Source organism: Flavobacterium sp. ARAG 55.4 (genome assembly GCF_051846875.1).
Classification (GTDB): Bacteria; Bacteroidota; Bacteroidia; order Flavobacteriales; family Flavobacteriaceae; genus Flavobacterium; species Flavobacterium plantiphilum.
Genome location: NZ_JBPYCT010000004.1, coordinates 173015 through 230685 on the forward strand (window position 1 = coordinate 173015; position 57671 = coordinate 230685).

The 57671-nt window shown below is 35.5% G+C and carries 35 protein-coding genes and 1 tRNA gene (1 of these 36 cut by a window edge); 26 read left to right on the forward strand and 10 right to left on the reverse strand.

Annotated features, from left to right (window positions below):
- Nucleotides 1–1303, reverse strand: partial view of a fasciclin domain-containing protein gene (locus tag ACSV4D_RS06480; RefSeq protein ID WP_439227567.1) — the 5' portion only. The gene continues 944 nt to the left of window position 1, outside the view; the window shows 1303 of its 2247 coding nt (coding positions 1–1303); its start codon is at nt 1301–1303; its stop codon lies off the left edge, out of view.
- A gap of 415 nt (nt 1304–1718) precedes the next feature.
- Here ACSV4D_RS06480 and ACSV4D_RS06485 point away from each other — a divergent pair, with 415 nt between their 5' ends.
- The 17 genes from ACSV4D_RS06485 to ACSV4D_RS06565 all read left to right on the forward strand — a co-directional run bounded on the left by ACSV4D_RS06485 (nt 1719) and on the right by ACSV4D_RS06565 (nt 27078).
- Nucleotides 1719–2456, forward strand: coding sequence for an SDR family NAD(P)-dependent oxidoreductase (locus ACSV4D_RS06485; RefSeq protein ID WP_439227568.1), 738 nt, complete (start codon nt 1719–1721; stop codon nt 2454–2456).
- 12 nt (nt 2457–2468) lie between these two features.
- Nucleotides 2469–3644: a mannonate dehydratase gene (uxuA, locus tag ACSV4D_RS06490; protein WP_439227569.1), complete on the forward strand. Its 1176-nt coding sequence runs from the start codon at nt 2469–2471 to the stop codon at nt 3642–3644.
- A 140-nt stretch (nt 3645–3784) separates the two neighbouring features.
- Entirely contained in the window at nt 3785–4783 is a 999-nt protein-coding gene (locus ACSV4D_RS06495) for a GntR family transcriptional regulator (RefSeq protein ID WP_439227570.1), read from the forward strand.
- Between the two features lie 3 nt (nt 4784–4786).
- Nucleotides 4787–6268: a xylulokinase gene (locus ACSV4D_RS06500; RefSeq protein ID WP_439227571.1), complete on the forward strand. Its 1482-nt coding sequence runs from the start codon at nt 4787–4789 to the stop codon at nt 6266–6268.
- Nucleotides 6269–6280: 12 nt separating this feature from the next.
- Nucleotides 6281–7606 (forward strand): xylose isomerase, encoded by a 1326-nt coding sequence (gene xylA, locus ACSV4D_RS06505; protein WP_439227572.1) that lies wholly within the window; start codon nt 6281–6283, stop codon nt 7604–7606.
- 343 nt (nt 7607–7949) lie between these two features.
- A complete protein-coding gene (locus ACSV4D_RS06510; RefSeq protein ID WP_439227573.1) occupies nt 7950–9053 on the forward strand; it encodes a PKD domain-containing protein in 1104 nt (367 codons plus the stop codon).
- A 37-nt stretch (nt 9054–9090) separates the two neighbouring features.
- Nucleotides 9091–10458: a glycoside hydrolase family 88/105 protein gene (locus ACSV4D_RS06515; RefSeq protein ID WP_439227574.1), complete on the forward strand. Its 1368-nt coding sequence runs from the start codon at nt 9091–9093 to the stop codon at nt 10456–10458.
- A 200-nt stretch (nt 10459–10658) separates the two neighbouring features.
- Entirely contained in the window at nt 10659–12029 is a 1371-nt protein-coding gene (locus ACSV4D_RS06520; RefSeq protein ID WP_439227575.1) for a sulfatase family protein, read from the forward strand.
- Between the two features lie 168 nt (nt 12030–12197).
- Nucleotides 12198–13655 carry a glycoside hydrolase family 28 protein gene (locus tag ACSV4D_RS06525; RefSeq protein WP_439227576.1) on the forward strand — a complete coding sequence of 486 codons (1458 nt, stop codon included), beginning with the start codon at nt 12198–12200 and terminating at the stop codon, nt 13653–13655.
- Nucleotides 13656–13795: 140 nt separating this feature from the next.
- Nucleotides 13796–17419, forward strand: coding sequence for a DUF4450 domain-containing protein (locus tag ACSV4D_RS06530; protein ID WP_439227577.1), 3624 nt, complete (start codon nt 13796–13798; stop codon nt 17417–17419).
- Between the two features lie 2 nt (nt 17420–17421).
- Nucleotides 17422–18501, forward strand: a complete 1080-nt coding sequence (locus tag ACSV4D_RS06535) for a glycoside hydrolase family protein (RefSeq protein ID WP_439227578.1) — start codon at nt 17422–17424, stop codon at nt 18499–18501.
- A 3-nt stretch (nt 18502–18504) separates the two neighbouring features.
- Nucleotides 18505–20637, forward strand: a complete 2133-nt coding sequence (locus ACSV4D_RS06540) for a hypothetical protein (protein ID WP_439227579.1) — start codon at nt 18505–18507, stop codon at nt 20635–20637.
- 370 nt (nt 20638–21007) lie between these two features.
- A complete protein-coding gene (locus tag ACSV4D_RS06545; RefSeq protein ID WP_439227580.1) occupies nt 21008–22855 on the forward strand; it encodes a rhamnogalacturonan lyase in 1848 nt (615 codons plus the stop codon).
- 192 nt (nt 22856–23047) lie between these two features.
- Nucleotides 23048–23677, forward strand: a complete 630-nt coding sequence (locus ACSV4D_RS06550) for a hypothetical protein (protein ID WP_439227581.1) — start codon at nt 23048–23050, stop codon at nt 23675–23677.
- Complete coding sequence (locus ACSV4D_RS06555) at nt 23664–24491, forward strand: YecA family protein (protein WP_439227582.1); 828 nt, start codon at nt 23664–23666, stop codon at nt 24489–24491. Before ACSV4D_RS06550 ends, ACSV4D_RS06555 begins: the two co-directional genes overlap by 14 nt.
- 483 nt (nt 24492–24974) lie before the next feature.
- Nucleotides 24975–25859: an AraC family transcriptional regulator gene (locus ACSV4D_RS06560; RefSeq protein ID WP_439227583.1), complete on the forward strand. Its 885-nt coding sequence runs from the start codon at nt 24975–24977 to the stop codon at nt 25857–25859.
- A 67-nt stretch (nt 25860–25926) separates the two neighbouring features.
- A complete protein-coding gene (locus ACSV4D_RS06565) occupies nt 25927–27078 on the forward strand; it encodes an iron-containing alcohol dehydrogenase (RefSeq protein ID WP_439227584.1) in 1152 nt (383 codons plus the stop codon).
- Between the two features lie 89 nt (nt 27079–27167).
- On the opposite strand, the gene ACSV4D_RS06570 is transcribed toward ACSV4D_RS06565, so the two are convergent.
- The 3 genes from ACSV4D_RS06570 to ACSV4D_RS06580 all read right to left on the reverse strand — a co-directional run bounded on the left by ACSV4D_RS06570 (nt 27168) and on the right by ACSV4D_RS06580 (nt 32093).
- Nucleotides 27168–28322, reverse strand: a complete 1155-nt coding sequence (locus tag ACSV4D_RS06570; RefSeq protein WP_439227585.1) for a PepSY-associated TM helix domain-containing protein — start codon at nt 28320–28322, stop codon at nt 27168–27170.
- A 97-nt stretch (nt 28323–28419) separates the two neighbouring features.
- Nucleotides 28420–29646, reverse strand: coding sequence for a DUF4374 domain-containing protein (locus ACSV4D_RS06575; protein WP_439227586.1), 1227 nt, complete (start codon nt 29644–29646; stop codon nt 28420–28422).
- 17 nt (nt 29647–29663) lie between these two features.
- Nucleotides 29664–32093 carry a TonB-dependent receptor gene (locus tag ACSV4D_RS06580; protein WP_439227587.1) on the reverse strand — a complete coding sequence of 810 codons (2430 nt, stop codon included), beginning with the start codon at nt 32091–32093 and terminating at the stop codon, nt 29664–29666.
- A 438-nt stretch (nt 32094–32531) separates the two neighbouring features.
- Here ACSV4D_RS06580 and ACSV4D_RS06585 point away from each other — a divergent pair, with 438 nt between their 5' ends.
- From ACSV4D_RS06585 to ACSV4D_RS06605, 5 genes are all read left to right on the forward strand, one after another.
- Nucleotides 32532–34655: a TonB-dependent receptor domain-containing protein gene (locus tag ACSV4D_RS06585; RefSeq protein WP_439227588.1), complete on the forward strand. Its 2124-nt coding sequence runs from the start codon at nt 32532–32534 to the stop codon at nt 34653–34655.
- 48 nt (nt 34656–34703) lie between these two features.
- Nucleotides 34704–34889: a hypothetical protein gene (locus ACSV4D_RS06590; RefSeq protein ID WP_408081693.1), complete on the forward strand. Its 186-nt coding sequence runs from the start codon at nt 34704–34706 to the stop codon at nt 34887–34889.
- Between the two features lie 190 nt (nt 34890–35079).
- Nucleotides 35080–35649, forward strand: a complete 570-nt coding sequence (locus ACSV4D_RS06595) for an RNA polymerase sigma-70 factor (RefSeq protein ID WP_439227691.1) — start codon at nt 35080–35082, stop codon at nt 35647–35649.
- Nucleotides 35650–35729: 80 nt separating this feature from the next.
- Nucleotides 35730–36665, forward strand: coding sequence for a FecR family protein (locus ACSV4D_RS06600; RefSeq protein ID WP_439227589.1), 936 nt, complete (start codon nt 35730–35732; stop codon nt 36663–36665).
- A 126-nt stretch (nt 36666–36791) separates the two neighbouring features.
- Nucleotides 36792–39431, forward strand: a complete 2640-nt coding sequence (locus tag ACSV4D_RS06605) for a TonB-dependent siderophore receptor (RefSeq protein ID WP_439227590.1) — start codon at nt 36792–36794, stop codon at nt 39429–39431.
- A gap of 52 nt (nt 39432–39483) precedes the next feature.
- Here the strand turns inward: ACSV4D_RS06605 and ACSV4D_RS06610 are convergent, their stop codons facing one another.
- Nucleotides 39484–40473, reverse strand: a complete 990-nt coding sequence (locus tag ACSV4D_RS06610) for a pectinesterase family protein (protein WP_439227591.1) — start codon at nt 40471–40473, stop codon at nt 39484–39486.
- A 190-nt stretch (nt 40474–40663) separates the two neighbouring features.
- Here ACSV4D_RS06610 and ACSV4D_RS06615 point away from each other — a divergent pair, with 190 nt between their 5' ends.
- On the forward strand, nt 40664–43129 hold the full coding sequence (locus ACSV4D_RS06615) for a glycosyl hydrolase 115 family protein (protein WP_439227592.1): 2466 nt from the start codon (nt 40664–40666) through the stop codon (nt 43127–43129).
- A 27-nt stretch (nt 43130–43156) separates the two neighbouring features.
- On the opposite strand, the gene ACSV4D_RS06620 is transcribed toward ACSV4D_RS06615, so the two are convergent.
- Genes ACSV4D_RS06620 through ACSV4D_RS06630 form a run of 3 tightly spaced genes read right to left on the reverse strand, consistent with a single transcriptional unit; the run spans nt 43157 to nt 48999 of the window.
- A complete protein-coding gene (locus tag ACSV4D_RS06620) occupies nt 43157–44698 on the reverse strand; it encodes a rhamnogalacturonan acetylesterase (protein WP_439227593.1) in 1542 nt (513 codons plus the stop codon).
- A gap of 55 nt (nt 44699–44753) precedes the next feature.
- Nucleotides 44754–47621, reverse strand: coding sequence for a glycoside hydrolase family 2 TIM barrel-domain containing protein (locus ACSV4D_RS06625; protein ID WP_439227594.1), 2868 nt, complete (start codon nt 47619–47621; stop codon nt 44754–44756).
- Between the two features lie 16 nt (nt 47622–47637).
- Nucleotides 47638–48999, reverse strand: coding sequence for a rhamnogalacturonan acetylesterase (locus ACSV4D_RS06630; protein WP_408081686.1), 1362 nt, complete (start codon nt 48997–48999; stop codon nt 47638–47640).
- A 398-nt stretch (nt 49000–49397) separates the two neighbouring features.
- Between ACSV4D_RS06630 and ACSV4D_RS06635 the strand changes: the two genes are divergently transcribed.
- Together ACSV4D_RS06635 and ACSV4D_RS06640 are read left to right on the forward strand one after the other, a co-directional pair.
- Nucleotides 49398–52508, forward strand: a complete 3111-nt coding sequence (locus ACSV4D_RS06635) for a SusC/RagA family TonB-linked outer membrane protein (RefSeq protein WP_408081685.1) — start codon at nt 49398–49400, stop codon at nt 52506–52508.
- 16 nt (nt 52509–52524) lie between these two features.
- Nucleotides 52525–54474, forward strand: coding sequence for a RagB/SusD family nutrient uptake outer membrane protein (locus ACSV4D_RS06640; RefSeq protein ID WP_408081684.1), 1950 nt, complete (start codon nt 52525–52527; stop codon nt 54472–54474).
- Between the two features lie 112 nt (nt 54475–54586).
- Here the strand turns inward: ACSV4D_RS06640 and ACSV4D_RS06645 are convergent.
- Nucleotides 54587–54668 (reverse strand) — tRNA-Leu (locus tag ACSV4D_RS06645).
- Nucleotides 54669–54782: 114 nt separating this feature from the next.
- Between ACSV4D_RS06645 and ACSV4D_RS06650 the strand changes: the two genes are divergently transcribed.
- Entirely contained in the window at nt 54783–56171 is a 1389-nt protein-coding gene (locus ACSV4D_RS06650) for a dipeptidase (protein WP_408081683.1), read from the forward strand.
- Between the two features lie 89 nt (nt 56172–56260).
- Here the strand turns inward: ACSV4D_RS06650 and ACSV4D_RS06655 are convergent, their stop codons facing one another.
- Nucleotides 56261–57619 (reverse strand): saccharopine dehydrogenase family protein, encoded by a 1359-nt coding sequence (locus ACSV4D_RS06655; protein ID WP_439227595.1) that lies wholly within the window; start codon nt 57617–57619, stop codon nt 56261–56263.
- Nucleotides 57620–57671: the final 52 nt, after the last annotated feature.

Sequence of the window (57671 nt, forward strand, 5' to 3'; positions counted from 1 at the left end):
TACTATTATATAATCTTGTAGCAAGTGTAAAGGCAGGATCTAAATATGCAGAGGTATAAACACTGTAAAATAAATTTGATTTCTGTACTATGTCTGAACCGTAAAAGAATCCATTACTCAGGATTTTTTTATCAATGATATTAGCATTAAAATCAAATCGTAAATCTTCATCTAAACCGTTAGTATAACTGGCAGCTATAGATGGCCAAACTGCATTTTGAACCATGTGGGCATTAAAGAAATCCTGAAACACATACAAAGGCAGTTTGTCTACAGAAGGATAATGCTTCAAAAGAACATCTCTTACAAAAGGCTCCAAAGCAGCATTACTAGGAGCGATCATTGTAAAAGCATCACTTTGCCCATCATTATCCATTTCTTTTAAATAATTCTCACTATTAGGTGAAAATGCTAGTCCTGAATTATAAAATTTAATATAAACATCATCTGACTTTCCGGTAAAATTCTTATAACTGGCACTTACTGTTTCATTAAACTGATAAGTAACCAAATGCTCTTCAAGCATTTTATAAAATTCACTATATTTACTATTTGCTCCTTTTGCATTATCCTCTTCCAAATACTGAGCTATACTCAATGGAGGCAATACAACTTTGTCAACTTCATGAATAATCCCATTTTCTGCAATTATATCAGCCTGTTTAACACTTCCATCAAATAAATTAAATCCAGTGTACTCTTTACCAGAATAGAAATAATTAAAATCAAAAGAGCTTAAATTTTTAGCTGTAAAATATTCATCGGTAAAATAAGTAACATACTTATTATTGTTATCAGCAAAAAAATAACCTCCATTCCGATTGGCATCAACTACAACCATTGGAGTTCCGTTAACAATTTTATTCTGATAACCATCATAAAAGGCAGTTCTTCTTCTAAAAGCATTATCTAACACCCATCCTTGTGAACTTTGATAATCCGACAGCTGATCTTCCCGAAAAGCATTATAAACTAAGGCATATCTAACTATCTTTGCAGCTGTAACATCATCAATTTTTGTTACATCAGATATTCCTTTTTCCTGAAAATACGCAGCAAAAGCTTCATCATTAGGCGCAAACATAGTCCAGTATCCTGATTTACTCAAAATATCCTTGTATCCGGCTTTTTCAATTAAGGTTCTAAAATTTTTAAAATTACCCAATTCATCTAATCGTTGATAAATGGGGTTCTCGAGATAATCTGGACGCGCATAGTATTCATCAAATACGTCTCGACTGCAACTGGAAAATAACGCCAGAAGCGGTAGGATTAATAAATAGTAATTAAATTTTCTCTTCATTATTGGTTAGCTTATAAGTGGTGAATAATTATTTATATTTTTTTTAACTATTTTTTGTCAATATTTAACTTTTCAAATGTATAGGTTCAACTTAATACATCCATCCTGTTGTATCCTGTTTTTTATATATGCATTAAAAAAAAATAAAAAAAAATACACATATCACAATGTATTCATTAATATACCAACAATGAACAAACCTTTATATTTACTGGATTTTTATTATTTCTGGCAGTAAAATAGAAATACCAAAAAAACATATATATTAAATTAACATAGTTTTTGTAATCATTAAAAAAAGTCATCCAACTCAAACTCTCATAAATTATTGCCTTAAAATGAATTTTGTAAATACTCCGCAATAGATTTTTTTTAAATAATAATCTATTATTTTTGATTAAAAAAAACATTATCTATGAATACTAAAACAGCTATCGTCACCGGAGGAAATTCAGGATTAGGCTTTGCTACAGCAAAAAAATTATGCGAAAACGGAATTAAGACCTATATAATAGGACGCTCGAAAGAAAAAACAGAGGAAGCATGTGCTGAAATTGGTGCAAATGCAGTTCCTGTAATTTTTGACCTGAACAATTTAGACGGAATTCCTGCCATGATTGCCGAACTTGCAAAAGAAACTCCTATTGACATCTTAGTAAACAACGCAGGAATAAATCTGAAAAAAGAATTTACCGATGTAACCGATGAAGATTTCCTTTCAGTTATACACACGAATCTTTTAAGTGTTTTTACAGTAAGCCGCGAAGTCGTTAAAAACATGAAAGAAAATAAAAACGGAAGCATTGTCAATATTAGCTCAATGGCTTCACAATATGGGATACCAAAAGTAATCGCCTATTCAGCCAGTAAAGGAGCTATAGAATCTATGACCCGTGCTATGGCAGTAGAGTTGGCTTCGTTTGGAATTCGCGTGAACTGTATCGCTCCGGGATTTATCAAAACTAAAATGTCGGCCAAAGCATTAGATACCGATCCGGAAAGAAAAAACAAAGTTTTAGGAAGAACACCAATGGGATTCTTAGGCGAACCAGACGATATTGCAGACGCTGCTTATTTCTATGCCACATCGGAATCTAAATATGTAACAGGAACTGTACTTCCGGTAGATGGAGGAAACAGTATCGGATTTTAAAACTCATCATTTATGATACAAATGCAACAAACAATGCGCTGGTTTGGACCTACTGATACCATCGCATTACAAGACATCCGCCAATGTGGTGTTACAGGAATTGTAACGGCTTTACACCAAATCCCTGTTGGAGAAATCTGGACAGTTGAAGCCATACAGGAAAGACAAAAACTTATCCGGGAAGCTGGAATGGAATGGACCGTAATCGAAAGCTTAGCTGTTCACGAAGAAATCAAAAGAGCTTGTGGCGATTTTAAATTATACATCGAAAATTACAAAACGAGTCTAAGAAACATTGCGCAATGTGGTATCAAAGTGATTACTTATAACTTTATGCCAATTTTAGACTGGGTTCGTACCGATCATAATTTCGAGAATCCAGATGGTACAAAAGCATTATTATATAATCACATTGCATTTGTCTATTTTGACATTCATTTATTAAAAAGACCCAACGCCGAAAACGAATACGCTGCTGAACAAAAAGAACAAGCACTCGCTTTTGGCGCAAATCTTTCAACAGAAGAAAAAGAGCTTTTGTTTAAAAATGTACTTCTGGGGTTACCGGGAAGCAAAATCAATTTTACTGCTGAACAAATTTTATCCTTATTAGGCAATTACAAAGATATTGACGACAACAAATTAAGAGAAAATCTGATTTATTTCCTTTCTGAAGTCGCTCCCGTTGCAGAAGAATTAGGTTTAAAATTAGCCATCCATCCTGACGACCCACCTTTTCCTGTCATGGGTTTACCAAGAGTGGTTTGCACAGCCGATGATATTAAAAAAATCACCGAAGCCGTTCCTGTCAATGCAAATGGTTTATGCTATTGTACCGGTTCTCTTGGTGCAGATCCAAAAAATGATTTGGTTCAAATAATAAATGATTTTGGAGATCGAATCCATTTTTTACATCTTCGAAACGTAATTCGCAGTGACGAAAATATTTTTAGAGAATCGGAACATCTTAATGGTGATAACCCAATGGAAGCGGTTATAGAAAAACTAATTCTTCTAATGAACAAAAGAAAAATAAGTTTACCAATGCGCCCAGATCATGGTTTTCTTCACACCTTAGAAGAAGGCAAAGAACAATATCCCGGCTATTCCTTAATCGGCAGAATGAAAGGCCTGGCCGAATTAAGAGGCTTAGAAATTGGACTGAAATACAAGCTGCAACAAAACTAACCCTAAAATGTCTCTTCTCATACCACTCTCATTCGCAAAGCAGCAAATGGGAGTTTTTTTTTATACAAAAAACCCAAAACTATTTTTTATATAAAAATTAAATTTATATTTGCATACCGGAACAGAACAGTACGTTAAAAATGGAAGACAATTTCAGCTTTACTATCAATCACGAAAGTGACATTCCAAAATACCAACAATTAGTGGATGGCATTAACAATGCTATTGCAGAAAATATTTTGGCAAAAGGCGACCAACTTCCGTCAGTGAATAGTATCTGTCAAAAAAACCAACTTTCCAGAGATACGGTTTTTAAAGCTTATACTATTTTAAAAGAACAAAAACTCATTGATTCCGTTCCTAATAAAGGATATTTTGTAGCTGGTGAAACCCGAAAAGTTTTGCTTGTATTAGACACTTTTAAAGCATACAAAGAAGTTTTATACCACTCCTTTGTAAACAATTTAGACGACAATATTATCGTTGATGTTCAATTTCACCATTATAATATTGATAATTTCAAAACTATTATCAATAACAGTATTGGAAAATATTTCAAATACGTAGTAATGAATTTTGATAATAAGGAAATTACTCCCACTTTATCAGTAATTTCTAACGATAAACTTTTGCTTATTGATTGGAATATTCATTCGAAATCAAAAAGTAATTACGTATTTCAGGATTTCGGAAAAGCCTTTTATCATGCATTGGAACAAGGCAAAGACCTTTTTAAAAAATACAGCGAAATTGTATTTATATATCCAAAATTCACCTATCACCCAAAAGAAACAGTAACTTATTTCAAAAGATTCTGTACCGATTTGAATTTCAAACACCAAGTTATTACCAATACAAATGAATTTATCATTAAAAAAAACACAGCTTACATCAGTGTAAGTGATCGTATTCTTGGGATGTTTCTTGAACAATGCCGAGAACAAAACCTTGAACCGGGTAAAGATGTCGGTTTTTTATCTTATAATGAAACACCTATGAAAAAATTCATATACAAAGGTATTTCCGTAGTTACGACTGACTTCAATGAATTAGGAATCAAAGCAGCCCAGTTTGTCACCAATGATAAACCAATGCAATATTATGTACCAACAAAATTAACCATTAGAGAATCATTATAAATTATGTATTATATCGGATTTGACATAGGAAGTTCCTCTGTAAAAGTTGCCGTTGTAGAAGCAGCAACAGGAAAAAAATTAATTGCACTCCACGAACCCGCTGATGAAATGGCAATTACGGCCTATCACAAAGACTGGGCCGAACAAGATCCGGAAATGTGGTGGGAATATTGCTGCGTTGCCACTAAAAGAGCTATAAAAGAAGCCAATATTGATGCTTCTAAAATAACCGGAGTTGGTATTTCTTATCAAATGCACGGATTAGTGGTAGTGGATAAAAATGGGAAATCACTGCGAAATTCTATTATCTGGTGCGATAGCCGGGCAGTAGAAATTGGCGATAAAGCATTTGAAGATTTAGGCGAAGAGCAGTGTGCCTCTCACCTATTGAATTCTCCGGGAAATTTCACGGCATCAAAACTAACCTGGGTTAAAGAAAATGAACCAGAAGTTTACAGCCAAATTTATAAATATATGCTTCCGGGCGATTTTATTGCTTACAAATTAACAGGCGAAATCAACACGACTAAAAATGGTCTTTCTGAAGGGATGCTTTGGGATTACAAAGAAAATGAAGTTGCCGAATGGCTGTTAAAATACTATGGAATTGACTACTCTTTAACTCCAAATATTGTGGAGAATTTTACCAATCAATGTTTCCTAAACGAAAAAGGAGCTGTTGAATCAGGTCTCCCTGTTGGTATTCCGGTAGTCTATCGCGCTGGTGACCAACCCAACAATGCATTGTCACTAAACATTTTAAAACCAGGTGAAGTTGCTGCAACCGGTGGAACATCAGGTGTAATCTATGCCGTTACAGACCAATTAAAATCGAAAGAAACCTCCCGAATTAATAGCTTCGTACACGTTAATTACAGCAATGAAAAACCAACAGTAGGGAAATTATTGTGTATTAATGGTGCGGGAATTCAATACCGATGGCTGCGCAACCAATGCGGAATGGATTCTTATGAAAACATGAACCTTAAAGCTGAAGAAGTTGCTGTTGGTTCTGACGGAGTAGTTGTAATTCCTTTTGGAAACGGAGCTGAAAGAATGTTCAACAACAAAAATATTGGCAGTCATTTTCTGAATTTAAACCTCAACAAACACGGACACGGACATATGTATCGTGCCACTCTGGAAGGTATAGCTTTTGCTTTTGTTTACGGAATGGAAATCATGAAAGCTGATAATGCTCAAATTAATGTGATTCGTGCTGGAAACGATAATTTATTCCGCTCCGAAATCTTTTCAAATACCGTAGCCACATTAATTGGTCACGAAATAGAAATTTACAATACCACAGGAGCTGTTGGTGCTGCAAGAGCAGTCGGCTTAATTGATGGCGATTACAAAACCTTTGGTGATAACATTATCAAAAATGATCACGTAATGACGTATATGCCTCTAAAAAACAGCAAACCTTATTTAGAAGCATATCAAAATTGGAAAAAAGAACTAGAACTCATTATAAACAAATAAATTAAAAACAAAATGGCAATTATAGGTAACAAAGAATACTTTAAAGGCATTGGCGAAATTAAATTTGAAGGAAAAGAATCGGATAATCCGTTAGCTTTCAAATATTACAATCCGGATCAGGTTGTAGCTGGAAAAACCATGCGTGAGCATTTTAAATTTGCAATAGCGTACTGGCATACTTTCTGCGGACAAGGTTCTGATCCATTTGGTCCGGGAACTCAAAATTTTCCTTGGGATCAGTCTTACGATCCAATCCAGGCTGCTAAAGACAAAGCAGATGCTGCTTTTGAATTTATTAGTAAAATGGGATTTGATTATTTCTGTTTCCACGATTACGATTTGATTGCCGAAGGAGCAACTTTAGCAGAATCTGAAAGCAGATTAGCGACTATTACCGAATATTTGAAACAGAAGAAAGCTGAATCAGGTATCAAATTGCTTTGGGGAACAGCTAACTGTTTTTCAAATCCCCGTTACATGAACGGAGCTGCTACCAATCCTGATTTTAATGTATTAGCCAGAGCTGGTGGTCAGGTAAAATTAGCTTTGGATGCTACTATTGCTTTAGATGGAGAAAACTATGTATTCTGGGGAGGACGTGAAGGTTATATGTCTTTGCTAAATACTGATATGGGACGCGAATTAGACCACATGGGACAATTTTTAATAAAAGCCAGAGATTATGCTCGTGCTCAGGGTTTTAAAGGGAACTTCTTTATTGAGCCAAAGCCAATGGAACCAATGAAACATCAATATGATTTTGATTCAGCTACGGCAATAGGATTTTTACATAAATATGGCTTAGAGAAAGATTTCAAAATCAATATCGAAGTAAACCATGCAACATTAGCACAACATACATTCCAACACGAAATTGAAGTTGCAGCTAATGCAGGAATGCTTGGAAGTTTAGATGCAAACCGTGGTGATTACCAAAACGGATGGGATACAGACCAATTCCCAAATAACATTCAGGAAACTACAGAAGCAATGTTGGTTTTCTTAAAAGCAGGAGGATTACAAGGTGGCGGAGTTAATTTTGATGCAAAAATCAGAAGAAATTCAACTGATTTAGAAGATGTTTTCTTAGCTCATATTGGTGGCGCAGATACTTTTGCAAGAGCATTACTAACTGCTGATAAAATCATCACTTCTTCTCCTTATGACAAATTAAGAACAGAAAGATACAGTTCTTTTGATTCCGGAAAAGGAAAAGATTTTGAGAACGGAAAATTAGACCTAAACGATTTATATAAAATTGCTTTAGAAAACGGAGAATTGGATTTAAAAAGCGGAAAACAAGAGCTTTTTGAAAACATTATCAATCAGTACATTTAATTTTAATTAAATATTTTTCCCTTTTTTTTTTAAAACACCCTACAGCATAAGAATATCTTGCTGTAGGGTGTTTTTTATATACTCTTTTTTATTACTCAAAAACAGGATAGTACAGGATTCTCATACAAGATTAAAAGATTAATATTGAGGTATTAATAATTGGCTTATTCAAAAAACAATTGTATTCAGCTCATTTATTACTCGCAAGTATTTGTAAAAAAAAGAAATTTCATCCGTTTTGGAAAATTATAATTTAGTTTTTAGTTTAGTTTTAGTGTGAGTTTTTAGTTTTAAGCCCTATCATTTATGCTAGGGCTTTTGAATTATTAAAGAAAAGAGAGTAATGAAAATCAAAACTTTATGTATTAGCTTAAATATAAAACAGATTATAATATCTATCCTGTTTTTATTGTCAGGCATTCATGCAAAATCACAAGACAACAGAAGTTTTCAGATTTTTCAGTTTCCTGCTAATAAAATACCCGTGGTTGACGGAAATAGTGATGATTGGGAAATTGTCCCTGAAAATTATAACGTTGGGATGAACCAATTGTGGGATGACAGCGGAAAACAGTCCAAAGCCAACCCAAAAAATCTGGAGGTAAGTGTAAAAGTAGGCTGGGTAAAAGGACTCAACCGCTTGTATTTTCTCTATGAAGCTTATGATGATTATTGGGATTTTTCTCTTCCGGGATTACACAACGACACCTTTGAATTGATTGTAGATGCAGATCAGTCCGGAGGTCCTTTTATTGACCGTTTTCATCCCAACCCTACGCTAACAAATACAATGGACGCCTATTTTTCCTATCATGGTGTTCATGCTCAAAATTACCATATTTTTACTCCTGCTCTGGAAAAAGACTGGACTATGGTCTGGGGAAGTCAGCCATGGATCAAAAATTTACCTTATGCTAATGCATCTTATCATTATGATTTTAAACCCGGAGAAAGCGGAAAATTAACTTTAGAATTCTGGATTACTCCTTTTGATTATGCCGGAAATGATCCGTCCAGGGCAGTAGAATCTATCTTAACAGAAAATAAAAACATCGGTCTTTGCTGGGCAATAATCGACTATGATGATGTAAATAAAACCGAAAATAATGGTTTCTGGAATCTTTCCAAAGAGCACAAAATGTATGGTAATGCCTCCTATAGCCTGCCTTTTAAACTAATGCCTCTGGAAAAACAATTTAAAAAGGAAATGGAATCAAAATGGTCTTTTAAAGTATTGAATACAAATAAACGAGAAGTCGCTTTCTTTGATGAATCAGAAGGTGAAATCAACTCCTGGAATTGGGATTTTGGTGATGGAAGCAGTTCAACTGAACAAAATCCGACTCATCAATATCAGGAAGCTGGCAAATATGTTGTAATTTTAAAAATTCAAGGTCCAAAAGGTACTTCTCAGCTGTCAAAGGTATGGGATGTAGCCGTAAAATAATGACTGCAAATCTAACTAACCACCAAAATGAAGCACGATGAAAACCAAACTATTAACAAACGGAATTAAAATAAGCGTAGCAGCAGCCTTAATGGCAATCCCAACACTGGCAACTGCACAGCAACCCGCTAATGATGTTACCGCACCATTACATCTTTTACAGCCAGATTATCCAACTCCTTACGGAACAAAATCAATACAGGAAATCAAAGCTACTATTGATAAAATATACGCTTTTTTAGATCAGACAACTCCTGCCGGATTAATAGATCGTAAAACAAAACAAGAAGTTAATGACTTAAAAAAACTCGATGAAAACACCATATTTGCACCGGGAACTTTTAGACTCACGAGTTATGAATGGGGGGTAACTTATGCAGGAATGCTTTTGGCGACTGAAGCCACAGGAGATCAAAAATATGCCGATTACACTAACAAACGTTTAAAACTAATTGCTGACATTGCTCCATATTACAAAAAAGAGATTGCTAAAAACAGTAAATTTCCTTCTCCAATTCACGGCTTTTTAACACCCCATGCCCTGGATGATGGCGGTGCTGTTACGGCCTCAATGATTAAAGCGCAAAGAGCCGGCTTAAAAACTGATTTACGTCCATTAATAAATCATTTTATGGACTACATCAGTACTAAGGAATTTCGTCTTACTGATGGGACTTTAGCCAGGAACAGACCTCAGCCTAATACTTTATGGCTGGACGATTTGTTTATGTCGGTACCTGCTTTGGCACAAATGGGTAAATTAACAGGCGAGGTAAAATATTATGATGATGCCGTAAAACAGATAAAACAATTCTCAGACAGAATGTACAACAGCGAGAAAAACTTGTACATGCATGGCTGGGTACAATCAATGGAAGAGCATCCTCAGTTTCATTGGGCACGTGCCAATGGCTGGGCAGTAATGACTTTGGTCGAATTATTAGAAGTATTACCAAAAGACCATCCGGGATACAATATGGTTTTAAACCAATTAAGAGCACATATCAAAGGACTGGTTGCTTATCAGGACGGAACCGGTTTCTGGCATCAGTTAATTGACCGCAATGACACTTATTTAGAGACTTCGGCAACTGCGATTTACGCCTATTCCATCACAAGAGCCATTAACAGAGGCTATATTGACAAAGCCGCTTATGCTCCGGCAGCATTATTAGCCTGGAATGCCGTTGCCACAAAAGTAAATGACAAAGGACAGGTTGAAGGTACTTGTGTAGGAACCGGAATGGGATTTGACCCTGCTTTTTACTACTACCGACCAATCAATGTATTTGCGGCCCACGGTTATGGACCGGTAATTTTAGCGGGTTCAGAAATTATTATAATGCTTAAAAACAATGAATTTGAAATCAACGACAGTTCTTTACAATTAAAAACCCGCAAATAATTCTTTTATAACTAGCTGTTTCTTATAACAATCCTTAAGAACAGCACACAGATGAAACAGATAAAACGGAGTATTGCTGATTATGATTTGGAAAAAGCTTAAAAAATCCGTTTTCATCTGTACAATCAGTATTATCCGTGGGCTATTTTTTATTTAGTCCGCTTAGCGTACAATCATATAATTTTTTAAACATAGAATTCATGAACATACTCATTATCAACAGCATACTAGCATTATCAACTTGCTTTTTATCTTTTGGTCAACCAAAAAAAGAAAAAAACAATTCTCCTGCTACACCTAATTTTGTAGTTATTGTTGCTGATGATGCCGGCTGGAATGATGTAAGTTATAATGGTTCCGAAATAAAAACCCCTAATATCGATTGGCTGGCCAAAAATGGTGCGCAACTCAACCGTTTGTATGCTGCACCTACCTGCTCCCCATCCAGAGCGAGTTTTTTTACAGGAAGACCATCAAGCCGCATGGGAATTGTAGCTCCTATAAGTGATAAAAGTGAATTGGCTCTTCCTGATGATGTTACCACATTACCACAAGCTTTACACCAACAAAATTATCAGACTGCTTTGTTTGGAAAATGGCATTTAGGTCTAAAACCTTCCAGTGGTCCTAAAGCCTACGGTTTTGATTATTCTTATGGTTTCTTACACGGACAAATTGATCAATATTCACACGAATACAAAAACGGAGATCCTAGCTGGCATCGAAATGGTGAATTCATCACCGAAAAAGGACATGTTACTGACTTAGTTGAAAACGAAGCCATTTCCTGGCTTAAAACCAAAAGAGATCCTTCTAAAAATTTTTACATTCAACTGAGTTACAGCGCTCCGCATTTCCCTTTGCAGGAAGAAGACAAATGGAAAAAACCGTATCTGAAAACCATCGAAAACAATTCCCGAAGAGACTATGCTGCTGCCATGGCACATTTAGATTATAGCATCGGGCAAATTTTAAAAGTCTTAAAACAACAACATTTAGATAAAAACACGGTTGTCATTTTCATGAGCGACAATGGCGCTATGGACAAATGGAATCCGGGAAACCAATACAAAGGAAAACATGGACCCAACGATGTTTTGGGCAGCAATTATCCTTTGCGGGACTGGAAGACTACAAATTACGAAGGAGCAATTAGAGTACCAGCCATTGTATATTGGAAAAACAAAGTCAATCCTTCTTTAAACAGAAATTATATTTCGGTTACTGATTTAATGCCTACTATTTTGTCTTTGGCCGGAGCCAAATCAATTCCAGCAACTGTAGAAGGAAAAAACATCTGGAATTCTATAGTATCTAATGAAGCTGTCCCGAATCAGTCCATCTACATTCGCGGTCATTTACAGGAAAGTATTACCGAAAAACCCTGGAAATTAATTCGGACAAGACATAAAAATACGCCAACTGTTTTCGAACTTTTTAATATCGAAGACGATCCTGAAGAAAAAGAAAATCTAATACAAATGCATGCAAATATTACCGATAAATTAAAGCAGGATTTAGAAGTTCAATTTAGTAAAGATGCGAAAGATGTCAATCTGGGCATTGAATAAATCCCAAATAAACCAGATAAAAATCAGGCAATCACCAGAAAATAAAAACCTATATTATCCAAAACTATCTCCATTTTATCAATTTATACTATTTCAACTTAAAATCAGGCAAGTGCAGGATACAATTTCAATATAAAATAAAGATTTTCGAAAATAAAATCAATTGTAATGAAACAATACCACATCATTTTAAGTACACTGTTATTTTTGCTTTTTTCATGCAAACCAACGGCGCAAACCAACAGTCAGTCCGCAGATTTTAAACCGGACTGGATTAACAAAGTGGGTGCAAAAGAAAATAAATTCAGTTCCAAGATTTATTATGCAAATGATTACGGAGCGGTTAATGATGGTAAAACATTAACTACTCAAAACATTCAAAAAGCCATAGACGAATGCAGTAAAAATGGCGGCGGAACCCTTACTTTCAAACCTGGAAATTACCTGACAGGATCATTATTTATCAAAGAAGGGGTCCATTTTAATGTTCCGGAAGGCGTTACAATTCTGGGCAGCGAAAACATTGCCGATTACCCTGAAATTGACACTCGTGTTGCCGGAATAGAAATGAAATGGCCTGCAGCTTTAATCAATGTTTTAGACCAGAAAAATATCACTCTGGACGGACAAGGAACAATAGATGGTCAGGGTAAAGTATATTGGGATTATTACTGGAATTTACGCAAAGAATATGAAGCCAAAGACCTGAGATGGATTGTGGATTATGATGCCAAGCGTCCCAGAACAATCCTTATAACCAATTCTAAAAACGTATTTCTTAAAGATTTAAATGTTCAAAGAGCCGGTTTCTGGACCGTTCAGGTATTGTATTCAGAATACATAACTGTTGACGGTGTCAAAATAAGAAACAATATTGGCGGACACGGACCAAGCACCGATGGTATAGATATTGATTCGTCAAAATGGATATTAGTACAAAATTGTGATATTGACTGTAATGATGATAATTTTTGTTTAAAAGCAGGTCGCGACTGGGACGGATTAAGAGTCAATCGTCCTACTGAATATGTGGTGATACGTGACTGTATTGCCCGTAAGGGTGCCGGTTTATTCACTTTGGGCAGTGAAACTTCAGGAAGTATTCGTCATGTCTATGTTTCCAATATTCAGGGCTACGGTACAAAAAACGGACTGAATATAAAGTCAGCTACTAACCGCGGAGGTACTGTAGAAGATATTTATATGGAAAATATAAAAATGGAAAGTGTAGGTACTTTTATCACCATTTCGATGAACTGGAATCCGGCTTACAGCTATTCTAAGCTTCCTGACGGCTACACCGAAGAAACTTTACCTCCACATTGGAAAAAAATGCTGACTAAGGTCGAACCGGAATCTAAAGGCACTCCAACTTTCAGAAACATTCATTTGAAAAACATAGACATCAAAGGAGCTAAAAAAGCCATTTCGGTAGCAGGATTAGAGGAATCCATTGTAGAAAATGTAACTCTTAAAGAGGTACATATTACAGCCGAAACAGCCGGAAGTATTAAATACAGCAGCAATTGGAATTTAGACAATGTCACTATCAATGCGTTGGACAATTCTGTTTTAAAAATTGAGAATTCTAAAAATGTAGATTTTTCAAAATCTGTAAACAAATAAAAATAAAACCACAAATTCACTAATTTAAGTAATAAGGTTTACCATCAAAAATCATTTGTATTTCACCAATTAAAATAAAATCCGTAAACCGACCGATAGCGAATAGATGAAGTAATTCGTGGCAAAAAAATAATTCTATAATGAAATTTAAAATATCCATTTCTCTGATTTGTTTCTCTTTTGCTGTGCCAAATATAACGGCACAAAGCCAGGATGTATGGCATGGAGAAAATCGAAAAATCCATTATGCTCCCGAGGGTAAAAGTTTCATTCTGAAAAATGGAACCCGTAAATTTAATCGGGCTTTATACGGAAACAATACTGCTTTTAGAGTCGAAGCTGGCGATTTACCTGAGTTTGCTACTTACATGCCCGGTATGGGAGGTAATTTAAAACTAGGGATTACCAATGGAAAAAACAGCAAATGGATTACCGAAGCCGATAAAATAAATACAAAATACACCCCAGGAACTGTTGAATACCAGATCACGGATGCCTTACTGGGCAACGGAACTTTAAATATTCAAATTGTCGCCCTTGTTGATAGTGAAGGATATATCATTAAAGTAAATGGAAATACAGTTCCTAAAAACAGCGTACTTTTTTGGGCTTATGGGGGTGCCAGCGGCAAAAAATTTTCCAGAAACGGAGACATTGGCGGTGATCCGGAATCTGTGTTTTATTTACAGCCCGGATACTGTATCAACAATCAATATCAAATTAACAAAAACAGTTTCACACTTAATTACGGCTCTGAAAGCAGTAAAAAAATAACTGAAAACACTCAGGTTTTAAGTGCTGTTTTCCCAAATTCAAAAGTCCGTTTAAGCAGTGCTAATTTCTTAAAAACACCTTTAGAAAATTATACTTCAAAAGTAGATTCTGTTCCCATGATTATTGGACAATTGAATCAATTTTCTAAAGAAGGAGATTACTGGTTATTTGAAAATACCGCAAAAATTGATAATACAACTCAAAAATCAATAGTCCAAAAATTTAAAAAAGCCATTGCTCAAAGCGAGCAAATGGCTAACCGAATAAAAGTTAGTACTCCTGACCCTTACATCAATACCTTGGGTGGAGCATTAGCTATGGCTGCCGATGCTATTTGGGAAAATCCGGCGTATTTACACGGAGCAATAGCCTGGCGTATGCACTTAAATGCGTGGCGTGGGGCGTATGTTGCTGATCCTTTAGGCTGGCATGACCGGGCTAAAACACATTTTGAAAGCTATGGAAATTCGCAGGTAGTAACTCCTGAAACAGGTCCGGTTGTTCCAGATACTGTTAGAAATTATGCCCGCCAACTGGAAAAAATAGGCACTTCAATGTTTAGTAGTGGTTATATTAGCCGCCACCCAAACAGAAATGATGTTGCGCACCATTATGATATGAATTTGGTTTTTATTGACCAGTTAGTGCGTCACTTTAAATGGACGGGAGATATTGATTTTCTAAAAAAAATGTGGCCTGTTATCAAAAGACATCTGGCTTGGGAAAAAAGAAATTATGATGTAGATGGCGATGGATTGTATGATGCCTATGCAGCCATCTGGGCAAGTGACGGATTGGGCTACAGCGGCGGCGGAGTCACTTATACTTCAGCATATAATTATTATGCCAATAAAATAGCTGCTGATTTAGCTCGAATTGTGGGTGAAGACGGTTCTTCTTATGCCAAAGAAGCGGCTCACATTCATCAGGCTATTCAGGAAAAATTATGGAAAAATAACAAAGGTATTTTTGCAGAATACAAAGATCTTTTAGGCAACCAATTGACACATGATACACCAGGAATCTGGACGGTTTATCATGCATTAGACAGTGAAATTGCCAATCCTTTTCAGGCGTACCAGACATTGCGTTTTGTGGATAATGAAATCCCTCATATTCCGGTTGCTGCCGAAGGTTTAGACAAAGACAATCTGGAGTTAATTTCCACTACAAACTGGCAACCGTATACCTGGTCTGTGAATAACGTGGCACTTGCTGAAATTCTACACACAGCGCTGGCGTACTGGCAAGGTGGACAATCGGAAAAAGCATACCAACTGTGGGAAAGCGGCTTAATCGAAAGTATGTATCTGGGCGCTTGTCCGGGCGGATTTGAGCAATTGTTATTTCAGGATGCTATCCGTGGCGAATTGTACCGTGATTTTGCCGATCCTGTTGGAATGGCAGGAAGAACATTAGTAGAAGGTTTATTCGGAATTCAGCCTGATGCGCTTAAAAACACCTTAACTATCCAACCGGGATTACCAAAATCCTGGAATCATGCTGCTCTGGAAATTCCCGATGTTATCTTTGCTTTCGAGAGAAAAAGCAATACTGATATTTATAAAATCACACCGCATTTTCCAACCAAAATGAACTTGCAATTAGTGGTTAATGCTACTCATTCAACCATTAGCAAGGCGACTGTTAACGGAAAAGAAGTATCCTGGAAACTAATTGATGGTGCTGTGGGTAGTCCAAAAATCAGTATCGAAAGCGCTTATGCTGATTTGTACCAAATAGAAATTTCCTGGAGTGATTCTTCACTGGAACAACTTGAAAATCCTGCGGCCATTTGCGAAGGCGAAAACATAAAAATCACAACCGCTAAGGCAACAATTTTAGAGCTAAAAGATCCTCAAAACGCTCTTAAAAATGCCGTTGTAAACAACAATGAAATTACTGCAATTGCCAATACTCTTGGTAACAAATCATTCTTTGTCAAATTAAAACAAAAAGATATGATCTGGTGGCAAGCCATTGATATCAATATCAAGTCTAATCTTGAGATGGTTTCGAGTGTGATAAAAGGAGAAAATGCTATCGTTAACATCAAAAACAATTCAACGAAGACTTTGACCGGTTTCCTTATCTCGAATCAAAAAACAAATAAAACGAAATTTAATTTAGTTGCTAGCTCAGAAAACAACATCGAAATTCCTTTAGACCAATTGGTTTCGGGAACCAATCAAGTGGAAATGAATTTTGAAGATGGAACTAAAACCAATTTGAATTTTACCAATTGGGATATTAGCAGTAATAGTAAAACAAAATGGGAAGCTGTAAAACTTGATGCTTTTTTTAATGATAAAATCACGAATATTTTCGAGAACAAATACATGAGTCCAAGAGCACAATCGCCAAGTCTTCAAATCCCAACACAGGGAATCGGGAACTGGTGTTACCCTTTTATAAAACCAATTATTGACGACTCTGGCTTAAGAGCTAAAGCAGGCACAAACAACCAGATTATCAGTCCGCAAGGAATTCCATTTGCAACGCCTTCTACGGATAAAAACATTGCTTTTGTATCGCAATGGGATAATTTCCCTAATACGCTTTCTATTCCCCTTTCGGGAAAAGCATCTCAGGCGTATTTAATGATGGCAGGAAGTACCAACCACATGCAAAGCCAATTTACTAATGGAAAAATTGTAGTAACTTACAGCGATGGAAGCAGTGAAACATTAGATTTAAAAAATCCGGAAAACTGGTGGCCTATTGAGCAGGATTATTATACAGATGGTTATGCATTCACAACCAATGCGCAAAAACCGCCCCGAGTATATTTAAAATCAGGAAATATTACACGCGATTTTACAGATTTCAAATCGATAAAAGGATTCAGTGATTTTGGTGTAGAAGGCGGAGCCGGAACAATTATTGATATACCGCTGAACAAAAATAAGACACTCAAAAACATAGAAATTAAAGCCATTGCCAATGAAGTCATTATTGGAATTATGAGTTTAACATTAAACAGAGACTAAGTATGAATAGAAAAGAATTTTTAGGCACCACTTTGTTGGCTTCATTAGCAGCCTTTCTACCTGTGCATGCTCATGATTTTTTAACTATGGAGAAAGAACCCAAACTTTCTGATTTTGCCAAAAGCTTAACTCCTGTGGGGCGTGCCTTAGAATTTGAAGATTACTATGTGTGGTGCAACAGCCCGATAGAAGGTCCTGACGGAAAAATTCATGTGTTTTTTTCCCGTTGGCCTAAAGCCAAAGGTATGGGAGGCTGGATCAGCAGTTCTGAAATTGCCCATGCTGTCGCTGATAAACCCGAAGGTCCTTATGAATATGTGAGTACAGTGCTTTCGCCAAGAGGAACTGGCTATTGGGATGCGACCACTTGCCACAATCCGAGTATTCACTTTGTAGATGGAAAATATGCTTTATTCTTTTTAGGGAATTCTAATGGGAAAATGAATACCAAACGCATTGGTCTGGCCACCGCAGATTCTTTGTACGGACCATGGACAAGACCGGACGAACCTTTACTATTACCGGGAAAAGAAGGAGAATGGGACGATTTATTAACTACTAATCCTTGTTTCATAAAACATAATGGAGAATATTGGTTGTATTATAAATCTCTGGACACCGAAGGTTATGTACATCCCAAATTTGAAATCAAAGGAAACCGAAAATATGGTTTGGCTACAGCCAAATCACTACAGGGACCTTATACAAAATACACAGGAAATCCTGTGGTTGATTTTCACAATATGGGCAATAATCAGCAATGCGAAGATGCCTATGTATGGTATGAAAACTGCAAATTCAAAATGATTGCCCGCGACATGGGAGTTTTTGGAATGGACAAAGGTTTGTATATGGAATCCAAAGATGGAAAACACTGGTCAGAACCTTTAATAGGTTATCAGGAGCTCAGTAAATATATCAACCAACCCCCGGCTCCAAAACATTTAAACCGATACGGCAGAGTCGAAAGACCACAACTCTTATTTCAAAACGGAAAACCTACTTATCTGTTTACCGCTTCGCAAGGCGGAAAATATGAAACCGCTTCCGCATTTATCTTTAAAATCAATCAAAAATTATAATATATGAAAAAAGTATTCATCGCAGTTTCCCTGTGTTTGTTACTAACCACAGCAAAAGCACAGGATAAAATTGACCGAAAAGCAGTTGTAACCAGACATAATGTTAACATCACTAAAATTGATACTTTAAACTCGTTATCAGTCGGAAACGGAACTTTTGCCTTTACCGTTGATGCTACCGGATTGCAAACATTCCCGGATTATTATCAGGCAGGTCTTCCGTTAGGAACGCAATCAGAATGGGGATGGGATGCTTTACCCAATACGGAAAATTACAAGTTTGAAGAAACCTTAAGAGATTACGACCAAAACGGCAGACAAATCCCTTATTCGGTACAAATAAAAACACCTGAACATGCTGCAAAAGCAGTAGAATATTTCCGTGCCAATGCGCACCGATTGCAATTAGGAAATTTAGGATTTGAATTGTACAAAAAGGATGGAGCATTAGCCCAGCCATCAGATATTAAAAATATCAAACAAACACTAAATGTATGGACCGGAGAAATTGAAAGCACTTTTACATTGGAAGGAACTCCCGTAAAAGTATGGACCGCTTCACATCAGGAAAAAGATGTTATTGGGGTGAAAGTTGCCTCTGATTTAATAAAAAAAGGACAATTAAAAATTCGTATGCGTATTCCTTTTCCAACCATGAAATGGGGTGATAATGGGAATTTATGGAAAGCTGATTTTGCCTATACCAGCACACTTTCAAACAACGGAAAAAACGAAGCCATCATTACCCATAAAATGGACTCGATTACCTATAATGTGGGATTAAAATGGAAAGGAACAGCCGCTATTGCTCAAAAAGAAGCGCATTACTACCTGCTGACTCCTTCTAAAAACAGTGAATTTGAATTCAGTTGCGAATTTGCTCCGGCTCACAAAGGAAAAATGGCAATTCCGGATGTTGCAGCTGTTCAATCCAGCAGTATTTCGGGATGGGAGAAGTTCTGGAAAAGCGGTGGTGCAGTTGATTTTTCACAATGTACTGATGAACGTGCATTTGAATTAGAACGTCGTGTCGTTTTATCACAATATTTAACTAAACTACAATGTACAGGAAATGAACCACCACAGGAAACTGGTTTAACTTACAACAGCTGGTACGGAAAACCGCACTTAGAAATGCACTGGTGGCATGGCGTACATTTCCCATTATGGGGAAGAGCTGGTTTGCTGGAAAAAAGCCTGCCTTGGTACAATAAAGTCTATGATAATGCTAAAAAAATTGCCGAGAGACAAGGTTTTGATGGGGTAAGGTGGCAAAAAATGACCGATCCGGATGGTAACGAAGCCCCTTCTTCTATTGGAGCTTTATTGATTTGGCAACAGCCGCATTTTATCACCTATGCCGAATTAATGTATCGCGACCACAAAGACAAAGCGACTTTAGATTTATACAAAAAACGCGTGTTTGCAACTGCTGATTTCATGGCTTCTTTTGCGTATTATGACAAGGAGAAAAAACGATATATTCTGGGTCCAGGAGTAATTCCGGCTCAAGAGCGTTTTAAAGCAACCGAAACTTTTAACCCAACTTACGAATTAGCCTATTGGAATTGGGCTTTAAATACGGCTTTAGAATGGAAAAAACGTTTAGGCGAACCGGAAGTAGCCAAATGGAAACAAGTTATTGCCCAATTATCGCCATTGCCTGTACAGGAAAATGTGTATTTAGCCACTGAAAGTGCCACTGATTCCTATACCAATCCGGAGTACAAAACCGATCACCCATCTGTTTTTGGAACCTATGGAATGTTACCTGAAACGACTTTATTAGACAAAAAAATCATGAGAAACACTTTCGATTTGATTTGGAAAACCTGGTCCTGGAACGAAACCTGGGGTTGGGATTTCCCTATGACTGCAATGACTGCTGCCCGTTTAGGAATGCCGGAAAAAGCAGTAGATGCTTTATTTATGGATGTTCAAAAAAACACCTATTTAGCTAACGGACACAACTATCAGGAAGACCGTTTGCCACTATATCTACCTGGAAATGGCGGGGTACTTACCACAGTTGCTATGATGTGCGCCGGCTGGGATGGCACTACCGAAAAAAATCCTGGTTTTCCCAAAGATGGCAAATGGAACGTACGCTGGGAAGGTCTTGAAAAAATGTTTTAATAACTCGTTAAGTAAAATTGTTTTTTAATTCTAAATCTTCGTCAGTTCGAGTGAATTTTCAGAAATGCGAATAGCTTTTTCAGAAAATTTGTATCGAGAACCATTTTTAGTAAAAACATAATTGGTATTGATTTCGCTGAGAAAACAGTATAAAGAACAAGAAAACTTATCATCAAAAACTGTTCTCGATACATCTTTTGCTCCATTACATTACTCAAAAAATACTCGAACTGACGTCTTTGATAATCCAATCCTGAGAATTAAAAACTCTCAGGATTTTTTTTTTACAAAAAAGACTTTAACTCTTTAAACTTTTTCCCTTATTCACAGTCTAATTCCCTTTAACCAATTAACCAAACCCTAAACCAGAATGAAAAAAATCCTATTAGCACTACTCCTAATTCAGGCCAACAGCTTTTTGCTCTTCAGCCAAAGACAAATGGAATCCTTAGACCGCGGACTCATTGCTGTAAAAGAAAACAATCATTTTTATATCAGTTGGCGTGTTTTAGGTACCGATGCAGATGATTTAGCTTTCAATTTGTATCGAAAAAGTGGCAGCAAAACCGCAGTTAAAGTAAATGAAAAACCAATTACAGGTGCGACTAATCTTATTGATGAAAAAGCGAATCCCGGCCAAGACAACAGCTGGTTTGTAAAAACCGTTGTAAACGGAGTTGAACAAGAAGCAAAAGGGAGTTTTAGCATAAAAGCCAACAGTCCTGATAAAAATTGTTTGTCTATTCCGCTGAAAGCAAAAGAAGGCTATATCCCTAATGATGTTTCGACAGGAGATTTAGACGGCGATGGGCGTTATGAATTGGTTGTCCACATGACTGGAAAGGGAGCTGATAACTCTTTTAGAGGATTAACAGATCCTCCTGTTTTTCAAGCCTATACTTTGGACGGAAAATTTCTATGGGAAATCAATTTGGGTAAAAACATCCGCGAAGGCGCTCACTATACCCAATTTATGGTGTATGATTTAGACGGTGATGGCATAGCCGAACTGGTTTGCAAAACCGCCGATGGAACTACTGACAGCGCTAATAATATAGTTGGTGATGCTTCAAAAGACTGGAGAGATTTGAATCCAAAATCGGCTACTTTTGGGAAAATATTGCAAGGCCCGGAATACCTGACTGTTTTTGACGGAAAGACGGGAAAAATTGTCAATACAGTTCCATACATTCCTGAAAGAGGCGATATTGGAAAATGGGGCGGAAAAGGCGGCAACGGAAAAAACGACAACACCGGAAACAGAGTCGATCGTTTTACTGCCTGTGTGGCTTATTTAGATGGTGTACATCCAAGTGTAGTGATGTGTCGTGGGTATTACGGTCGTATTGTGATAGCTGCTTTTGATTTTAAAGATAAAAAACTGACCTCCAGATGGGTTTTCGATACTAAAGACGGAAACAATCCTTTTTCGGGAATGGGAAATCACGGACTCTCTGTTGCCGACGTGGATAATGATGGTAAAGACGAAATCATTTTTGGTTCTATGGTGGTGGACGATGATGGCAAAGGTTTATACACTACAGGTTTTAGACATGGCGATGCCCTGCACGTGAGCGATTTAGACCCTGAAATTCCGGGTCAGGAAGTTTTTGGCGTTCACGAAATCGAAGAAGGTACTAAAGGTCCGGGTGTGGCTTTGTTTTCGGCTGCCAACGGAAAAGTTTTGTTTACCGCAGCTCCTAATGAAGATGTAGGAAGAGGCGTTGCCGATAATATTGATGCGACAAGAATGGGTGCCCAAATGTGGTGGTCCGGTTCTCGTGGCTTATATGATATCAAAGGAAATAAAATTGGTGAAACTCCAAAATCAACTAACTTTTTAATTTATTGGGATGGCGATACTTCGAGAGAAATCCTGAATTCGAATTATATCGACAAATACGGAAAAGGGAGATTGTTTACTGCTGAAGGTGCCCGTTCTAATAATGGTTCGAAATCTACTCCTGCCCTTTCAGCAGATATTCTGGGCGACTGGAGAGAAGAACTCATTTTAAGAAGTGAAGATAACAGCGAATTGCGTATTTATTCTACCACGATACCAACTACAATTAGGCAATACACCCTAATGCACGATTCCCAATACCGTTTAGCTATTGCCTGGCAAAATGTAGGTTACAACCAGCCGCCACACACTAGTTTTTATATGGGAACCGGCATGAAACCAGCTCCAAAACCAAATATAAAATTGGTTCCTTAAAACGTTTTACTTAGATATATTTTTTAAAGGCACGGTGAAAGCTGTGCTTTTTTTGTAGGAAAATATTTTTTTGTTTACTTTAGCGAACAACAAGAATTAATTTATAGAGACAATCCACCTAAATTTAGGTGTATACTCGCTACATTATAGCAGTTATATACAAATTAGCTGGTAGCATTTAAAGCCTAAACTATGACATTAACTATTAACGACAGTAATGAAACTTTCTCAACTTGGTTAAGTAGAGACTATATCGATAAAGAACTTCAAAAAGAACTTGCAAAAGCTTCTATCCTACTTACTCCTTTTGAAAATTTACGTGACGATACTCCACCAGTATTCCCAATAGAAACTGAAAGTCTCATAGGATACTTTAAGAAAAATCTACCCTCGGAAATTTCTATCGATATCTGTATTGGAGATGATAATTATCTTGAATTTGCTTTTTACAATAACTATAAAAGGTTAGGTAAATTTGTTGTTTTATCGGTAACCATTCCAATTTTTATCACTGTATTATCTTCATATATTTATGATAATTATATTAAAGAAGATGAAAGTAAACCAGCCATAATTACGGTAGATAACTCTACAACGATTACGAATAAGACGACGGTCATCAACAATCAACCAGTAAAAAAGGTAGTTGAATCTAAATCTCCAAGTGAAATTACACAAAAAAAATTTTTACAACCCACACATATAAAATTTTCAGTTACTGTAGTTGATAGTACAAGTACATCTAAAGAAATTGATTATGAAGGTCCCGCAAATGAAGTCGGAACTGTCCTAAATGCTTTAAAAGAATATGAAGGAAAATAAGATTTGGGATCTTTTAATTGACCTCGAAAAGACAGTAGATTTAAAGTTTTTACAAAATCAAATACAAAATCAAATACAAGATATAAAAGAAGAAGCTTTATTAGTTGACGACCAACAGATAGCTACAGAATCTTGGGTTGCACAATCAATTCTTCAGGTACATTTACAGTATCGACAAGCTTTTGATTACTTAATAAAAAAAGAGTACTATAAGGCTTGGTGCGAACTTGAGAGGATTGAAATTGAATTTCATAATCTAAAAAGGCATTTCGACACTAAATCTAATAATTATGGTTTGTACAAAATTGAAAAAGGGTTAAGAAACTTACAAATTCTCTATCCTTATAAAATTTTCCTAAGTGTAGAAATACTTAAAAAAAAGAAAAAATGTAGCGTTTGTGATAAAGAAATATCAATAAGAAAACCATGTGGTCATCTAGTTGGAGAAATTTATGATGGTGAAATGTGCCATAGGATTGTTACCGATGCAGAAGTTTTAGGCACGGCATTAGTACAAGATCCTGGGAATAAATTTTCTGTCATGTTCATTGTAGATGAAAAAACTGGTATTCAAAAAGATCATTACAATTACTATCCATTAGAATATCTCTTTAACATTATTAATGATCCTTATGGGAATTGGGATCTTGAAATATCCGAACGTTTTGTAAAAGAAAGCGACTTCAAATGTGGCCGCAATGACAAATGTGAGTGTGGCTCGGGGCTAAAATTTAAAAAATGCTGTCTAAAAACAATTGGAAATAGTTATCCTCATTATGTATTTCTATTTCCTAAAGATATTATACAAATCTAACTTAAGGAAGCTATACCAGCAGATATAACCATAGCTATTGCACACGACCCTCCCATCTGGTGCTCGTTTACAACGAGTACCTACTTACTTTAAGAACTAAACAAAGCGTTTGCAACGCGGTTCTAAAATCATTATCCCGCTCATGAGCAAATCCTTTTGCGTTCGAAACATTCAATTTTCACACAGATTTTGCAGATTTCCGCAGATTACTGAATAATTTTTCTACGGAAATCTGCAAAATCTGCGCGCTTTTTATATCTGTCACAGACAGAGTAACACATCCTCAAAGTCACAGACTTTGCGGAGCTAAACATTAAAGCTTATAAACTTCCTCTTTAAAGCCTGTTCCGGAATTCATTTTGCAACTCTAAAATTTGATTAAATTTGTAACCGCAAAAAGATTTGCTGAAATCAGTTTAGGTTGCAGTTCGATCAAGTACCATTAGAATGGGTTGCAAAGATAAATCCCCAGATACACATTACATGAATTTAAGCCGGTTAGAAATCAAAAAAAACATTACAAAAACAGAAGACAGAAATCTGTCTTTTCGTGTTTTTGATTTGAAATTGGAACAAATAGAAGAATACCTGAAACCGCATAAAAAAGATCATTTCTGTATTTTTATTATTGAAGAAGGAACCATTCAGCTTCATATAGAAGAAAAAAAAACACTACTGAAAGCGGGTAAAATAGCTGTAATTTTTCCTGATCAGGTTCATTTTCTTTCAGATTCAAGTACTGATTTAAGCGGCAAACTCATCCTTTTTGAAGAAGTGCTTTTTTGTTCTGATATTTTAAAAAACGAATTAAGTGCTTACAATGTTAATCTTTCTAAAATTCTAAACTGTGTTTTATTGTCGCAAAAGGAATTCCAAAAGAGCCAGAGTATTGCTTCAGAAATAGAAGCCGTTTACAAAAACCCCAGTCTGATTAAAAAAGAACAGGGACGTTTTTATATTAAAATTTTTCTTCTTGGACTCATTGAATCGGTTCACGGACTCCAGCCTTTACTTCATCCGGAAACGGATGCCGATAAATCGCTTTTTATCCACTTTAAAAAATTACTTAACGAGCACTATAAATCAGAAAGAACAGTTGCCTATTATGCAGGAAAATTGACTGTAAGTACTAAAAAGCTGAATGCTGTAACAAAGAAACATTGTAACGAAACCGCCATTCATGCCATACATAACCGGATTCTGACTGAAATAAAACGGCAATTGCTTTTTTCAGAACACTCTCATAAGGAGATAGCTTTCGATTTAGGTTTTAGTTCGCCTTCGGCACTGAATAAATTTGTGCGTTCCAAATTAAAAGAGACTCCAACAGAACTCCAGCATGAACTGGCGCAAATTTATACCGTATAGTCCTGTTTGTATAACATCCCCGGCAAGGCTTCTTCTACTTTTGCTCTACTAATAAAAAATTAAAAAAATGAGCAAATTATTTATTGCATCAGAGATTTTCCATGGTGCAGGAAGTCTTGAAGAACTAAAAAATATCGAAGGTAAAAAAGCAATTATTGTCACCGGAGGAAGTTCTATGAAAAAAAGCGGAACTCTTGACAGAGCGATTGCTTTTTTAGAAGAAGCGAATATCGAAGTGAAAGTTTTTGATGGTGTTGAAGAAGATCCTTCATCTGCTACTGCGATGAAAGGTGCGGAAGTCATGCACGACTTTCAACCGGATTGGATTGTAGGTTTAGGAGGATGTTCGGCAATTGACGCAGCTAAAACAATGTGGATTTTTTATGAACATCCTGATACTGATTTCGACTCATTAATAAAACCTTTCAGTGTTCCAGTTTTAAGAAAAAAAGCGAAGTTTATTGCTATTCCTTCAACCAGTGGAACCGGAACTGAAACAACGGGTCTTGCAGTGATTACTGATCGTGAAAAAGGAGTTAAATATCCTATTGTTTCTTATGAACTAACACCGGATATTGCTATTGTGGATGGAGCAATCTGTGCCTCAATGCCAGCGCATATTACTTCAAACACGGGTCTTGATGCTTTAACGCACTGTGTAGAAGCTTACGTTTCTAATATTGAAAATAATTTTGCCGATGTACTTTCAAAAGGAGGATTGGAAATTGTATTCGACAACCTTCAGGAAGCGGTTAAAAACCCAACCAATATTGTTGCCCGTCAAAATATGCACGATGCATCGTTTATGGCCGGACTTGCTTTCAACAATGCGTGGTTAGGAATTGTACACTCATTATCGCATCAGGTAGGTGCTTTATATGGTATTCCTCACGGATGTTCAAATGCTATTTTCTTACCAAACGTAATTCGCTACAACGAAAAAGCAAGTAACCGTTTTCCGGATTTGGCCAAAGTTATCGGAAAAGAAACGGCTGAAGATTTAGCTCAGGCAATTGAAAAATTAAGAGCCGATGTGAATAATATCGGATCTATCAAAGAATTTGGCATTTCTAAAGAAGACTGGGAGAAAAACCTGGATTACATGACGGCAAATGCATTAGCTGATCCTTGTACTGGTTTTAACCCAAGAAAACCAACTCTTGAGGAGTTAAAAGCAATTTACCAGGCTTGTTATAACGGTGAAGTGGTTAACTTCTAAATTATATACAAAATATAATATTATCTCCAAGTTATTTTTATTTGACATAAAAATAACTTGGAGATTTTTAATTTTATGATTATTAAAGCCTAACTTCGTTTTCTCTTTCCCCACATTTTATTGTACCAAATAATAAAACCTGTAATGGGCAGACTGGCACAAATTAGACTAGCAACAAAATAAATAATCTTTGTTGATAAACCTCCTATTGCACCTACATGCAAACTGTAATTGGAACGCATTAGCCATTTCGAAAAACGCTCATCGCTAACGTATTTCTGAGATTTATGAAGTAATTCTAATGTATTTGCATCAAAATATAAATCTCTCCAAACGCCTTTATTCATATCAGTACACGCATAAAAATCTTCTTTAGGATCATCAGGAAAATGAATAATAACTGCTTCATTATTTTCTTTCGCAATCTCAGTACGAACTTTTCCCCAAATAAAATCCGCCGATTCAAGCATATCAAATTCTTTACTCGTTACCGTCGCTTTTTTAATTGTTTTTTCTTTTTGTACAGGTTCATCAGCCCAGCCGCCACTTAACCAATACGTACTTTCTCTAACCCAATGAAAACTCATAATCAAACCCGTAAACGAAATTAAAAGAGCCAAAATCAGGACATAAAATCCCGTGACGTTGTGTAAATCATAATTTAATCGCTTGAATTTTGCTTTCCATTTTATTTTAAAACTTGCATCTTTTGTTGTTTTATTCCACTTTTTAGGATACCAAAGAATAAATCCACTAATCAGTAAAACAAAAAAAATCAAAGTTGCCCAGGCAGTAATTTGTGTTCCAATTTCTTCGTCTAACCACAGATGACGATGTCCTTCATCAATGATATGAAAAAAATCTTCATGATCTACAATACCGGTAATTTTTGCATTGTATGGATTTACATAAATCAATGAATCGGAATCAATATCTACTTTAACAGATTTATCTAAACCATTATACCATACTCCGTGGATTTCTTTATTAGGAAACTGTTGTTGAACAGCATTGTATATTTTAGAAGGTGGTAATAATTTTTCCGGATGCTGTGCTTCTATATTTAACCAGGGCGATGTTAATGCCTTAATTTCCTGCTCAAATACCAAGATGCAACCTGTGATTGCCATAATAAAAACAATTATTCCAGAAGCTAACCCCAGCCAGAGGTGAAACCATGCGTTGATTTTACTAAAGCGATATTTAGGTTTTGATTTTGATGGCTGCTTTTTGATAACATTCATTATTGTATTTTTAATAAAAAAAAGATATTAAAAAACCATACAACCATTACATATAAAGCAATGATTGTATGGTCCAAAAAAAGAAAATATTTCTATTTTATTGCTTTTTAGTTAATCTTGTTAATGATGGTAACTCTCCACCGCTAACTACAGCACCTGATGTTGCAACTCCTGTAGCAATATCAATTTGATATACTCTTCTTTCATCATTAGTAACAAAACTTTTATATAGTTTACCGCTTTCAACTAATACACTTCCAAAACCAAAATAGTTATCTCCCGAGTGATCAGGTAAATTAGTCACTTTTGTTATTTTTTTAGAGCTAAGATCAATGATAGCACATTTTAATTTGTATGATTTATAATTTAAGAAACCCCAATTAGGCTGATCGGCATCAATAGCAGTAGGAATATAATTAACCAATACTTTTTCTCCTCCGGCTGGGTAAGCTGATAAAACTTTCCCTTGAAGTTCACTTGTTTCAATATCTAAGAAGTAATCATCGTCAAACTCTGATTGTCCTTTTTTAATTTTAAGAATTCCTGAGTGAGAAGCAGTTGGAGTATAACCACATAAAACAGAATTTGAAGAGAATGTATAAATATCACCAGACTCTGTTTGAACCATACCTGTATTTGTATAATATTGACCAATAGCAGTTGTGCGAGAATCTTCAATTGTTTTTAAGTAAGTCAATGAAGGATATTCATATACTTTTACAACTGCTTTGTCCTGGAAAAGTTTCCAGTCTTTATCACGTTCAAAAGTTGAAACGAAAAGTCGGTTTCCTGATACACATACACTTGTAGGCCATAAAAAGTGTCCATTAGATATCGCAAAATCATCATATTTACTATTCGTAATTTTTACAGTTTCCGGGTCGTAAATTTTAATTTCATTCTGAGTACTACTAGCATCCCAAGGTGAATTAATAGTAACTAATTTACCATCATCAGTAGTACCATAAGCATAAGTATCTCCTGTAAAAATAGGATTAGTTTTAGCTATTACACCTTCTGAATTAAGATAAAAACCTAGTGATCCTTCAGCATCACCTGTAAGTGCAAAAAAAGTATTTGCTACAGGTACGAATGAGCCTGCTTGTTCTGTTCCTTTTCCAACCATATCAATAGATCCGTTCATCAATTCGTCTACCGACTCGAATTGCCAAACATAGCTATTCCACTCTGTATCCTGATATGATAATAAGTAAGTTTCATCAGCCGGATTCCTTTGTTCTGAATTATCTTCATCATTACTACATGAAAAAAGTACTGCCGGCAATACTAATAAAGCTAAAAGTTTTTTAATTTTTGTTATCATTGTTCTTAATTTAAAATTTAATTAATAAAATATCTGAATTTAACCATAAATGATCTTCCAGGTTTTTGTACCTTATAGTAATCATACACTTTAGTATCTGTAATATTGTTGCATTCTAAACCAATATTATATTTTCCTTTTCCAAATGTATAAGCAGTATTTATACTTTGTGTAAATTGTTCAGGTATTGTATTTCTATCATCCGGACTACCGTTTCTGGTAGATACCAAGAAGTATTCATCTATATAATTTGCTAAGAGATTAATACTTAAATTGTCATCTGCAGTTCTAATCTTTCTGAAGTTAAAACCTAAATTAGCATTACCATAAAAAATTGGGGTATTAGCTATTTGATACCCTTTATCTGCATTTCGGGTATTAGACCCCACAGGATCGAAGATACTTTCATCAATTGTTTTCTGGTAGGTAGCATTTACTTCAAAAGTTACGCTGTTTTTATATCCATACTGAAAAGTTCCGTCTATACCACTTACTCTTACGTCAGCCTTATTTATAAAATTAGACTGAGCTCCTGTTGTTTCAGCTTGGATAAAGTTTTGTGCATTTCTATAAATGTAATTTCCCTGAAATCCAAAAGAATGATTTTCTAACTTTTTCTTAAAGCTAAATCCTGCATTAATATTATCACTAGATTCAGGTAATAAATTTGGATTAGCTAAAACAAGTAATCCATCTCCTAGCATTTCTTCTGCAATTGGTAGACGAAAAGCGTGTTCATAAGAAGCCTTAAGCTGTAAATTTTCATTCAGAAAAAAAGACAAAGCCGCTCCATATCCTATATCATCAAAAGAATCACTAAATTCATTATAAACCCAGTCTTCTTCATCAGCATATTGATCGTCTAACACTACCATCGTAGTTTTTAAAAAATACTTTTTAGCAAAAGCAGTGAAAGACATTTTTCTATCAAAGGCAGCTAAATTATAAGATAAACCAATAATATTCTTATTGATTGAAGGCTCACCCGGTCTGGTAATATCATAAAATTCATCATCTTCTTTTCTTTTTAAATTATTAATTGAATAATTTAAAGCAAAATACTGTTGCTCATTTAAATCGTACTTAAAAGTAGTATTTACCTGAAAAGATTTATCATCAAAAACATAAATTGATTTGTTCATATTTAATTCACCTCCACTTGTTTCAACCCCGCTTGCAACACTAGTACCATCCCATTTATACCTTAACGATGAAGTATCTACAGCTCTGGTTTTTACAATATTATAAGAGGCAATGAAGTTTACCGATAAGTTTTTAGTAAAAAGGCTGTCTTTTTTAAATTTCAAAGAAGGAACAAATGCCTTACTATCATTAAAAGCCTGTCCTACTACACGCTGCATATTTGTACCGGTTTGAATTTGTTTTTTATTAGCAGAAGCCATTAATCCAAACAATAAATAATCCGCATATTTTTTTCCTTTCACTCCAATCTCTGCCATTACAGCTCCAGACTTATAACCATCATGAAAATGCTCGTATTTTCTTTCAGGATTGAAAGTACCATCCGAATTAAACGTCTGAACATCTACTTTATAATTATTATCCGTATAATTCCCAAAAGCATTAATGTTAGCCACTAATCCATTTTTTCCCATAAATCGGGTGTTTACAGCTACGCGATGAGTATTGAATGATCCAAAACTATAAGAAGCATCAATATATCTTTTTACTGAAGGATTTGTAACAATATTTACAGCTCCGCCCAAAGCATCACTTCCTAGTTCAACAGGCACTACACCTTTGTAAACTTCAATCCTTTCAGCTAAGTTTACTGGAATATTATTGAGAGAAAATGAAGAGCCATAACTATCAATAGGAATTCCGTCCATAAAAAACTTAACCTGATTTCCTGTAAAACCGTTTAATGAGAATTTAAAATCAGACCCCATACCCCCTGTTTCTCTCACACGCACACCAGTAGTCGTACCTAAAACTTTATTTAAATCCGCATTTGAATTATAAAGTTGCTTTAAATCAATTGCAACTACATTATAAGCTTTTTCGTTAATACGCTCAACCTGTGATTTTCCAATTACCTGAACTTCATTTAAAGAGGCGGTATCTTCTTCGATTGTTATATTCGAAACTGATTTATCAGCTTCTCCTACAGTTAATTCAGTTAATTTCGATTTAAATCCTATGTAGCTAACCACTAAAATATAATTTCCAGGCTTTGTTGAAATTACATATTCTCCTTTCCCGTTTGTCAATGCTGCATATGTTGTTCCTTTTAATGCTACAGAAACTCCTTCTGCAGGTTTTCCATCAGCAGTTAATACCATTCCTGATATTTTTACTTTAGTTTTTTGACAATAAATATTGGTTACTGTTAAGAAGAAAATCGCCAGAAATAATATGTTTTTTAATCGCATTATAATAAAATTATATTGTATAAAATCTGGTGCAAAATTATTATTTAAAAACATTCTAAACAATTTTATTTTAATTTATTCCAAATAAATACACAAAAGACTAATTATCAATAGCTTAAAAATACTTTAAATCAACTTTTTTCTTGTTAAAACATTAACATTAACAATTGAAAGTTTGAAATCGCTGGAAAAAAGTAAAACAAAATATGGCTGGAATACATACTACATAAAATATTTTCCATAAATGCTAAAGCATTTATGGAATGATTCCAATCTTATTGATAAATCATTTACACACATTTCTTTTTATTAATACTTACTAACAATCAGTCATTTATGACAATTATTAAATAATTAACATTTTTTCTTATTTAGACTTAGTATAAATAAATATATATTTGCAATACAAAATCTAACTTTTTGTTCAAAATCTAATAAAAAACACTCCTCTAAAAACTGAGATACAGCATTGAAAAACACAAAATATTAACAATGAAAACCTTAATAACCTTATTACTACTCACCATTTCTATCTCTAGTTTTTCGCAAGCTGAAAAGAAAAAAGACAGTATTATAGAAACCTATTTTAATGATTTAGAAGAAGTAATTATTGTAAAAAAGAAAGAAACTTATGTTCAAAAATCAGATCGAATGATTTTTAATGTGGAAAATAGTATCGTATCTGAAGGAGGAACAGCATTAGACGTTTTAGCCCGTGCACCCGGAGTGGTGGTATCTCAGGATGGTGACTTAGCCATCAGAGGGCAACAAGGAGTCAGCGTCATGATTGACGGCAAACTTACACAGCTTTCTCAAAAAGAATTGGCCAATTATTTAAAATCGACAACCTCATCAAACATCAAACAAATTGAAGTAATTACTAATCCTTCTTCTAAATACGATGCGGCAGGAAAAGCCGGGATTATTAACATCGTTATGAAAAAATCACCGGCATCAGGATTAAAAGGGACTGCTTTTACTAATTACGCTCGCAGTAGAAAAAACAGAACTAATTCTGGTTTGAACCTGAGTTACAATAAAGATAAATTTGGCATATTTGGTAATTACAGCTACACTTTCAGAGGGGAAGAAGAACGTAAACTTTTTAATCAAATTCAATATACAGAGGCTTCCAGACAAGAAATTGCAACAACTAATCGCCAATTTACAATTACCGATGAACCGCTTACTTCTAACAATTTTAAAATTGGCACACAATATCAAGTTTCGCCAAAAACGAATTTAGAAATGTATGTCGATGCCAAAATAGGTCGCTATGAAAACATTGCCAATGGTGGGAATATTTTGCTGGACAATAACAATCAATCACTGCAGGATGTAGCAACTTATAATAACAGTAAAGAAAACTGGTATGATTATACTTATGCGCTTTCGGGAGTTCATAAATTTAATAACAAAGGTCGAAATATGAATTTTGATCTGGAATATGAAACATCTAAATTCAGATCCAGACAATTTCAAACAGCTGAAAACACAGACAACTCCAATCCCAACTCAGTCAATGACCGTAGAGGTTTTATTCCTTCTTTGCTAAAAGTTTATACAGCTAAAGTTGATTTTACTAATCCCTTTCAGGAAAAACATACTGTAGAATGGGGATTTAAAGCCGGAATAAAAAACAATGAAAATCCGTCGGTCTATGAATATTATGAAAATAACGAATGGATAGTTGACTTGAATTCGACCAATCATTTTGAATACAATGAAGAAATTTATGCCGGATACATTAATTATAAATATCAATTAGACAAAATCAATTTTCAGGCTGGTTTACGATCTGAATATACGGCAATAGTTATTGATCAGAAAACATTAAATGAGAAATACAAAAGTGATTACTTAAAGTGGTTTCCGAGCCTTTCTATCAAATACGACTTAGCAGACAATCATTCATTTCATGCTTCTTACAGTAAAAGAATTAACAGACCCAATCAATTTGATTTAAACCCGTTTCGTTTTTACAATGATCCGTTCAATTATTATCAGGGAAATCCAAATTTAATTCCTGAAATAGCTGATGCTGCTGAAATAGGTTATAGCTGGAAAAATATCGTCATGGCTACGCTGTATTTCAATCAGACTAAGGATGTTTTTACAGAAGTTTATCTGTATAATCCTGAAGAAAATACCACAATAACCACACAGGTAAATGTGGACAAATCATATAATTATGGTACCAATATTACTAATACGACCAAAATTTACAAATGGTGGTCAGCCAGTACATTATTTAACATTTTTGAAAACAGGTATATGGGAAATACTTTCAATAACGATAGAATTACCCCTATTGTAACCTGCAATTTAAATGTGCAAAACTCATTTACTATTAGCGAAACCTGGAAAGCCGAAGCCAATGCACAATATCAGTCAAAATCTAATGTTGGAATTTATGTAAGAGACGATTTCTTTGATTTCAGCATCGGGTTTTCTAAACAGATACTGGATAAAAAAGGGAGTATTAAATTGAATATTACCGATGTTTTTAAAACAAAAAATTACAATATCAATTCAGCCATCGGACAAACCAGTATCGACAGAAGATATAACCTTGACAGCCGTGTGGCTACAATAGCCTTTACCTATCGAATTTAATGCTCATCAGAAGCGCCCCATATTTATTAATCTTAATCAGTATACATTATGTTAGACTATACGATTTTAATATTAGAAAAAGTAAGTTTTGACTCCTTACTTTTTTCAAGAGAATTACAAAAAGCCATTCATACACTCACCCCTTCAGATATTGAAAAACTAGGAAAATGGTTTGTCGATTTTTCAGAACTGCATAGTGAATTAGAAGAATTTAAAAGCTATTTCCTGAATTAGATTACACTTCTAATTTTACATTAAATAATCCAAAAAAAGGTTTAAAAGCATTTGTTTTTGAACCTTTTTTTATATCATCTAGTGCTAAAAAGAATCATCAAAATAATAATAAAAAACGTAATTTTTAATAATTCTAAATAATGTTTTATTGATTATATTTGCAACCAAATGATTTATAAAAACTTCAATTATCAAAGAGAAAGCCAGAACATATAATTTATCTGATTATTCTGATTTCAAAAGTCTTTACAGAGACTTTTGGAAAAAATTATATGCTATATGCTACAGCAAAACTTCAAATAAAGAAGCCTCTGAAGATATGGTTCAAGACATTTTTATTTCACTTTGGAACAGAAGAAATAAATTAGTAATTACATCTTCAATTGAGCATTATTTGATTAAATCTGCCAAATTAAAAGTCATCGACTATTACAGAATTCAATCATCTGCTAAAGAAAATAATCTCCTCGAATGTAATTTATGCGAACATCCTGAATTTGACAAAGAATTTCTGCAACAAAATGAAGCTTTATACCAGTTTCTTGAACAAGATGTCGAACTTATAGTCAGCGACTTACCGTGTCAATGTCAAAAAGTATATCGATTAAGCCGTGAAGAACAAATGAGTACAACTGAAATAGCCGATAATCTAAATATTTCGCCTAAAACAGTAAAAAATCATCTTACCAAAGCACTGGGTCTAATACGAAAAAACATCCCTTCTTTTTATGCAATAACTTTGTTGCATCATCTTTTATAAAAAATATTCATCAATTTTATTTCTTCACTAGGACTCCCTTCCTTTTTTTTCGACTATACTATTGAACAAGGTTTAGTCAAATGAAAATTACCCCTGAATTATTAAAAAAATATGCCAGCCATCAATGCTCCGAGCAGGAAAAAGAAATTATTGAGCAATGGCTAAATGAAACAAACCAAACAGAAGAAGAGGAGGAAATCCCTACTTCTGATTTTTTGGAAGAAAAAATGTGGGGCACTATTAAAGAAACAATAGTTGCTGAACCGGAAAAAAAGGCAAACATATTCCAGAAAACAACACCTTGGGCAATTGCTGCCAGTATTGCTCTATTAATTGGTTTAGGAATATTCAAGAAATCTTTTTCTAATGCTGATAATCCTGAAAAAATCCTTGTTTGTAAAACATTGGTAAGAGAAATGAAAAATATCACTTTAAGTGATGGTACAGTAGTTCATTTGAATGCTAATTCTACTTTAAAAATTCCTGAAAAATTTGCTAGCAATAATCGTAAGATCTTTTTAGAAGGAGAAGCTTATTTTGAAGTAGCAAAAGATAGCCTACGTCCTTTTACAATCCAAACCAAAAAATCAGAGACTACGGTTTTAGGAACAAAATTTAATTTATCGGCTTATACTAAAGAACCTACTACATTAACATTAGACGAAGGTAAAGTTTCTTTTAAAGACAAGAAAAACAAAACAAAATCCCTTATCATATTACCTAACGAACAAGTTGTATTAGATGATGATAGTCTTGTAAAAACTACCGTAAACACCAAGTATTACAAAGGCTGGATGAATAACACACTGTATTTTACTAATGAATCGTTTTTAGAAATTGCAAATAAAATAGAACGTATTTACGGTGTAACCATTCACATTAAAAAACATCAATTAAAAAATCAAATCTATAAAGGAGAATTTGAAAATCCTGAAATAGGAAATCTTTTAGACGATTTGAGCTTTGTACTAAAGTTTAGATATGAGATAAAAGGAAATGATATTATAATTTATTAATCCTAAAAAAATAGAAATGAAACAAACCTAACCCTAAAAACAATAAAAAAACCAGTATGCCGTGTCCAAACTACATACTGGCGAATGTCATTCAATAGCAATTAAATAAACATTTTTTACAAAAATATGAAATCTAAAACAATAAACACATGTTCTACACGTGTATTAAAAATCGCCTTTTTCTTTATATTATGCTTCAATGCGCAGCATATTTTCGCACAAGATTCACTTTTAGACAAGAGAGTTACTTTAAGTTTTAAAAATGAAAACCTCCCTAATGTTATTACAAAAATAGAAGAACAAGCATCTTGCTCTTTCTCTTATACTTCGAACATTTTTAAAACAAATAGACTTGTTAGTAAAAATTACTTTAATGAACCTTTGCGAGAAGTACTTAATGAACTATTTGTAAAACACCAGGTATATTATCGCATACGAAACAATACGATACACTTGCAAAACAATACCGAAAAAGGACAGGTTTCGGGAAAATTAACTACCGTTGACGGCAATCCTGCTCCATTTGTTTCCGTTGCATTACAAGGAACTAATTTAGGCGCCACTTCTGATGAAAATGGATACTTTAAATTTTCTGCACCAGAAGGTGAATATACTATTTTAGTTCGTTCTCTTGATTTAAAAGAGCAGAAACAACCCGTAAGTATAGTAGCCAATACAAATACTAAAGTTAATTTTAGATTAAGCGAAACGAGTGAAGCTTTAAAAGAAGTGGTTGTAGTAGGGAATAAATATTCTATTACTTCAAAAAAAGAAAGCGAATATGTAGCTCGACTTCCGCTTAAAAATTTGGAAAACGCACAAGTTTATAGTGTAGTTGACAAAGAACTTATTAAAGAACAAATGGCATTAACGCTTGAAGAATCTTTTAGAAATGTTCCTGGAGCTGCTCCTGCTAAAACGGGCTCAGGAATGCCCTCTTTTTTCTCCAGAGGTTTTCAAACCAGCGAGAATTTCCGTAACGGAATGGCAACTTATCTGCGAACAGGTATTGATTTAGCTAATGTGGAACGCGTGGAAACCATCAAAGGACCAAACTCTACTCTTTTTGGTGCACAAATGACTTCTTTTGGAGGTATTGTAAATTACGTAACTAAGAAACCATACAACCGTTTTGGAGGCGAAATAATTTATACAGGCGGAAGTTGGAATCTAAACCGGATGACGCTTGATATCAATACTCCAATTCAAAACGCAGATGGTTTACTAGTTCGACTGAATGTATCCCGCCAGACCGAAAACAGTTTTCAGGATCAGGGAAACAACGCCTCAACACTTATTGCTCCTAGCATTTCTTATCAGGTAAATGATCGTTTAAAACTGAATCTAGATATGGATTTTCTCAACGTGAAAGGAATTGTTGCCGGAGGCTGGATTACAGGAGCAACCTTAGGAAAGACCAGTTTTAAAGAAATGAATCTGGATTACCGTCAATCGCTTAATGATAATTCATTAGTAAGCAAACAAAGTTCGAACAATGTATTAATTGAAGCTGAATATAAAATTTCTGACCAATGGATTTCAGAATCTAAATATGCCTTCGGCGGTGGTGCTTATGACGATCTTTATATTTTTGATTATATCTGGCAAAATCCATCATCAGTGGATCGAATTTTAAGAGCTTTTACGGATGAAAAAACAACCCGAAAAAACTTCCAGCAAAATTTTACAGGAGATTTTAAAATAGGTAAATTACGAAACAGATTAGTTGCTGGTTTTGATTATTTATCCGCTTCCAGAATAACCAGATATGACGGACTGGGCTACGGAGGTAAAGTATTTGAACCTGCAAATTTGGACAATCTCGCTGCAACACCGGTTATTCGATTCGAAAATGTTCAGGCAATATTAGCTGCAAGAAACACAGGACAAAATATTACCAAAGAATCAACTTACAGTGCTTATGTTTCAGATGTTTTAAACCTGACCGAACAATTTTTAGTAATGGGAAGTTTACGTGTAGATCGTTTTATCAGCGATGGGACAACAAATTCACTGACTCGTGCCACAACAGGCAAATACAATCAAACCGCTGTTTCTCCTAAATTTGGACTGGTTTACCAAATTTTAAAAGAGAAAATCTCTGTATTTGGAAATTACTTAAATGGTTTTAAAAACGTAGGAAACCGAATTCAGCCTAATGGAGAAGTTTCTATTTTTAAACCGCAGCAAGCGGCACAATGGGAAGGCGGTTTTAAAGTTGATTTATCAAACAAATTGAATGCTACTGTTAGTTATTACCACATTGATGTAACAAATAGTACCCGAAATGAACTTCGTAACAATATTAACTTTTTTGTACAGGACGGAAAACAAAAAAGTAAAGGACTTGAGGTAGAAATTATTGGCCGACCTTTTTCAGGGTTCAATTATGTAGCCAGTTATGGTTATAATGACAATGAATTTACAAGAGCAAATGCAAATATAATTGGCAAAAGAGCACAAGGTACTCCGGAACATGTGCTTAATCTTTGGGCAAGTTATGTTATTATTAATGGAAAAGCACAAGGACTGGGACTCGGAATAGGAAATTCTTATGTTTCTGACACTTTTCTGGACAGTGCTAATACCTTTACATTGGACTCTTACAACCTTCTTGATGCTACTATTTTCTATAATCGTCCAAAATATAGAATAAGTATTAAAGCAAATAATATTCTCGACGAACAATATTGGGTAAGTGATGGTTATTATGCCCGTCCGCAAAAATTAGCCAATTTTATGGTCAATATGACTTACAAGTTTTAATACAAAAAAAGCGCCTCAAGTATCATTAAAACCTAACTTGAGGTGCTTTTTTTTATTTTTCTATAATCACTTTCCAAAAATCATCTTTAGAAAAAATATTTTTCAAAGTATATTTTTTCGCTTCTTCCTTTGATAATTGATGTGACCAAGAAACTCTTTTATTGGTTTTTGCGCCCTTTCCTTTGTTTTTGTATTCAGCATAAAAAGCGGTTTTGTCCTTATCCGGATAACGTTCGTCTTTCCAAGGATTCCAGCCTTCCGGCAAAATATGATCTCCTAATTTCGATTTTATAAATACCGTTTTAGCATACGGACGCCACGGACGACCTAAGAAAACTTTAGTCACACCCGCATCCGCAATCAATTTACAATTGATAAAAACATAACCAAATCCCAGATTTTCAGGTGTGGAAGCCGCGGTGATATAGGAATCTTTCTTGCTGTTGATGACACAATTTTCAAAAACTGCCACTGCCGGACCAAAAATAAAATCAGTCGTTCCCTCAATATAGCAATTTTCATAATATTGATAATAGCCATCTCCGTCAGTCAATAAAGTGTCCTGACAACCTAAAATATTAGCATTTCTTATTATAAAACGTTCTCCTTTTGCGCACAAGGAAACAGCCTGTCCTTTGTCACACCAGGAATTTTCAATAGTTACGTTTTCAATCGTAACATCATTGGCGCGAACTAAAAGGGTATACGAATCGGAAGTTCCAAAGTTTCGCTTCGAATTCGGATTTGGTTTTCCGGAATAATCATCATTGGTAATAATGGTTTTTTCTTTATCCTCCCCTACTAAAATTAATTGCGGTTTAGACGAAGGAATTACCAATTTCTCCTTATAAATTCCATTTTTGATATAAATTTCAACACTCCCTTTATCTGTTTCTGCAGCATCAATTGCTTCCTGAACGGTTTTGAAATCACCGCTTCCGTCCTGAGCAACGGTTATTTTTTTATCTAAATTTAACTTTATTGAGTTTCCAAAACTACTATTGGCAAAAACGCAAAAAAACAATACTAAAATATACTTCATTCTTTAAATAAATTAATTATTCATCCTTTTAAATCAAAAGGAATCAAAATCCAAAAATAAAGAAAAAAAACCAGTTTATAGTAATCGATTGCACATCTAAAAAACACGAAATAACTTCTTATTCTGAACTTATTATCTTATTTTAGACGGCTATAAAAACCATCAGAATTTCTTCAAAACAACTATTTTAATGGGAAACAAAATCCAAAATTTATTTTTACTGTTATTCGTATGTAACACCCAGCTTTTTTGGAGTCAGCAAAATCAAAATTCTTTTCTTATTGCCGATAAAAACGAAGTAAAATCAATTTACATTGATCCGGAATCAGATGAACTTATTCTTTGGGCGGTAAACGAACTGGCTACCAACATTCAGGAAATAACGGGTCAGAAACCACAAATTATTTCGACACAAAAACCAGCTTCTGAAAGCGGGATTTATATTGGTCAAATTGATGAGACGCTTTTTAAAAATTACAAAAAGTCAAGAAAAGACCTAACGGGTTCCTGGGAAAAATTCTCTATCAGTAACGAAAAAAACAATTTATATATTACAGGCAGCGATGTGCGTGGTACCGTTTACGGTATCTTTGAAGTTGTTGAAAGACTTGGGGTTTCCCCTTGGAAATGGTGGGCAGATGTCCACAATATTAAAAAAGAAAAATTAGCTTTAGAACTTCCAAAAGAAGGCATTACTGAAAGTCCTTCGGTACAATTTCGCGGTATCTTTTTGAACGATGAAGACTGGGGGTTACAACCCTGGGCGGCTAAAACATTCGAAAAAGAAACCGGAGATATTGGTCCAAAAACCTACGAAAAAATATTTCAATTGCTGCTGCGCCTGAAAGCCAATACAATTTGGCCGGCGATGCATCCTTCTACTAAAGCCTTTTTTAAAATAGAAGGTAATAAAGAAATGGCTCAAAAATACCATATTCTTTTAGGAACCTCCCATGCCGAACCCATGATGCGCAACAATGTGGATGAGTGGAAAAAAGAAACTATGGGTGATTTTAATTATTTCACAAACAGTGCGACCATTAATCAATACTGGCAGGACAGACTCAATGAAATCAAAGACAGCAAAGCCGAAACCATCATGACTCTGGGCATGCGCGGCGCTCACGACAGCCAGATGGAAGGGGCTAAAAATGCCGAAGACGCCAAAAATATGGTTGAAAAAATCATTACTACACAACGTGAAATGCTGGCTGCGACTTTCAAAAAACCCATTACTTCTATTCCACAGGTGATGATTCCGTACAAAGAAGTTCTGGAACAATACAACAAAGGAATGAAAATACCGGAAGACGTAACACTGATGTGGACGGATGATAATTACGGTTACATTAGACGTTTTAGCGATGAAAAAGAACAAAAAAGAGTGGGCGGCGGTGGCGTTTATTACCATATAAGCTATTGGGGAAGACCACACGATTATCTGTGGTTGTGCAGCACGCAACCCGGATTAATTTGGGAAGAAATGTCTAAAGCTTATGCCAATGGTGATCAGAAAATGTGGATTGTAAACGTGGGTGACATCAAACCTGCCGAATACGATTTAGAGTTTTTCATGGATCTGGCCTGGGATATTAATTCGATAAAACCAGACGAAATTCACCAACATTTGAAAAACTGGGCAGCCAGAGAATTTAACGATAAAGTTGCCTATGAAGTAAGTTCAGTAATGAGTGAATATTACCGATTAGCCATGTTACGCAAACCGGAATTTATGGGCTGGAGCCAAACCGAACCTACTACCCAAATTAAACCTTCCGATTTTACAACAGATGAGGCCATCAGGAGAATAGTGCTTTATGATTCTTTAATGGAAAAAGTTAATCAGCTGTCAGCTTCCATTCCGGAAGAACGAAAAGACGCCTGGTTTCAACTGGTCGTATATCCTGTAAAAAGCGCTGCTTACATGAACCGCAAATTCTTATATTGGAACTTAGCTTTAGAAACAACTGATTCGGTTACTAAAGAAAAATACCTAAATTCATCTAAAGAGGCTTATAGCCAAATCGAAGCTTTGACTCTTTATTACAATACGGAATTAAGCAATGGAAAATGGAATAATATGATGAGTATGGCACCCAGAAACCTACCGGTTTATCAGCCCATTGATTATAACAACGTACCAAAAGTGGCCGAAAACAAAGCCTCAAATCCAGAAAATGAAGTTATTGCTATTCAGGCAAATGAATTTACCACCCAAAAACAAGCAAAAAACTACAACTGGAAAGCGATTGACGGTTTAGGATACAGTAACGCTGCTGTTACTTTGTTTCCATTAAAATCAGAATATTTTGAATCAGAAAAACCTTCGGTAACCTATACTTTTAAAACGGATAAAACGGGAGAGTATGAAGTGGAAGTTCGTTTTATACCAACGCATGCCAATAATTCCGACCATGAAGCCACTATTTCATTCGATGCTAATACCAGCAAAACGTTTAAACTCAACAGCTACGACAGAAATGCAGTCTGGAAAGCTAATGTATTACGTAATGCAGCAATTTTTACATTACCGGTCAAAATAGAAAAAACAGGAAAACATACCATTACAATTGAAGTCAATCAAACTGGAATTGTTATTGACCAATTGGCAATCTATCCTAAAGGGCAAAAAAAATATGAGATACCATTTGAATAACGGTATCTCATAATATTCTTAAAACGATTACCTATTCAACTGAACCGGAGGCAAACTATCAATTTCTTTTTTACTTAAAACTAAATCTCTAATCTTACTTCCTTTAAGATTTCTTAGTTCTTCAGCAGCAGTTTCGGCAACAGCATTCGCTCCCGCTCTACCGGTATGGGTATGGTCTTTCGGGAAAAATGCTTTTACAGCTTCCTGTCCTAAAGCTTCATATTTTTGTGCTACTTTATCACTCAGATCGATATAATCTGCTTTCTCCTCTGTAGCTACTTCCTGAGCCCATTTCACATAGGTTGTTTTTCTTTGCTCCACTTTTCCGTTTGGCCATTCGTTTCTTGGCGTTAAGCTCATCACAATTGGAGTTGCTTCTTTTTCTCTGGTTTCACGAATGTATTTTTTCATGTACCAGCCATAAGTATGCACGGTTTCCATGATACTATCGGCACGATTCACTACTCGGGTTTCATCGCTAATTCCGTGGATGGAACCTCTGAACTTTTCGCTGTCAATCTTACCTGCATCGTTATGCCCAAATTGAATAATAACAAAATCTCCCGGTTGAATTTCACTTTTAGTTTTATCCCAAAGTCCTTCATAATCAAAAGTACGGCTACTTCTTCCTCCTCTGGCTTTGTTAACAATATTTACACGAGTTGTATCAAAATAACGGGGAACCATCATGCCCCAACCTATTGCATTTTCATTACTATTTTCAGCCATAGTTGAATCACCAATGAGAAAAACATTAATTTTTCGAGGTAATTTAATTACTGGATTTTCCAAGATATAATTCTTCAAAGAATTGGTAGATGCTTTTAACCCTTCAATAATTGAACTAGCGGCCAGCACTGCTCCTTTGGCTGAAGGATGCGTATGATCTTTTTGATAAAAATACGTTCCGGTAACTTTCGCTTCTCCAAATTTCTCCAGTTTAGAAGCCATTCTGTCATTCAAATCAATAAAGGTCACTTTTTCCTGATCGGCAATTTGTTTCGCCCACAAACCATAAGAAGTATTGTTTCGAGGCAATTTCCCGTCTTTCCAAGTATTTCTAGGAATTGGCGACATCACCACAGGGATTGCTCCCTTTTCTTTGGCTTCTTTTACTACTTTACGAATATACCAACCATAAGAATGAACCACTTCCGGTTTTTTGGTAATCATATTCACAATTTTTTCCGACTTATCTGAGATTCCTTTAATTGTTCCTCTTGCTCTGATTGTATCATTCAAAGGACCATCATCATTATGCCCCCACTGAATCAGGACATAATCCCCTTTTTTTAATTTTTTGTAGACGGCATCCCACAAACCTAAATTTTGATAGGTTCTGCTACTGGTTCCTCCTAAGGCATGGTTTTCCACTCTGATTTTGGTACTGTCCAAAAACTGTCCGATGTAATCGCCCCAACCCCAAAGACCTCCTGTCCCGTCACCACGACCATTTTTAACGGTTGAATCTCCAACAGTATAAACAGTAATTTTTTGTTGCGCTTCTGCCTGAAATTGCACTAAAAAAAGTACAAAAAAAGCAAAAAGTATAAATTTATTAATCTTCATTTTCACAATCATTATTTATTATTGAATATTGCAATTATCATTGCTATTGAATTTCTTATTTCTCTGTTCTAAAATCAAACCAGATATTCATTTGAATTCCTTCGTCACCACTTTTAATCCGGATACTTGCCGGCTGGCTGTGTGGTCCATGATGCTCAATAGGTTTGAAAGAACGCATTGCCGGTATTTCATACATGAATGAAATATTACCTTCCGGAAATCTCGGTTGCGGATGAGCACCGTCAAAAGCATTTTTAGGTAAATCCGGAGTAAACAATCTTAAAAACACCTTTTCGGAAGTCGAAAACATTTTGAAACTATTATTGCCTTTCGCTTTCAAAGAAGCTGCATACATGTTGGCATGATAGCCTTTAAATTCCGGTAAAATCATATTCTCAAAACTCTCTCCTGGAACGGTTTGATTGTATTCTTTTTCCCAAATCCCGGTTGTGGTTCCTTTGATTCTGTTTTTCCAAACATGATAAGGACCATTCCCCAGCCACTTTATACTTTCCACTCCTTCTTCAGGGAAATCAAAAGTAATACCAAAAGCATCTACTTTATCCTGAACAAAAGCACCATCAAAACCATTATTGGCTCCGGCATCTTTTAGCGCCAGCATTTCCATTTTTAAGCGCCCGTCAGCAGTCATGGTCCATTTGATACTTTTTATACCTCCTGTATAATTCACCACACAAACAACAGCATCCTTTTCGGTAGTAGTTTGCATATTTTTTACTTCAGCTTTCATACCAATTGGTGTAGGCCCGTTAGTCAAAGGCACGATTCCGTTTTTATTTGAAACCGAGATAATTTTTCCTGTTTTTTTGTCGAAAGAAACCTGAACTTCTTTACTGATTAAAGAAACTGAAGCTGCTTCGTCTTTTATAGATACTTTAGCTTTAATTTCTTTTTTCAATAAAAATTTCTCTGCAAAATAATCTCCTTTATGAATCGGCCACGACCAGGTATAAATTTCTCTTCCATGCTGATCATGAGCGGTAATTTCAATCCAGTCTCCTTCAAAAAAGTTAGCTGCAACAGGAATTTTTATTTTCGAAGTTTCGCCTGGTTCAATATTTGGGATTTCAATTTTTCCTTTATCTAAAACTGAAATGGCATTATTTCCATAAAAAGCATTTTTGTCTCCCTTAATCACTTTGTAATCCAGAGTACAACTATTTAAATTGCTATAGATATAATCATTTGAAATGAAAAATGCACCATCAAATTTTGAAGTAATACTTACAGGAGCAAATTGAATAGGTGCCCAAATTTCTTTTATGGCAAAAAAGCTTCCTTCTTTTTCACGGTGAGGTCCTAAAACTCCGTCAGCTGCTAAAGAACCTTTGGAATCAAATTGCTCTTTTCCGGTCCAATCGACTCTTTTTACGGCTTCATCACAAAAAACCCAAATAAATCCACCGGCAAACAGCGGACTTTCTTTGTATTGTTTCCAGAAATCTTCCAGTCCTGCTCCTCCTCCATTATCATAAGTAGCGTGCATAAACTCTGTTGGAAAGAAAACATTTTCCCCATTTACAAATCGGTGAATCCCTGTTTGATACGCAGGATAATGATGCACATCCCAGCCGTCAAAGTCAGACCAAGGGTGAATGACAATGCGTTTTTGCGGATCTAAATCTCTAAAAATACTATCTGTTTTATAATTCCATCCGCCTTCGTTTCCGTTATCCCAGATAATCACCGAAGCATGATTTACATCACGAGTTACCATTTCTTTTACTAACTTACTTCCAGTCTCTGTATCATATGAATTTTGCCAACCCGCTAATTCATCCAAGACAAAAATACCTAAGGAATCACAAACTTGTAAAAAATGACTATCAGCCGGATAATGCCCGCGAACAGCATTCATATTCATATCTTTTAGCAAATTCACATCCATAATACTTAGACGTTTGCTGGTACTTCTTCCGGATTCCGGCCAAATCTCATGACGGTTAATTCCTTTCATGATAATCTTTTTACCATTGACATAAATACCGTCTTTTTTGATAAATTCTAAAGTTCTAAAACCAATACGTTCTGTAATCTCATGAATCGGTTTTCCTTTTTGTTTCAACTCTAATTTCAGATGATACAAATTAGGCGTTTCTGGACTCCATGCTTTGATGTTTGAAAACTTCATACTAATGGCTTTTTTAGTCTCTTTAGCATTAACATCAAAAGAAAAACTACCTAAAACCTTATCACTTCCATCAGCAGTTATCGAAGCCGTAACAGTACTTTTTTGAGCAATATTCTGTAAATCCAATTCGGCATTTAAGGTTCCGTCCATTTTAGCATCTACCGCTACATGAGCAATATTCTCTTTTGGCATAATTTCGAGCCAAACCGGACGATAAATTCCGCCAAAAAGCCACCAATCGGCCTTTCTTTCAGCCGCATTAACAGAATTATTAGCTGAATGCTTGGAAACATGTGCTTCCAGAACATTTGTTCCTCCGTAATTGATTAATGACGAAATATCATATTTGAACTCATAAAAACCACCCTGATGAATCGCCCCTGCCGATTTTCCGTTTATTTTAACTTCCGTATCCGTCATAGCTGCGCCAAAAACGATATAAATTGTTTTGCCTTTATCGGCAGCATCTATCTTAAATTCGTGTTTGTAGAAACCTTCTTCTTTACTAGGTTCTTTTTGATTCAATTCTTTGTACCAACGTCCATAAGTATACTCCCCAAAACCTTGTAATTCCCAGTTGGAAGGCACATTTATTTTCGACCATTGTTTACTATTAGCTCCGTCAGTACACATAAAATCCCATTGAACAGGATGTTCAAAGTCAGTTCCAGAAAGAAAAACTTTAGTAGTTTGTTGTGCATTTGCATTGATCACACATAAAAAAGGCAGGAACAACGCAATCGTAGTTTGTAATGATTTTTTAAAAAACATATTTTTTTAGTTATAATTAATTTCCATCAGGTTTTATCGTTTCAAAACGCGAACTCATTGGTAATGTCCAATTAGCGAAAGTATTTGGATAATTTGGATTGTATTGAGATACTTCTTTTAGAATATGGTTTGCCAACGGACTATTCAAATCACGAAGTCCCTTAATCACACAAAGTGCAATTTCATTGGCTCCAAAAGAATTAAAATGGGTATTGTCCTCTAATTTCTCTTTTTGACCCGGAAAAGTATTAGCGGGATATTGTACAAAGCCTTTTCGGGATGGCTCATCACCCCAGCTTTCGTATAAGGTAGTTGTTAATTTTGTAATATCAACTAACGGAACATTCATTTCCTGCGCTACTTTACGCATCGCATCCGGATAATCACCATGTGTAGGCTTTAAAGTTCCATCGGTATTAAAAGCACGACGTTGCACAGGAGTAATCAGGATAGGATTTGCACCTTTGTCTCTCGCTGCATTAACGTACTCTCTTAAAGAAGCAGAATACGAATCCCAGGGACCAATACCTGCTCCTTTTTCTTTTTCGTCGTTATGAGCAAATTCTACAATTAGGTAATCCCCCGGTTTGATAACTGATAAAACTTTCTCTAATCGCAAACTGGCCTTAAACGAGCGTAATGTTAATCCTGATGCAGCATAATTAGAAACTACAATATTTTTATCAAAATAATTAGTAATATACTGTCCCCAGGAAGCCCAAGGCTCTAAATCCTGATCGGTCACAGTAGAATCACCCGCTAAATAAACAGTGGTTACATCTGCTATCGGAGCAATAGAAATACTCTTTATTTCAACAGTTCCCAGAAATTCCAAAGTTAGTTTCTCATCCCAATTCAATTGACCCAAATCACGGTCTTTGAGTTTTATCTCAGATATCTTGTTAATTTTAGGAGTTCTGACATTTACATTAAAAATTTTTGTAGTAGTTTCTCCTTTTTTAAGCTGGTGCTGATCGAGCATCAATCTTCTTGATTCTGCTTTAATAGTTGTGTTTGTATTCTGTGAAACACTCCCATAAGTTACTGCAACCTGATAGTTTCCCTCCGGTAATTGTACTGAAAAATAAGTTGGTGCATCAATAGTAAAAGAATCTGAATTTAATTTTACTTTTTCAGCAGTATTAAAATCAAAGCCGTAACCTGATCCAGCATCATAACTTACAGATTGATTAACAACAATTACTTCCTTTGATTTTTTTACTTTTTTACCAAAGTAAAACACTTTTTTTTCTACCGTTTCTGATGTTTGTTCCACTTTTTCTTTGGAAGCCAATCCCGCTAATGCTGATGCCGAACAAGAAATATTAAAAATACCTGCCACAAAAAACAGAAGAAATAACTTTTTTATCTGAACCATAACAATCGTTATACTTTTTTAAAATAATCGCCTAAAGTAGTTTTTTTCAAATAAATCAGTATCCTGCACTGTCTAGGTGTTCTGTATTAGCTCTAAGATTTCATAATAATTTTTCTTCGTCAATCAATTTATTTAATCGATAATAAAGGAAACCATCATCTATTGGTCTAAAAAATAAGATTTATCACAATAAAAAACAAACTTCATTTTTCCTTAGTATAAAAATTTTCCAATTTTTAGGCAAAAACAGGAGAATACAGGACACGTTAAATAAAAGTTAATTTTATTTTCGTATTGCTAATAATTTATGATTATTTTTTTGTACTTTCAAAAAATAATAATTTATTATTATCATATTATTACTTCACAAACCTATTAACAAACCAAAATTATTTTTTATGAAACATCCATTCTTAAAGTATCTGGTTTTATTAAGCATCTTTCTAACCAATTTGTGTGCTTTTTCTCAAACCAATACTATTACAGGAACCATTAAAGACAATACAGGCATGCCAATACCGGGAGCCAATGTATTGATTAAAAACACCTCCACAGGGGTACAGACAGATTTTGATGGTAAATTTGCCATCAAAGCAAACCCAGAAGACATTTTAGTCGTTTCTTTCATTGGAATGAAAACAAAAGAAGTTAAAGTGGGAACCCAAAAGAGCATTAACTTCAATCTGGAAGAAGAAGGTAATAATCTGGAAGAAGTAGTGGTAGTAGGTTACGGAACCAGAAAGAAAAAAGATTTAACAGGATCTATTGTTAGTGTTGGAGCCGAAGAAATCGCCTCAAGACCGGTACAAAATGCTGTTCAGGCCATGCAAGGTAAAGCCGCAGGGGTTGACATTGGTTCAAACGAACGCCCGGGAACTGTTGGAAGCATCAACATTCGTGGATCACGTTCTATTGCTGCATTTAACTCTCCTCTGTATGTCGTAGATGGAATCCCCTTGAATTCAAGAGCCAATACTGATTCAGATGGCAACGTTACACAAGTAGGTGGTGGTATCGATTTTATCAATCCAAGCGATATTGAATCCATTGACGTGTTAAAAGATGCCTCAGCAACCGCTATTTACGGATCACGTGGAGCTAACGGAGTGGTTATTGTTACTACCAAGAAAGGAAAAAACGGAAAATTCACTCTAAATTACGATACCGCAGTTATTACTGAGAAAATTCATGAATTCGCTCCATTGATGAATGCCGGGGAATACATCGAGCTACGTCGTTGGGCAAGATATTATTCTAATCCTGGGGCTTTCGCACCTGGAAATGCACCAACTATTGCCAATGACAGAGATATATTTTTAGCAACAGCCGATCCTGCTGCCTGGGCAAATATTGAAAAAGGATGGGCTGGAGGAACTTGGGACGGTTCAAAAGTAAGCACTACTGACTGGACTAAATTTGTCACTCAAACCGGAGTTACCCAACAACATACTATAAGCGTTAGTGGAGGTACAGAAAAAATGAAGGCCTATGGTTCATTTGGTTATCTGGACAATACAGGAACCCTAAAAGGACAAAGCTTCAAACGTTATAACGGGATTGCAAATATTGACATTACTCCAACTAGCTGGTTCTCGATGGGAGCCAATCTTAACACTAGTTATGGAATAAATGAATATGGATTATCTAATGTCGGTCGATCAGCAGTAGCATCTTCTGACGGAATTTACCTTACTGCCAGACAAAATCTACCTTACGCAGTTCCTCTTGATGCCGATGGTAACAGAATACAAAATCCCGGAGGAGATTCTACCATTAGGAATGTTTTTGAAGAATACAAATACTCTCAGGATCAACGTGTAACCTTACGTGCTTTTGGTAGTTTTTATGCTCAACTAGATTTTGGTGCATTTTCAAAAGCTTTAGACGGTTTAAAATACCGTGTCAATTTTGGACCTGACATTACTACCTACAGAAACGGAGTGTTTTTAAATGGATTATCCTCTGCTCGCTCCGGAACCAGTTTTGCTTCATTGTCAAAAAATCAAACAATTTCTTACACCTTAGACAATTTAATTTTATACAACAAAACAATTGGTAAACATGATTTTGGCGTAACCTTATTACAAAGCCAGACACAATACTCTAATGAAGAGAGCTCTATGTCTGCACAAAACATTCAAAATGTAGAAAACAAATGGAATGCTTTAACTACAGCGAATGTAACTTTAAACGGTTATGCTTCGAACATTATCGAATCTGGGTTATTTTCTTATATGGGAAGAATTACCTATGGCTACGATGATAAATATCTATTAACAGCTTCATTACGTTATGACTCAGCTTCGCAACTATCAAAATTAAACCGAAGAGATCAATTTACCAGTGCCTCTTTAGCCTGGCGTATAGACAAAGAAGAATTTTTACAAAATATTTCATGGCTTAATTCACTCAAGCTAAGAGCCGGATATGGAGTAACTGGTAATGCTGCTGTACCAGCTTATGAAACACAACCACCATTAAGTCAGGTACTTTACTCAACATCATCTGGGGTTTTAACCAATTTAAAATTAGGAAACGTTGAATTAGGCTGGGAAAAAACAACACAATACAATTACGGTATTGATTTCGGTGTGTTCAACAACAGGATTTCAGGAAGTTTAGAATATTATACTTCTAAAACGAATGATTTATTATTATCCCGAAGTATCCCAACAGTTGGTGGTTACGATAAGACACTGGCAAATATTGGGAAAACAGAAGGAAGTGGTGTTGAACTTACTTTAAACACAATTAATGTCAAAACAACCGATTTTGAATGGAGCTCCAGCCTAAGTGCCTCTTATCAAAAAAGTAGAATCGTTGAATTACAAAATGGAAAACAAGATGACCTTTTAAACAATAGATTTATTGGATATTCACCAGGAATCATATACGGCTTTGAATCTAACGGAATTTGGAGACCGGAAGATGCAGAAGAAATGGCTAAATTTAATGCAGCTGCAGGCTCCACAGTTTTCACATTTGGTAACGCCAGACCGGTAGATCAAAACGGTGATTACAAAATTGATGCTAACAACGATCGTGTAATTATAGGAAGTACCGAACCAAAATATATCACAGGACTAACTAATACTTTCACTTACAAAAATATAGAATTATCTATTTTTGTTATTGGGCGCTTTGGTTATCTGTACAATGCCGGAGGCGAAAACCTAAGTGGTAAAACCAGCCAAAGACAACTGGACTACTACACAGATGACAATACTGATGCTGAATACCAAAAACCGATTTTTTCCGCAGGAACAGGTGATTTATACAATCCTATTCTAGGTTACAAAAATGGTTCTTTCTTAAAAATTAGAAACATATCTTTAGGATATAACTTCGAAACAGATTTTGTGCAAAAAATTGGATTATCAAGATTAAGAATCTATGCGCAAGCTTCCAATCCAGGGATGATTTTCTCCAAAGTGAAATGGGTAGATCTTGATACAAGAACTACTTATTCCAACAGAGGATTTACATTAGGATTAAATGTTCAGTTCTAATAAAAAAACAAATATTATGAAAAATTATAAAACACTATATATCAACTTAATGCTAGTAGCTACAATTGGACTTAGTAGCTCTTGCAGTCAGGATTTTCTGGATGAAAAATTAACCACTGCATACACTAATGAGTATCTAAAGACAGAGGAAGGAATAAAGGCCTTATCAGTAGGGACATATTATCAGGTTTTTGCCTTAGATATGAACAGGGAAGTCCCACTAACAGCTAATGAATCAGGCACAGATGAATTTCACGTAGGTGGAGATCCTTCAAACGGTTTATGGAATTCTTATGCATCTGGATTTGGATCATTTGTAACCGTATCTAATTCTAATACCGTAGCAGCCAATACCAATTGGGATAACTTATATATTGGAATAGGGAATGCCAACCAATTAATCGAATCAGCGACCACCATTGCCTCGACTAATGATGCCATCAAAAAAATCGCATTAGGAGAAGGTTACTTTATGAGGGCTTACAATTATTTAAAATTAGTAAGACAATATGGTGACGTTCCTCTAAAGTTAATTCCTAACAGTACTACAGTAGAATTAGAATTTACCAGAACACCCGCTCAAGAAGTTTTAAGCCAAATTATTGATGATTTTACTCAGGCATACAATTTATTAGTGAATACAGGTGGTCCAAATAAAATCACCAAAGATGCTGCAGCTCATTATTTAGCTAAAGCTTATTTAACCCGTGCCAGCGAAATTAATGATGCTTGGAATTCAGCAACCAAAACAACTGACTTACAACAGGTGGTTACTTTATCAGATGAAGTAATTTCCCGTCACCCATTAGCTCCCAACTATGTCAACTTATGGGATTTTAAAGCTGCTGACGGAGCTAATGAAAAATTATCAGAATTAATCCTATCAGCTGACTTTAACTCTAACCAATTAACAACTGGTGGAAATCAACAACATTTGTATTTCCTTTCTACCTATGACCAACTACCTCAAATGATTCGTAATACAGCAGGTGGAAGACCGTTTAGCCGCTTAGCACCCACTTATTTTACATATGATGTATTTGACAAAGTAAACGATTCCCGCTTTTGGAAAAGCTTTCAGACTAAAAGCATTGTAAACAACAGAGTATCAGGAAGTATTTATGTCAATGGCGATTTAGGTATTATGTACATAATGAATAGCCCTTCAGATACAAGATTTGCAAAAACCAGAAATGATGGTACAATAATATATTCCAAAACAGGAAAAGTAATTCCAAGTGTCTTTGTGGCTTATGCCGATGATAATTTTGGTTTAATGAAAGATGTACGTTTCCCTTCTCTAAGTAAGTACATGGATGGTTCCCGACTTGATTTTAATGCTACAAAAGGAAGCCGTGATATCATATTAGCACGTTCTGCTGAAACTTATTTAATGGCTGCAGAAGCTAAAATACGTTTAGCTAAATTAGGAACAGGATCTTATGGTGATGCCTTAAGCTATATTAATACAGTTCGCAATCGTGCTACTTACAAATCTGGCGAAGACAGAGCTGCCTATACTGATGGCTCAGCCGCATGGACAACAGCAGTACAAGGAGGAAGAGCCAGCTCTTTTATTGCTGAAAATTCATATTACGAATCAAACGACATACCAGTAACAACAGCTGCTACTGATTTAACCATCACTGCTATTAATGTTCTTCCGGCTGCAGATCAGGCAGTAATTACAAAATTAGGCTACACGACTGATTACGATCGCATGCTTTGCTTAGTTTTAAACGAACGTACCAGAGAACTCTGCGGCGAATTCCATCGTTGGGAAGACTTAAGCAGAACCAAGACTCTAATCGCAAGAGCCAAAGCTTACAATCCGGAAGCTGAACCTAACATCAGAGAAATTCATAATTTACGTCCAATACCACAGACATTCCTAGATGGAATTTATGTAAACGGAAGACCATTAACTGCGGCAGAAAAAACAGCCATGCAAAACCCTGGCTACTAAATAATTAAATATATATTCATTAAAAGAGGAGGCTTAAAAACCTCCTCTTTTTAATTGTAAGCAAAAAAAAGACTTAAATAGCTGAAATTAGCTTTTTAAGTCTTAATGTTTGTGCGGATAATAGGACTCGAACCTACACGCCTTGCGGCACCAGATCCTAAGTCTGGCACGTCTACCAATTTCGCCATATCCGCGCGTTATTGTGGGTGCAAATATAAGCATACTTTCCAATATTCAAAGCAAAAAATTAAAAAAAATTATTATTCTGTTTTTTGTATTTTTGAAAGAAGCAAAATACAGCCTAATTAATGGAAAATATCAAAACCTATATCCACCAAAATAAAGATCGTTTTATAAACGAATTAATTGAATTATTAAAAATCCCATCTGTAAGCGCCGACTCAGCTTATTCGCAAGATGTCATAGATACTTCTGAAGCTGTGAAATTAAGTTTAGAACAAGCAGGTTGTGATAAGGTTGAGATATGCGAAACCAACGGATATCCGATTGTGTATGGCGAAAAAATCATTGACCCAAATTTACCAACCGTTCTGGTGTACGGCCATTACGATGTACAGCCACCCGATCCGATGGAACTTTGGACTTCTCCTCCATTTGAACCCGTAATTAAAAAAACCGACATCCATCCTGAAGGCGCTATTTTTGCTCGTGGTGCATGCGATGACAAAGGTCAGATGTACATGCACGTCAAAGCTGTGGAATATATGATTGCTAATAATTGCCTGCCTTGTAATGTAAAATTCATGATTGAAGGTGAGGAAGAAGTGGGCAGTGTCAATCTGAAAACATTCGTAGAAAACAACGCAGCAAAACTTAAAAATGACGTCATACTGATTTCTGACACCGGAATGATTTCTAATCAGCAACCTTCTATTACTACAGGATTACGAGGTTTAAGTTATGTAGAAGTGGAAGTTACAGGACCTAATCGCGATTTACATTCCGGATTGTACGGCGGAGCAGTTGCCAATCCAATAAATATTTTGAGTCAAATGATCGCTTCCCTACACGATGAAAACAATCGTATTACCATTCCCGGGTTTTATGACAAAGTAGAAGAATTATCACTACAAGAAAGAGCCGAAATGGCTAAAGCGCCGTTCGATATTGAAGAATACAAAAAAGCACTCGACTTAAAAGACGTTTACGGTGAAGAAGGTTATGTGACCAACGAAAGAAATGCCATTCGTCCAACTCTCGACGTCAACGGAATTTGGGGCGGTTATACTGGACAGGGTGCTAAAACCGTAATTCCATCTAAGGCTTATGCTAAAATATCGATGCGCTTGGTCCCGAATCAGGATTGGGAAGAAATCACCGAATTATTTACCAAGCATTTCATCTCTATTGCTCCCGCAGCAGTGAGCGTAAAAGTCACACCTCATCATGGTGGTCAGGGTTATGTAACGCCCATTGACAGCATTGGTTACCAAGCTGCTAACAAGGCCTACACCGAAACCTTTGGAATCCCTGCGATTCCCGTTCGCTCAGGCGGAAGCATCCCCATTGTTGCCTTATTTGAAAAAGAACTCAAAAGCAAAACTATCCTGATGGGATTTGGTCTCGACAGCGATGCGATTCATTCCCCTAACGAACATTTTGGAGTATTTAATTACCTGAAAGGAATTGAAACCATTCCGTTGTTTTATAAATATTTTGTAGAGTTGTCAAAATAGTTTTACCGCAGAGTGAGCTTTTTTTTGCAAAATACGCAAGTTAAAAATGTAAAATCCGTTCAGCAATGAGCGGATTTTTTTTAATAACATCAACTATACTTATACCCCAAATAAGGCATCGGTTTTTCTATAAAGTGAATCCCGTATTGTTCTAATTCTTTCAATATAGGCATATAAACTTCTTTACGAATAGGAATTTGAACGCCTGTAGTTTTTATTTTTCCATTTAGGATTAACAAAGTTGCAATAGCTACGGGTAATCCCACGGTTTTTGCCATGGCAGTATACGTCTGATCTTGTCCTATGCAAACCATTTGGGAATCCATTTGTACTTTTTTACCGTCCAACTCATAACCAAATTTATGATACATCACAATCATATCTTTGTCATCGGGTTCTAATGTCCAACTATCGCTGAGAATTTTCTCCAAAATATGGGCGGGAGTCGCATTCTTGAGTCCGACGATTTTGTTATCATTGAACAAATCCAATTCCAATAATTTATCCCACATAATATCATCCTGATCGATCTTGAGCAATAATCTGGTTTTAATTTCTACCGAATCCGTGGGATGGTAAGGCAAAAAGGAATTCATAAACTGACGGTAACTCATGTTTTCGGAATCTTCCATCACATAAGAATCATCCGTCATGCCCAGTTGGACAAACATATTCCAGGCTTTGGAAAAGCCAACTCTTCTAATCGTTCCGCGATAAAGCGTGAGAATATCTTCCAGTCCATAAATACTTCTATATTTTAAGGAATCTCTATTCGAATAAGCTTCAAATTTCCCATAACCATCCACTTCTAAAAACTCCGTGCGACGAAACAAACTGGTGTACGGAATGTATTTATAAGTACCTTCCTGAATAAATTTGGCCACACCGCCCTGTCCTGCTAAAACCACATTGCGCGGCGCCCAGGTAAATTTATAATTCCAGAGATTCGTATCCGATTCGGGAGCTACTAGTCCGCCACAAAAGGATTCGAACAATAACATTTTCCCGCCATTTTCCCTAATTTCGTCAATGACTTTCATAGCACTCATGTGATCGATTCCGGGGTCCAATCCTATTTCATTCATAAAAATGAGTCCGTTTTTTTTCACCTCAGCATCAAGTGCCTGCATTGCCTCACTAATATAGGATGCCGTGACCAAGTTTTTCTTAAAAAGAACACAATCTTTAGCTATTTCGATATGCAAATGCGCCGGCAACATCGAAATCACGATATCTGATTGTTGGATGGCAGTTTTTCGTTGAATTTCATTAAAAATATCCAGAGCAATTGCGGTAGCATTGGGATGATTACTGGTCTTCTTTTGCGCCAATTCTAAGGACAAATCGGCAATTACAAGATGCAATTGTTCCTCTTCAGATTGATCCAAAAGATATTGTATCAACGAAGAAGCGGAACGGCCTGCACCAATAATTAGAATTTCTCTCATAGCTGGAAAATAGTACTCAAAAATAAGCAAATGTTTGTGCTAAGACAAGTGA

Coding starts and splice junctions, on each gene's coding strand:
- ACSV4D_RS06485 (WP_439227568.1), top strand. CDS start 1,719: ATGAATACTAAAACAGCTATCGTCACCGGAGGAAATTCAGGATTAGGC.
- uxuA (WP_439227569.1), top strand. CDS start 2,469: ATGATACAAATGCAACAAACAATGCGCTGGTTTGGACCTACTGATACC.
- ACSV4D_RS06495 (WP_439227570.1), top strand. CDS start 3,785: ATGGAAGACAATTTCAGCTTTACTATCAATCACGAAAGTGACATTCCA.
- ACSV4D_RS06500 (WP_439227571.1), top strand. CDS start 4,787: ATGTATTATATCGGATTTGACATAGGAAGTTCCTCTGTAAAAGTTGCC.
- xylA (WP_439227572.1), top strand. CDS start 6,281: ATGGCAATTATAGGTAACAAAGAATACTTTAAAGGCATTGGCGAAATT.
- ACSV4D_RS06510 (WP_439227573.1), top strand. CDS start 7,950: ATGAAAATCAAAACTTTATGTATTAGCTTAAATATAAAACAGATTATA.
- ACSV4D_RS06515 (WP_439227574.1), top strand. CDS start 9,091: ATGAAAACCAAACTATTAACAAACGGAATTAAAATAAGCGTAGCAGCA.
- ACSV4D_RS06520 (WP_439227575.1), top strand. CDS start 10,659: ATGAACATACTCATTATCAACAGCATACTAGCATTATCAACTTGCTTT.
- ACSV4D_RS06525 (WP_439227576.1), top strand. CDS start 12,198: ATGAAACAATACCACATCATTTTAAGTACACTGTTATTTTTGCTTTTT.
- ACSV4D_RS06530 (WP_439227577.1), top strand. CDS start 13,796: ATGAAATTTAAAATATCCATTTCTCTGATTTGTTTCTCTTTTGCTGTG.
- ACSV4D_RS06535 (WP_439227578.1), top strand. CDS start 17,422: ATGAATAGAAAAGAATTTTTAGGCACCACTTTGTTGGCTTCATTAGCA.
- ACSV4D_RS06540 (WP_439227579.1), top strand. CDS start 18,505: ATGAAAAAAGTATTCATCGCAGTTTCCCTGTGTTTGTTACTAACCACA.
- ACSV4D_RS06545 (WP_439227580.1), top strand. CDS start 21,008: ATGAAAAAAATCCTATTAGCACTACTCCTAATTCAGGCCAACAGCTTT.
- ACSV4D_RS06550 (WP_439227581.1), top strand. CDS start 23,048: ATGACATTAACTATTAACGACAGTAATGAAACTTTCTCAACTTGGTTA.
- ACSV4D_RS06555 (WP_439227582.1), top strand. CDS start 23,664: ATGAAGGAAAATAAGATTTGGGATCTTTTAATTGACCTCGAAAAGACA.
- ACSV4D_RS06560 (WP_439227583.1), top strand. CDS start 24,975: ATGAATTTAAGCCGGTTAGAAATCAAAAAAAACATTACAAAAACAGAA.
- ACSV4D_RS06565 (WP_439227584.1), top strand. CDS start 25,927: ATGAGCAAATTATTTATTGCATCAGAGATTTTCCATGGTGCAGGAAGT.
- ACSV4D_RS06570 (WP_439227585.1), bottom strand. CDS start 28,322: ATGAATGTTATCAAAAAGCAGCCATCAAAATCAAAACCTAAATATCGC.
- ACSV4D_RS06575 (WP_439227586.1), bottom strand. CDS start 29,646: ATGATAACAAAAATTAAAAAACTTTTAGCTTTATTAGTATTGCCGGCA.
- ACSV4D_RS06580 (WP_439227587.1), bottom strand. CDS start 32,093: ATGTTTTTAAATAATAATTTTGCACCAGATTTTATACAATATAATTTT.
- ACSV4D_RS06585 (WP_439227588.1), top strand. CDS start 32,532: ATGAAAACCTTAATAACCTTATTACTACTCACCATTTCTATCTCTAGT.
- ACSV4D_RS06590 (WP_408081693.1), top strand. CDS start 34,704: ATGTTAGACTATACGATTTTAATATTAGAAAAAGTAAGTTTTGACTCC.
- ACSV4D_RS06600 (WP_439227589.1), top strand. CDS start 35,730: ATGAAAATTACCCCTGAATTATTAAAAAAATATGCCAGCCATCAATGC.
- ACSV4D_RS06605 (WP_439227590.1), top strand. CDS start 36,792: ATGAAATCTAAAACAATAAACACATGTTCTACACGTGTATTAAAAATC.
- ACSV4D_RS06610 (WP_439227591.1), bottom strand. CDS start 40,473: ATGAAGTATATTTTAGTATTGTTTTTTTGCGTTTTTGCCAATAGTAGT.
- ACSV4D_RS06615 (WP_439227592.1), top strand. CDS start 40,664: ATGGGAAACAAAATCCAAAATTTATTTTTACTGTTATTCGTATGTAAC.
- ACSV4D_RS06620 (WP_439227593.1), bottom strand. CDS start 44,698: ATGAAGATTAATAAATTTATACTTTTTGCTTTTTTTGTACTTTTTTTA.
- ACSV4D_RS06625 (WP_439227594.1), bottom strand. CDS start 47,621: ATGTTTTTTAAAAAATCATTACAAACTACGATTGCGTTGTTCCTGCCT.
- ACSV4D_RS06630 (WP_408081686.1), bottom strand. CDS start 48,999: ATGGTTCAGATAAAAAAGTTATTTCTTCTGTTTTTTGTGGCAGGTATT.
- ACSV4D_RS06635 (WP_408081685.1), top strand. CDS start 49,398: ATGAAACATCCATTCTTAAAGTATCTGGTTTTATTAAGCATCTTTCTA.
- ACSV4D_RS06640 (WP_408081684.1), top strand. CDS start 52,525: ATGAAAAATTATAAAACACTATATATCAACTTAATGCTAGTAGCTACA.
- ACSV4D_RS06650 (WP_408081683.1), top strand. CDS start 54,783: ATGGAAAATATCAAAACCTATATCCACCAAAATAAAGATCGTTTTATA.
- ACSV4D_RS06655 (WP_439227595.1), bottom strand. CDS start 57,619: ATGAGAGAAATTCTAATTATTGGTGCAGGCCGTTCCGCTTCTTCGTTG.